43 protein-coding genes and 1 pseudogene are annotated in these 45,157 nt (G+C 61.0%); 12 read left to right on the forward strand and 32 right to left on the reverse strand.

Features of this window, described 5'->3' with window-relative positions; translation table 11 throughout:
* Positions 1-232 precede the first annotated feature (232 nt).
* Entirely contained in the window at positions 233-1,528 is a 1,296-nt protein-coding gene (gene rodA / locus Q5H92_RS25995; RefSeq protein ID WP_305014500.1) for a rod shape-determining protein RodA, read from the forward strand.
* Between the two features lie 14 nt (positions 1,529-1,542).
* On the opposite strand, the gene Q5H92_RS26000 is transcribed toward rodA, so the two are convergent.
* Positions 1,543-2,529 carry a hypothetical protein gene (locus Q5H92_RS26000; RefSeq protein ID WP_305014501.1) on the reverse strand — a complete coding sequence of 329 codons (987 nt, stop codon included), beginning with the start codon at positions 2,527-2,529 and terminating at the stop codon, positions 1,543-1,545.
* Between the two features lie 73 nt (positions 2,530-2,602).
* On the reverse strand, positions 2,603-3,814 hold the full coding sequence (locus tag Q5H92_RS26005) for a DUF8457 domain-containing protein (protein ID WP_305014502.1): 1,212 nt from the start codon (positions 3,812-3,814) through the stop codon (positions 2,603-2,605).
* A gap of 38 nt (positions 3,815-3,852) precedes the next feature.
* Between Q5H92_RS26005 and Q5H92_RS26010 the strand changes: the two genes are divergently transcribed.
* From Q5H92_RS26010 to recO, 5 genes are all read left to right on the forward strand, one after another.
* Entirely contained in the window at positions 3,853-4,185 is a 333-nt protein-coding gene (locus tag Q5H92_RS26010; protein WP_305014503.1) for a 2Fe-2S iron-sulfur cluster-binding protein, read from the forward strand.
* Positions 4,175-4,693: a hypothetical protein gene (locus Q5H92_RS26015; RefSeq protein WP_305014504.1), complete on the forward strand. Its 519-nt coding sequence runs from the start codon at positions 4,175-4,177 to the stop codon at positions 4,691-4,693. The genes Q5H92_RS26010 and Q5H92_RS26015 overlap by 11 nt, the downstream gene beginning before the upstream one ends.
* Before the next feature lie 120 nt (positions 4,694-4,813).
* A complete protein-coding gene (locus Q5H92_RS26020; protein WP_305014505.1) occupies positions 4,814-5,440 on the forward strand; it encodes a thymidine kinase in 627 nt (208 codons plus the stop codon).
* A gap of 98 nt (positions 5,441-5,538) precedes the next feature.
* Positions 5,539-7,902 (forward strand): type IX secretion system anionic LPS delivery protein PorZ, encoded by a 2,364-nt coding sequence (gene porZ, locus Q5H92_RS26025; RefSeq protein WP_305014506.1) that lies wholly within the window; start codon positions 5,539-5,541, stop codon positions 7,900-7,902.
* A 139-nt stretch (positions 7,903-8,041) separates the two neighbouring features.
* On the forward strand, positions 8,042-8,761 hold the full coding sequence (gene recO, locus Q5H92_RS26030; RefSeq protein ID WP_305014507.1) for a DNA repair protein RecO: 720 nt from the start codon (positions 8,042-8,044) through the stop codon (positions 8,759-8,761).
* A gap of 79 nt (positions 8,762-8,840) precedes the next feature.
* On the opposite strand, the gene Q5H92_RS26035 is transcribed toward recO, so the two are convergent.
* The 5 genes from Q5H92_RS26035 to Q5H92_RS26055 all read right to left on the reverse strand — a co-directional run bounded on the left by Q5H92_RS26035 (position 8,841) and on the right by Q5H92_RS26055 (position 13,333).
* Positions 8,841-9,794, reverse strand: a complete 954-nt coding sequence (locus Q5H92_RS26035) for an FKBP-type peptidyl-prolyl cis-trans isomerase (RefSeq protein WP_305014508.1) — start codon at positions 9,792-9,794, stop codon at positions 8,841-8,843.
* An 82-nt stretch (positions 9,795-9,876) separates the two neighbouring features.
* The gene (locus Q5H92_RS26040; protein WP_305014509.1) at positions 9,877-10,389 is read right to left on the reverse strand and encodes an FKBP-type peptidyl-prolyl cis-trans isomerase; all 513 of its coding nucleotides are present in this window, start codon (positions 10,387-10,389) and stop codon (positions 9,877-9,879) included.
* A gap of 10 nt (positions 10,390-10,399) precedes the next feature.
* The gene (locus Q5H92_RS26045) at positions 10,400-11,017 is read right to left on the reverse strand and encodes an FKBP-type peptidyl-prolyl cis-trans isomerase (protein WP_305014510.1); all 618 of its coding nucleotides are present in this window, start codon (positions 11,015-11,017) and stop codon (positions 10,400-10,402) included.
* 184 nt (positions 11,018-11,201) lie between these two features.
* Positions 11,202-12,248 carry an FKBP-type peptidyl-prolyl cis-trans isomerase gene (locus Q5H92_RS26050; protein ID WP_305014511.1) on the reverse strand — a complete coding sequence of 349 codons (1,047 nt, stop codon included), beginning with the start codon at positions 12,246-12,248 and terminating at the stop codon, positions 11,202-11,204.
* A gap of 38 nt (positions 12,249-12,286) precedes the next feature.
* Complete coding sequence (locus tag Q5H92_RS26055; protein ID WP_305014512.1) at positions 12,287-13,333, reverse strand: DHH family phosphoesterase; 1,047 nt, start codon at positions 13,331-13,333, stop codon at positions 12,287-12,289.
* 320 nt (positions 13,334-13,653) lie between these two features.
* On the opposite strand from Q5H92_RS26055, the gene Q5H92_RS26060 reads away from it, so the two are divergent.
* Positions 13,654-15,132: a hypothetical protein gene (locus tag Q5H92_RS26060; protein ID WP_305014513.1), complete on the forward strand. Its 1,479-nt coding sequence runs from the start codon at positions 13,654-13,656 to the stop codon at positions 15,130-15,132.
* A 125-nt stretch (positions 15,133-15,257) separates the two neighbouring features.
* Positions 15,258-15,668, forward strand: coding sequence for a nucleoside-diphosphate kinase (locus tag Q5H92_RS26065; RefSeq protein ID WP_305014514.1), 411 nt, complete (start codon positions 15,258-15,260; stop codon positions 15,666-15,668).
* 111 nt (positions 15,669-15,779) lie between these two features.
* Here the strand turns inward: Q5H92_RS26065 and Q5H92_RS26070 are convergent, their stop codons facing one another.
* From Q5H92_RS26070 to Q5H92_RS26080, 3 genes are all read right to left on the reverse strand, one after another.
* A complete protein-coding gene (locus Q5H92_RS26070) occupies positions 15,780-16,880 on the reverse strand; it encodes an AAA family ATPase (RefSeq protein WP_305014515.1) in 1,101 nt (366 codons plus the stop codon).
* Positions 16,881-17,303: 423 nt separating this feature from the next.
* On the reverse strand, positions 17,304-18,590 hold the full coding sequence (locus Q5H92_RS26075; RefSeq protein ID WP_305014516.1) for a nucleoside permease: 1,287 nt from the start codon (positions 18,588-18,590) through the stop codon (positions 17,304-17,306).
* A 288-nt stretch (positions 18,591-18,878) separates the two neighbouring features.
* Positions 18,879-19,994, reverse strand: coding sequence for an alkene reductase (locus tag Q5H92_RS26080; RefSeq protein ID WP_305014517.1), 1,116 nt, complete (start codon positions 19,992-19,994; stop codon positions 18,879-18,881).
* Positions 19,995-20,310: 316 nt separating this feature from the next.
* Between Q5H92_RS26080 and Q5H92_RS26085 the strand changes: the two genes are divergently transcribed.
* Positions 20,311-20,898 carry a hypothetical protein gene (locus tag Q5H92_RS26085; protein WP_305014518.1) on the forward strand — a complete coding sequence of 196 codons (588 nt, stop codon included), beginning with the start codon at positions 20,311-20,313 and terminating at the stop codon, positions 20,896-20,898.
* Between the two features lie 108 nt (positions 20,899-21,006).
* Here the strand turns inward: Q5H92_RS26085 and Q5H92_RS26090 are convergent, their stop codons facing one another.
* The 5 genes from Q5H92_RS26090 to Q5H92_RS26110 all read right to left on the reverse strand — a co-directional run bounded on the left by Q5H92_RS26090 (position 21,007) and on the right by Q5H92_RS26110 (position 23,789).
* The gene (locus tag Q5H92_RS26090) at positions 21,007-21,621 is read right to left on the reverse strand and encodes a superoxide dismutase (RefSeq protein ID WP_305014519.1); all 615 of its coding nucleotides are present in this window, start codon (positions 21,619-21,621) and stop codon (positions 21,007-21,009) included.
* Between the two features lie 166 nt (positions 21,622-21,787).
* The gene (locus tag Q5H92_RS26095) at positions 21,788-21,988 is read right to left on the reverse strand and encodes a hypothetical protein (protein WP_305014520.1); all 201 of its coding nucleotides are present in this window, start codon (positions 21,986-21,988) and stop codon (positions 21,788-21,790) included.
* 157 nt (positions 21,989-22,145) lie between these two features.
* Positions 22,146-22,577, reverse strand: a complete 432-nt coding sequence (locus Q5H92_RS26100) for a nucleoside deaminase (protein WP_305014521.1) — start codon at positions 22,575-22,577, stop codon at positions 22,146-22,148.
* 75 nt (positions 22,578-22,652) lie between these two features.
* A complete protein-coding gene (locus tag Q5H92_RS26105; RefSeq protein WP_305014522.1) occupies positions 22,653-23,207 on the reverse strand; it encodes a hypothetical protein in 555 nt (184 codons plus the stop codon).
* Positions 23,208-23,354: 147 nt separating this feature from the next.
* Positions 23,355-23,789, reverse strand: a complete 435-nt coding sequence (locus Q5H92_RS26110; RefSeq protein WP_305014523.1) for a T9SS type A sorting domain-containing protein — start codon at positions 23,787-23,789, stop codon at positions 23,355-23,357.
* A 126-nt stretch (positions 23,790-23,915) separates the two neighbouring features.
* Between Q5H92_RS26110 and aspS the strand changes: the two genes are divergently transcribed.
* Positions 23,916-25,679 carry an aspartate--tRNA ligase gene (gene aspS, locus Q5H92_RS26115; protein WP_305014524.1) on the forward strand — a complete coding sequence of 588 codons (1,764 nt, stop codon included), beginning with the start codon at positions 23,916-23,918 and terminating at the stop codon, positions 25,677-25,679.
* Positions 25,680-25,718: 39 nt separating this feature from the next.
* On the opposite strand, the gene Q5H92_RS26120 is transcribed toward aspS, so the two are convergent.
* Positions 25,719-26,042, reverse strand: a complete 324-nt coding sequence (locus Q5H92_RS26120) for a DUF4288 domain-containing protein (protein WP_305014525.1) — start codon at positions 26,040-26,042, stop codon at positions 25,719-25,721.
* A 303-nt stretch (positions 26,043-26,345) separates the two neighbouring features.
* Between Q5H92_RS26120 and Q5H92_RS26125 the strand changes: the two genes are divergently transcribed.
* Positions 26,346-26,534: a hypothetical protein gene (locus Q5H92_RS26125; RefSeq protein ID WP_305014526.1), complete on the forward strand. Its 189-nt coding sequence runs from the start codon at positions 26,346-26,348 to the stop codon at positions 26,532-26,534.
* A 114-nt stretch (positions 26,535-26,648) separates the two neighbouring features.
* Here the strand turns inward: Q5H92_RS26125 and Q5H92_RS26130 are convergent, their stop codons facing one another.
* The 11 genes and pseudogenes from Q5H92_RS26130 to Q5H92_RS26180 all read right to left on the reverse strand — a co-directional run.
* Positions 26,649-27,683: a phytanoyl-CoA dioxygenase family protein gene (locus Q5H92_RS26130; RefSeq protein WP_305014527.1), complete on the reverse strand. Its 1,035-nt coding sequence runs from the start codon at positions 27,681-27,683 to the stop codon at positions 26,649-26,651.
* Between the two features lie 129 nt (positions 27,684-27,812).
* Positions 27,813-28,322, reverse strand: a complete 510-nt coding sequence (locus Q5H92_RS26135; RefSeq protein WP_305014528.1) for an NADH-quinone oxidoreductase subunit J family protein — start codon at positions 28,320-28,322, stop codon at positions 27,813-27,815.
* 84 nt (positions 28,323-28,406) lie between these two features.
* Positions 28,407-28,985, reverse strand: a complete 579-nt coding sequence (locus Q5H92_RS26140; RefSeq protein WP_305014529.1) for a NuoI/complex I 23 kDa subunit family protein — start codon at positions 28,983-28,985, stop codon at positions 28,407-28,409.
* Positions 28,986-28,990: 5 nt separating this feature from the next.
* On the reverse strand, positions 28,991-30,088 hold the full coding sequence (gene nuoH, locus Q5H92_RS26145) for an NADH-quinone oxidoreductase subunit NuoH (RefSeq protein ID WP_305014530.1): 1,098 nt from the start codon (positions 30,086-30,088) through the stop codon (positions 28,991-28,993).
* Positions 30,089-30,231: 143 nt separating this feature from the next.
* On the reverse strand, positions 30,232-31,248 hold the full coding sequence (locus Q5H92_RS26150) for an NADH-quinone oxidoreductase subunit G (RefSeq protein ID WP_305014531.1): 1,017 nt from the start codon (positions 31,246-31,248) through the stop codon (positions 30,232-30,234).
* 145 nt (positions 31,249-31,393) lie between these two features.
* The gene (gene nuoF / locus Q5H92_RS26155) at positions 31,394-32,734 is read right to left on the reverse strand and encodes an NADH-quinone oxidoreductase subunit NuoF (RefSeq protein WP_241937546.1); all 1,341 of its coding nucleotides are present in this window, start codon (positions 32,732-32,734) and stop codon (positions 31,394-31,396) included.
* A gap of 30 nt (positions 32,735-32,764) precedes the next feature.
* Positions 32,765-33,337, reverse strand: coding sequence for an NADH-quinone oxidoreductase subunit NuoE family protein (locus tag Q5H92_RS26160; protein WP_305014532.1), 573 nt, complete (start codon positions 33,335-33,337; stop codon positions 32,765-32,767).
* 21 nt (positions 33,338-33,358) lie between these two features.
* Positions 33,359-34,546, reverse strand: coding sequence for an NADH dehydrogenase (quinone) subunit D (nuoD, locus tag Q5H92_RS26165; RefSeq protein ID WP_236050053.1), 1,188 nt, complete (start codon positions 34,544-34,546; stop codon positions 33,359-33,361).
* Positions 34,547-34,736: 190 nt separating this feature from the next.
* A complete protein-coding gene (locus Q5H92_RS26170) occupies positions 34,737-35,297 on the reverse strand; it encodes an NADH-quinone oxidoreductase subunit C (protein WP_305014533.1) in 561 nt (186 codons plus the stop codon).
* 80 nt (positions 35,298-35,377) lie between these two features.
* Positions 35,378-35,935, reverse strand: a complete 558-nt coding sequence (locus Q5H92_RS26175) for an NADH-quinone oxidoreductase subunit B (RefSeq protein WP_305014534.1) — start codon at positions 35,933-35,935, stop codon at positions 35,378-35,380.
* A gap of 101 nt (positions 35,936-36,036) precedes the next feature.
* Positions 36,037-36,417 (reverse strand): annotated as a pseudogene (locus Q5H92_RS26180) (NADH-quinone oxidoreductase subunit A); the annotation flags it as partial.
* Positions 36,418-36,548: 131 nt separating this feature from the next.
* Between Q5H92_RS26180 and Q5H92_RS26185 the strand changes: the two are divergent.
* On the forward strand, positions 36,549-37,175 hold the full coding sequence (locus tag Q5H92_RS26185; protein ID WP_305014535.1) for a Uma2 family endonuclease: 627 nt from the start codon (positions 36,549-36,551) through the stop codon (positions 37,173-37,175).
* A 71-nt stretch (positions 37,176-37,246) separates the two neighbouring features.
* On the opposite strand, the gene pruA is transcribed toward Q5H92_RS26185, so the two are convergent.
* From pruA to Q5H92_RS26210, 5 genes are all read right to left on the reverse strand, one after another.
* A complete protein-coding gene (pruA, locus tag Q5H92_RS26190; RefSeq protein WP_305014536.1) occupies positions 37,247-38,911 on the reverse strand; it encodes an L-glutamate gamma-semialdehyde dehydrogenase in 1,665 nt (554 codons plus the stop codon).
* A 62-nt stretch (positions 38,912-38,973) separates the two neighbouring features.
* Positions 38,974-39,402: a hypothetical protein gene (locus Q5H92_RS26195; RefSeq protein WP_305014537.1), complete on the reverse strand. Its 429-nt coding sequence runs from the start codon at positions 39,400-39,402 to the stop codon at positions 38,974-38,976.
* Positions 39,403-39,427: 25 nt separating this feature from the next.
* Positions 39,428-39,976, reverse strand: a complete 549-nt coding sequence (locus Q5H92_RS26200; protein ID WP_305014538.1) for a nucleoside/nucleotide kinase family protein — start codon at positions 39,974-39,976, stop codon at positions 39,428-39,430.
* A 174-nt stretch (positions 39,977-40,150) separates the two neighbouring features.
* A complete protein-coding gene (locus Q5H92_RS26205) occupies positions 40,151-40,348 on the reverse strand; it encodes a PID-CTERM protein-sorting domain-containing protein (RefSeq protein WP_305014539.1) in 198 nt (65 codons plus the stop codon).
* Positions 40,349-40,429: 81 nt separating this feature from the next.
* Positions 40,430-45,157: DUF8693 domain-containing protein (locus Q5H92_RS26210; protein ID WP_305014540.1), on the reverse strand; the 4,728-nt coding region annotated here is incomplete at its 5' end.

The raw sequence follows: 45,157 nt of genomic DNA on the forward strand, positions 1-45,157 counted from the left end.
TCCGAACAGAGCCGTTAAGCCCCGGTGCGCCTATGGTACTGCCTTCACCGGTGGGAGAGTCGGTCGCCGCCAACCTTTTCAACAGGAATGCCCCATCCCGCTTTCACCAGCAGGTTGGGGCATTTTGCTTTTGTAATAGTTGATAATGAAGGGATTGAATAGGTGTTTCGATTAATTCTCGAAGTATTCGATAGACAGTATTTTTGTCGGAAGATTTTAAAACACGCGCATTGTGCAAGTTTCACCAGCACGTTATAGTCGCAGTATTGATTGGCTGACGGTGCTGCTGTATGTGGGACTGGTTGGTATTGGATGGGTTTGTATTTATGCGTCTAGCTATTCACCGGATGCTCCTGCAAATCCATTAACTAGCTTGAGTTTTGACAAGCTGATGGCGTTTAACTGGTTTAAGCAGTTGCTGTGGATTGCGACTGCCGTGGTGTTAGTAGTGGTTTTGCTGGTTGTGGATTACAAGGCTTACGACACGCTGGCGTATGCCTTGTACGGGGGAATGATTCTGCTTTTGATTGTGACGATGTTGGTGGCCCGACCGATTGCGGGGTCGCGTTCGTGGCTGGAGCTGGGGCCGGTTCGGTTGCAACCGGCCGAGTTTGCGAAGTTTACGACTGCGCTGGCGGCTTCCCGCTTCATGTCAAGCATTAACCTGCGCTATCAGGACTGGCGTGACCAACTGGTGCTGGCTGGAATTACGCTCCTGCCCCCTCTGCTTATTGTTGCCTCTAATGAATCGGGGCAGGCGCTGGTGTTTGGGGCCTTGCTGCTGGCCTATTTCCGGGAGGGCATGTCGCCGTTGATATTGTTGCTGATGGCAGCAGCTGGAATTATTCTCCTCGCTGCATTGCTGGTGCCGAAGGTGTGGCTGATGGTGGCGGTTACACTTATACTGGTGACGGTATTGGCTTTGAACCGGCGGGTGCTACGGCACCATTTGCCGTTGGCAGTGGGCGTGTGGCTGGTGGTGATTGGGATGGTGGTGGGGATGGACTTCTTCTATAATAAAGTATTGCAGCCGCACCAGCGGCAGCGGATTGAGATATTAATTAATCCTTCGGCTGACCCTTTGGGAAAAGGCTGGAATGTGACACAGAGCAAAATTGCTATTGGGTCGGGCGGACTGGTGGGGAAGGGGTTTTTGCAGGGTACTCAAACCAAATTTGATTTTGTGCCGGAACAGAGCACGGATTTTATTTTCTGTACGGTAGGGGAGGAGTTTGGCTGGTTGGGCAGCCTAGTGATTCTGGGGTTGTACCTGACCTTGCTTTGGCGCATTGTTTACGTGGCAGAGCGGCAGAAATCGGTGTTTGGGCGCACGTATGGCTATTGCGTGGCCAGTGTGCTCTTTTTGCACGTGACGGTGAACGTAGGCATGACCATTGGGCTGGCGCCGGTGGTGGGCATTCCGCTGCCGTTCTTCAGCTATGGCGGGTCGTCGTTGTGGTCGTTTACTATTTTGCTGTTTAGCCTACTGGCCATTGATGCTTACCGGAAGCAGGACCTGGTGCGCTGACGCGGAATAAGCAGCTAAGCAGTAGCAAGACGGCGCCAGTGGGTGAAAGACAACGCCAAGAGCGCGCAGAAAGCCGGGGCAAAAAGGTAGCCCATGCGGCCAAGGTCGCCGGAGAGGAGCATGTGGATGGCAACAACAGCGGCCAATCCTAATTCAGGAAACCCAAGGGCCGCGAAAACTGATGGTTGGGGTATGATGCGATTTCGCCGCTGCAGCCAGAATGCGAGTGGGGGAATCAGGGCGAGGAAGCCGAAAATGCTGAGGAGTTCTCCCAGGCCCTTGGGAGAGGCGACGCGGCGGAGGGAATAGATGATGTTGTGGAAATGCTCAAAGGCGTTCGAAACGGATTGGTCGGCAGCGGCTCCAAGACGGGCATCGACCCACCAATGCACTGACAGGAGCGCGGCCAGTCCCAGCGCCAGGGCCAGTAGCTGCCGGGGCCATGGCAGGATAGGGCGACTGAACCAAATCAGCCACGGCAACAGAAATACGAAAGACTCTTTCGCCAAAGGCCCAAAAAGGAGGGCCAGTACCAGGGGCCAACCGCCGCCAGCGCCCCGTCGGATGGCGTAGTAGCCCCAGCTCACTACCAACAGGTATAGGCTGTCGGTGAGAGGCAGGCCGGCTCCGTAAACCGCCCAGCGGCTGGTGAGGACGGCTAACATGGCCAGGGCGGCGGCTTCGGGTGACGCGCCTGCCTGGCGGGCGGCATTGAACCAGCAGGCGCCGGCGGCGGCCAGCAACAGGCAATTGACCAGGTAAAAGGCGAAGCGCAGCGGCCATAATCCGGCGGGGCGCTGGGGCCACACCCGGCCGTAGACCTGGGCTATTGGCTTGGATATGACAGCGGCGGCGGCGGGAACCAGCACGCGGTAGCGGTGGGTGATACGGGCGCTGTCGAAACGGCCGGCGGCCATACGCAGGTAGCTGCGGGTGTCGGACGAGTGGGAGAAATCGTAGTGGACATACATCGGGTAGGCCAGGTTGGCCAGGGCGGCCACTGCCAGTAGCCACGGCAGCAGCCACCGCCGTAGCCGGGGGCCCAGTAGGGGGGGCGCCGATGTAGGAGCGGTGCTAAGCAAATTTGCGCTCGATGAGCTTCAGCAGCTTGTTGACGTGCTCTTCTTTACGGCTCCAGTCATAGCGCTGCGACAAATCGCCGGTGATGTAGGCGCGGGCGGCTTCGGCCGATGGCAAGGAGTCGAGGTGCTGAATGGCGGCGTGGTAGTCCATGTTTTCGCCGTTAAACAGCTCGTTGATGAAGCTAAAGCGTTGGTTGATGGAAATGGCTTCGCGCAGGGTTTCGACTTTGGGGCCAGGTCGTTCGGCCAGGGAGGGCATCGTGGCGTTGGCGCGCAGGGTTTCGGCTAAGGGGGCCGCGTTGGGCTGGCCGGCGCGCAACTTTTCGTGCAGGGGCACACTCACGGCATCGGTATTGGGCAGGGGCCGGGCAGGAGCCGGCGCGGCGGGTACCGGTGGCTGGCGCGGCGCGGGCGCCGGAGCAGCTACGAAAGTTGGCGGCGCTATGACTGTCGGCTCGGGAACGGGTGGCGCGGCACTGGCAACCGGTGGTGCCGCAACCGCGGGCGCAGCTTGGGTAGGAACAGCAACAGGTGCGGGAGGAGCCGGAGTAGCGTTAGCAACCGAAACTGGGCCGTCTTCGAGCAGGTCGGCCGTGGTGAGGGGCAGCAGAGCGCTGAGCTCGGCCACGAGGCGCTGCATGGGCTGGTGGGCCTTGTAGTTGGCCGCGTGGTAGAGCTCGAAGCGGTGCGTGAGGAAGTCGCGGCTAAGGTCTTTGCTGTCGGGCAGGCTGTCGAGAAAGCCGGCGTAGAAGGGCTTATCCACGTCGATGTAGCGCAGACTTTCGCGCAGGCCGGCGAGCGTGGGGTGTTCCGTGGTGCCCAGCAGGAGCCGTTGGAAGCTGTCGGCCGGGTCGGCCACCAGACCGAGGGTATCGGCAGCGGCCTGGGCCAGGAGCGGCTCGTAGGCGGCGCGGCCGAGGCTAATGTGGCGCGACAGCACGTTCATGAACTGCGTGAGGGCCGCTTGCACGGGAGCAGCTTCAAAATCGAAATAAGGGCTGCGCAGACGGGCCGTTTCGGCTTGCCATTGGCCCAGCAGCTGGCGCACCACCAGCAGGTTGAGCTGGCGCACGGGCGTGAATTTGAGCACGGCCGCGCCATCGAGCGGCGGCGTGGAGGCAGCAGTAAAATACTGGTCGCAGAGCCGGGCGGCCAGGCGGCGGCCGTATTGGGCGCACTTGGCAAGGCTATATTTGTCGTTCATTAGAAAGGCCGGGTTTCGGTGGCCGAAGTTAGGCACAAATGCCCCTCTTAACGATTGAAAACTTGCCCGGCGCACCCGTAGAGGTGCCCCCCGGCGCCACTTTGCTGGCCGCCCTGCAAGCCGCCGGCCACGACTGGATGCACGCCTGCGGGGCCAAAGGCCGTTGCACCACCTGCCGCCTGCAAGTGAGCAGCGGCCTCGAAAACCTGACGCCGCCCACCGACGCTGAGCTGCGCTACCGTACCGCCGGCCGGCTACTGCCCCACGAGCGGCTCACCTGCCAAACGCGGCTGCCGGCCGGGGAGGTAACGGCCCGCGTGCCCGAAGCCACCCAACTGCCGCACGTGCGCTACCTCGCCGATGGCCAATAGCCTGCGCATCAAGCCCACCACCCGGCATTGGCACCTCTATCAAAAGCGGCCATATCGCACCGCGAGCCTCAGCCTGAGCCAGGTTGCCAAACGGGTGACTCTGCTGATAATGGGGGCGGTGGTAGTGGCGCTGCTGGGGCCATTTGTGCCGTCGCACCGCTTGGGAACTCACCTGCCCGCTACTATGGAAGAATACCTGGTGCAACTGCTGCCGTGCAGCCTGATTGCGCTGCTGCTGGCCGTGGCGGCGGGCTACGAATACATTGGCAAGCCCCTGAAAAACCAGCGGCTGGGCTACCGGCGGGTTGGGCAGTTTGTGGTACGCGGCAAACAGCAGCTGCTGGGCTCGGCCTGGCTGGAGCTGCCGCCCGACGACACGCACCGCGTGGGCGTGCCCGAGGCGGTTTTTAAGGCTATTCAAAAGGGCGACACGGTGGAAGTGGTGTACTCGGCCACCGAAGACTTTGTCAGCGTCCACAAAATAAACCCGCCGGCCGCAAGGGCCTGAGTGCGAGTAACCGGCCCCAAAAGAATTGGTTTTGGGCTTGAGCCAAGCCGGCGCGGGGCGTACTTTAGAGGTTCCGTACGGGGAATGTTGCCCCGTTCGCTCACTTGTTTTTCTCCGCTTGTGTTTATTGAACCCCGCGTTGGCAACCGCCACAATGCCCCCCGCCGGGGCTGGATTGAAGTGGTGTGCGGCTCCATGTTCTCGGGCAAAACCGAAGAGCTGATTCGCCGCCTCACCCGCGCCCGCATTGCGCGGCAGCAGGTCGAAATCTTCAAGCCCGCCCTCGACACCCGCTACCACGCCGAAGACGTGGTGAGCCACAACGCCGCCCGCATCCGCTCCACGCCGGTGGCCGTGCCCTCCGAAATCCTGCTCCTGGCCGCCGGCTCCGACGTGGTGGGCATCGACGAAGGCCAGTTCTTTGACGACTCGCTGGTGGACGTGTGCGAGCAGCTGGCCAACAACGGCACCCGCGTCATCGTGGCCGGGCTCGATATGGACTACCTCGGCCGCCCCTTTGGCCCCATGCCGGCCCTGCTGGCCACGGCCGAATTCGTAACTAAAGTACACGCCGTGTGCGTGTGCTGCGGCGAAATTGCTTCGTATTCCTACCGCATTGTGGCCAGCGAAAGCCAGGTGCTGCTCGGCGAAACCGACTCGTACGAGGCGCGGTGCCGGCCCTGCTTTCTGGGCGGCATGCAGGTGGGCCGGCCGGCCCAGGAGGTGCGCTCCACGGCCGCGCACTAAATCGGCGGGCCCGGCGTTGGCGTTGGGAAGAAGCCGGCCCACCGCTTCGGTTTTTACATTCGAGTTCTGCTGCGCGTATGACCCATTTTTTCCGTTGTTTGCTTGGCCTCACCGGGCTGTTTTTACTGAGTGGCTCGGTCCGCGCTCAAGGCGTGGGCTACGGCGACTGGCAGCTGCATTTGCCCACTAACGGCCCCGTGCGCCTGGCCGATACCGGCGACCGGATATACGTGGCCACGGAGCAGCGAGCGTTTTATTTTTTGGATAAGCAACAGAACACCACCCAGGTGCTTTCGCGCCGCGACGGCCTCAACGGGGTGGGCGTGACCGCCTTGGCGTATGATTCGGTGACGCGGCAAACGGTGCTGGCCTACAACGATACCAACATCGACGTGCTGCAGCCCAACGGCAAGGTGCGCAACATCAACGATGTGCTCCGCAAGGTGTCGCAGGGGGCCATTCAGGCCGGCAACAACCCCGTCAACCGGGTGTCGATAGGAGCAGGAAAAGCCTACATCAGCACCAGCTTTGGCTTGGTGGCCCTGGACCTGACCAAGCTGGAAATCAGCGACACGTACTCCAACATCGGGCCGGGCGGCACCGTGGTCAATGTGTACGACGCGGCGGCGGCCAACGGCTTTCTGTTTGCGGCCACGTCGGTGGGCTTGCTGCGCGGGTCGCTGTCGCAAAACCTGCTCGACTACCGCAACTGGACGCTCTACCTGCCGGTGCCCACCAGCACGCAGCAGATTGTCTACCGTTTTTTGGCCGTAGACGGCGGCCAGGTTTACGCGGCTGTCGGAAGCGGGGGCAATCATGTGTACAAGTTTGTAGCGGGCAGCCCTACGCCGTGGCAGCAGGTGCCCGGCACCTACACGGGCCAGTTCCGGAGCCTGCGGGGCACCGGGGCGGGCTTGATTATGATGGATGACGACTATGGGGTGCGGCGCCTCAACCGGAGCACGGGCGTGGTCACCACCGAGGTGCCACCCATCCCAGGCACGTCTACCCAGGATGCAGTGCGTTCGCGCGATGGCTACTACTACGTTGCCAACCTGGCGAACGGGCTGTCGCGGGTAGCGCCCGGGGCGGGCAAAACACCGGAGTATTTTCAGGCCAATGGGCCTCAAAACACTGCTTCCTTCAGCATTCTGGCCGATGCCCGCTCCAATAAGGTCGATGTGTTTTCGGGCGGCTACGCCGAGCGGTATGGTCCGAACGATACCAAGGGCGGCTTCTATGAGTTCTTCAATGGCCAATGGACCAACATAACGTCCCAAACGCTGCCTAGCAGCGCTTACCCCAACCCGGCCCGGCCCGTGCGGGGCGCGCGCACGCCCGATGGCACGCTGTACGTGGGCCATTTTGGCGGCGGGCTGCTGGAGTGGAAAGGCGCCAGTAGCTTCCGGGTTTTCAGGTCGGGCACGCCCGTCGGCACCCCCTTGCTAAGCACCAATGGCGACGCGAACCGGACAGACGTAACCGACCTGGCGGCCACGCCCGAAGGCAAAGTGTGGGTGGTGAACCGGCATTTGCAGGCGGGCAATTCCGGCTTGTTCCTCTTCGACCCCGCGGCCACGACCTGGCAGCCGATTCCGTTCACGTTTGGTTTTGATGTGCTGGAACGCATTGCCCTGGACGACCTCGGCAACCCATGGGTTTCGGTGTCGCGCAAAACCGACGCCAGCAGCGTGGGTGGGCCCGCCATCGGCCTCTACGCCGTCGACGCCACCGGCGCCAACCCGCCGCGCCTCTTCAACACCTCCTCGGGCCTGCCCGATAACCAGATTTACGAACTGGCCAAAGACCGGCGCGGCTACATCTGGGCCGCTACCATCAAAGGGGTGGCCTATTTCCGCGAGCCGGAGGGGCCATTTGCTACCAATCAGGGCTTCACCCAGCCTTTCGTGACAAAAGGGGAGGGCACCGGCTACAATGCCCTGTATAGCGAGGCCGTGCGCTGCATGGCCGTGGACGGCGCCGACCGCAAGTGGTTCGGCACCGACCGGGGCCTGTGGCTCTTCAACGCCGACGCCACCGAGGCCCTGCTCCATTTCACCACCGCCAACAGCCCCCTGCCGTCCGACCGCATTGTGGACGTGAAGGTGAACGACAAAACCGGCGAAGTGTGGGTGGCCACCGAAGCCGGCGTGGTAGCCTACCGCGGCTCGGCCACCGTCACGGAAGGCTCGCCCAATTGCACGGCCGTATTCCCCAACCCCGTGCGGCCCGATTTTGCGGGCACCGTGGGCATCACCGGCCTCACCAACAATGCGCTGGTCAAAATCACCGACGTGGCGGGCCACCTCGTGTATGCCACCACGGCTAACGGCGGCACCGTGACCTGGAACATGACCAATCCCAACGGCGAGCGGGTGCGCTCCGGCGTTTACCTGGTGCTGTCGACCGACGCCGATGGCAAAAATGGCTGCGTGAGCAAAGTGGCCGTACTCAGTAAATAATGGAAGAATGTGCTGATGTGAATAATGTGAGAGTGGATGCGAGGTAAAACCTAAACGTAGGCAGGCGCAACAGCCTGCTGCGAAGGTTAGCAACACTTTCGTCCTTCTCACATTCTGCACATTTTCACATTAAAGACATATGCTAATCAAGACACGAGGCATCGTCCTCAGCTACCTCAAATACCGCGAAACCAGCATCATTGCGCGCGTCTACACCGAGCGGCTGGGCGTGCAAACCTATGTGGTGAACGGCGTGCGCAAAGCCAAGCCGCCTGGGCGCATTGCCCTGTTTCAGCCCTTCACCCTGCTCGAATTGGTGGCTTACGTGGCGCGGGGCAGTAGCGGCCTCACCCGGCTATCGGAATTCCGGTGCGCCGAGCCGTTCCAGAGCCTGCCCTACGAGGTGCAGAAAAGCAGCGTGGCGCTGTTCCTGTCCGAAGTGGTGGGCCGCGCCGTGCGCGAGGAAGAGCAGAACGAGCCGCTGTTCCAGTTCCTGCACGACTCCATTCTGGATTTTGACCGGCAAACCACGGGTACCGAAAACTTTGCGCTGGTTTTCCTGCTGCAACTGGCCACGTACCTAGGCTTTGGCGTGAGCAGCGGGGGTGAGCTGACCGACCAGGTTATCATGGCCGGCCACGCGCCGGTGGCGCCGGGCGCTACCGGCCCGGCTACCCTGCGGCTGCGGGAGTTCGAGGGCTATTTTGATGAGCTACTGCGCGACCCCGCCACCAGCACCATTCCCAACGGCCGTGTGCGGCACGAGCTGCTGAACGTGCTTATTCGCTACTATCAGCTGCACATCGAACAGTTGGGCGAAATCCGTTCGCTGGACATTCTGTCGCAGGTTTTGAACTAAGCCATTGCTTGAGCGAATCAAAAAAGGCCATGCACTGCATGGCCTTTTTTGATTGAGTTGAACAGTTGCGGAACTGTTTCTACTGGAAATCCACCAGCTCAACTTCGAAACGGAGCACGGCGTTGGCCGGAATGTCGGCCCCGGCGCCGCGGCTGCCATACGCCAGCGGCGACGGGATGAGCAGCACGGCCTTGGTGCCCTTGTTGAGCATGGCAATGCCCTGGTCCCAGCCCGGAATCACCTGGCCCACACCCAGCGGGAAGGCAATGGGCTCGTTGCCGTGCTTGGCCGAAGAATCGAACTCCTTGCCCGTGGTGAGCACCGTGCCGCGGTAGAGCACGCGCACCGTCTGGCCCTTTTTGGGGGTGGGGCCGGTGCCCAGCTTCTTGATGATGTAGTAGGTGCCACCGGCAGTTTTACGGGCCGTGGCATTGTTTTTCTTCAGGTAGGCCTGAATGATGGCCACGTCCTTGGCCGTCTGGCCCGCCGAGTTGGCCGCTTCCTTTTTGGCCATGTCGGCCTGCATTTTTTCGTGGCGGGCCGTCATTTCGGCCATGCTCACCAGTTCCTGGGCGCTGGCCAGCACTACCAGCGTGTTGCCGCTCTTGCGCAGAAACGGCGGCACCGCCTGCCGGAATGTATTGGCAAACACCGTATCGGCCTGGAAGCGGAACACGGCGCTATCGCCGGGCAGCAACAGGCCCAGGGCTTCTTCGAGGCCGCCGCGGGTGGGCTGGGCAGGCAGCTGCACCGGCTGCGGTGTGGGCTGCATGGCCCGCGATTTCATCACCACCGAGTCGCGCCCGGTGCGGAATTCCATGAAAACCGTCAGAATCTGGCCAGCGCGGCTGGCGTAGGGCGCGTCGCTGGGGGCCAAGGCACGGGGCTGGTAGCGGCCGCTGGCGTCTTTGCGGAAAAGCCGGTATTCGGTGCCCGTGGGCAGGCGCGAAAACTCGCCCCCCGAGGTTTGGGCCGCGGCGGAATGGCCGAGGAAAAGCAGGCCGAAGCCCAGCGCAAGCAGAACAGAACGCATCAAAAACGAAAAGTAGGCTGAAGCAGCCGTTAAAGGGAAAATGGGGGCAAGCACAGAATCAGTCCACAATTCCAAAGCAATATCACCGCACGCTCATCACTTGGAGCTCGAAGGTTAAATCGGTGCCCGGCGGAATGAGAAACCGGGAGTCATCGTCGGGGTGGCGCACGCCTTTGGCCCCGTAGGCTAGGGCCGCCGGTATCAGAACACGGAGGCGGGAACCGGCCGGCACCAGCGGCATCAGCTCGTCCCAGCCCGCAATGGCCTCGTGCCGCCCCACCCGAAAGCGAAACGCCGAGCCCCAGGCCTGGGTGGCGTCGAAAGCGCGGCCATCGGGCAGGAAGCCCGTGTAGCGCACGGCCACGCGGCTGCCCGGCACCCCCAGCGGCCCCGTGCCCCGCTCCCGAAACGCGTAGCGCACCCCGTTGGGGGTGCGCTGGAAGACGAGGTGCGTCGTGTCGGCGCCTTCGACGGGGGCGCTAGGGGCCATGGGCACGGCCGGCTTGGCGGTGGTCTGGGCACTCGCGGCGGTGGTTGCCAGCAGCAGCGCCATCCCCAATCCTGCGCAATTGCTCAGAAAGCCCCGGTTACTCATGCTGATTCACTTAAAAAACGTCGAGAATTTCCACATCGAACATCAGCGCCGAGTCTGTTGGAATGAGTATCTCGCCTGTTTGGGTATTCTGGGAGCCCGTCGGACCATATGCCAGGCGCGAAGGCACCAGCAGGAGCTTGCGGTCGCCCTTGCGCATCAGCAGCAGGCCTTCGTTGAAGCCGGGAATATTGCCGCTGCCGCCCGTGAAGACCACGCAGCCGCATTGGGTTTTGTTGTCGGCTGAGTTATCGAAAATAGTGCCCTGCGGGAACTTGGGGTTGCCGTATGAAGCCGGGTAGCCCGACGACTCCGGGTGGGCGCCGTTGCTAAGGAACCGGCCCACATACTTGAGCTGCACCTGCGCGCCCTTGGTCACCTGTGCGCCCGTGCCGTTGGTTATCGGCACCAGGTACAGGCCCGAGCTGGTGCGCGTGGCGCTGCTCAGCAGGTTGTTGCGTCTCAGATAGCTCTGAATGGTATCCTCGTCAATGGCCCGCATTTGGGTGTCGTGTTCGGTCAGCTGCTTCTGGTAGATGCTTTGGGAGTTGCAGCTCCACAGGGCCGGGGCCGCCAGCAGCAGGAAAACCCCCAGCACCCAATGGCGCGAACGGAGCAGAAGATTATTCATGGCAAGGATAAAAAAAGATTCCGGCCAACGGAGCCCGGGCAGCTGTGCCGCGTTGCCCGTTGGCCGGAAATTATCAGTATTAAGTAGTCAGTATTGAGTAGCAAGAGAGAGGATGAGGTGCAATGCAGTCGCAACTACATTTTCGTCTCACTACTCAATACTGACTACTTAATACTGATAATGATTATTGGAAGTCAACAAGTTCCACCTCGAAGCGCAGGGGCGAGTCGGCCGGAATGTCGGTGCCAGCGCCGCGCGTGCCGTAGGCCAGCGACGAAGGGATGAGCAGAATGGCTTTGCTGCCCTTGTTGAGCAGGGCAATGCCTTCGTCCCAGCCCGGAATCACCTGGCCCATGCCGAGGGGAAAATCAATCGGCTTGCCCATTTTGTCGGACGAGTCGAACAGCTTGCCGCTGAGCAGCGTGCCGTTGTAGTTCACGCTCACCATCTGGCCGGTGGTGGGCTTGGCGCCCGTGCCCGGCTTCAGCACCTGGTAGTAGATGCCCGAGGGCGTTTTCTGCATCGTCAGGTTGTTTTTCTTGATGTATTCCTGCAGCACGGCGTCGTCCTTTTTCAGCTGGGCTTGCACGGCGGGCTCGGCCAGGGCTTTGGCCTGGGCATCTTTCTGGGCCTGCAGTTGCTTCTGGAACGTAGGGTCGGCCATGCGCTTCTTCATCTGGGCCATCATCGAACGCTTCTGCAACTCGGGCTGGAGGGCCTGGGCTTCCGTTTCGGTGAGGAGCTTGGGCGTGGTGGCCACGTACATCACAATCACGTTGCCGCCTTTCTTGATGAACGGAGGCGCGGGCTGGCCCATTTTGGGCTTGAACAGCGAGTCGGCCTGGAAGCGGAACACACCGCTGTCGCCGGGCTGGAGCAGGGCAATGGCCTCGTCGGGCGCGCCCTTTTGCTTGAGCTCTTTTAGGGGCAGGGGCACGGCCATGCCCACGTCGCGCAGGCTGTTTTGCCACACCGAGTCTTTGCCGGTGCGCACCTGCACGTTGCCCAGCATCACCTTGTTGAGGCGGTCTTTGTAGGTGGGGTCGCCGTCGGCGTTCACGTCGTTGCGACGCTCGTAGCCGTTGCCGACTTTTTTGTAAATCTTGTACTCGATGCCGGACTTGGTTTTGGCAAATTCACCGCTGTCTTTGTTACAAGCCGTGAGCGAAGCGAAGCCCAGCAGGCCGGCCGCCAGGGCCAGCTGCCGCGCGGAGCGGGAGGAAAAACGCATGAAAATAAAAGAAGTGAAGAATCAGAAACGGTTCAAAGTTACGCCACCGGCGGCGCTACGGCGGCGGGCACGCCCGTTAATTGTTCCTTGTACTCGGGCAGGATGCCCAGGAAGCGCTCCACGGTTGCATCCAAGTTGTCGTAGCTGATGCCGCCGGCGGCGTTGTGGTGCCCGCCCCCGTCGAAATGACGGCGCGAAAAGTCGCTCACCGAGAAGCTGCCCACCGAGCGGAATGAAATTTTAACGGCCACGCCGCGGTCAATAAACACGGCCGCGAACTTGATGCCCTCAATGCTCAGGGCGTAGTTCACGAGGCCTTCGGTGTCGCCGGTTTTGCTCTGGTACTCACGCAGCTCGGCCTGCGTGATGGCGATGTAGGCGGTGTTGAATTCGCGGTTCACCACCAGCTTGTCCTTCAGCACGAAGCCCAAGAAGCGCAGCCGGATTTCGGAATGCGAGTCGTAGATGAGCCGGTGCACCTTCGAGAGGTCGATGTTCACCTTCAGCAGCTCGGCGATGATGAGGTGCACGTTGCGCGAAGTGCTGGGGTGGCGAAACGAGCCCGTATCGGTCATGATGCCCGCGTAAAGGGCCTCGCCGATGCCTTTGGTGATGAGGTCCTGGTCGCCCAGGTCGCGGATGATTTCGAAAATCAGCTCGGCCGTCGCGGCGGCCGAAGGCGTCGAGAAAACGATGTCGGCAAAGTTCTCGGGCTCCTGGTGGTGGTCGACGAGCACCTTCACGCCCTGAGCCTGGCGCACGTACTCGCCCAGCTCGTTGATGCGGCCCAGGCAGCTGAAATCGAGGCAGCAGATGACCTCGGCGCGGTTCACGAGGTCGCGCACCTGGCGGTCGTTCTGGCGGCGGTCGTATATCACCACTTCGTCGTTGCCCTCCATCCAGTTCAGGAACGCCGGGTAGTCCGACGGCGTGACCACCGTCACGTGGTGGCCCTTTTGCTTGAGGTAGCCGGCCCAGGCCAGCGACGAGCCCAGCGCGTCGGCGTCGGGCTTGTGGTGGGTAGTGATGACAATCTGCTTGGGCTGCGCCAGCAACGCTTGCAGAGCGGAAATTGAACTAGACATCGACAACGTGAATGGCCCGGAGTCAGAAAAAAAGAACTGAGGGCCGGTGGCTTACAAATAATTGGGCCGGCAAAAGTCGGAAGAAATCTTTTCTTAACAGTGAAGTCCGGTCAGAAGGTTCTGGCAAACCGGACGAGAGCCCCAACAAACCGGACGAACGAAATGGTCCATTTTTACCCATCATTGTCTTTTCAATGGTGGCAAAAATGAATCGTTGGTTGTCGAAGGGTCAGGTTGCCCAGCCCCGATGGGTGGCGCCAGTCCTGTTGCTAGGGCTTCTCCTGGCACTCAACGGCTGGTTATACGCCGGTTTTCTGGGTTTGTATCCGTCGTTCAACCACGCCTGGGCGCAGGCCGACTGGCTGGCCATTGCCCTGCAGTTTCGGGCGCGGGGCTACGATTTTTTTCATCCCGCTACCTTCAACCTGCTCACCACCGACGGCGTGACCGGGGCTGGCTTCCCGTTGCCGGCCTACGTGTCGGCGTTGCTCATGGGCCTTGTGGGCCGCGACGCGCCGGGCCTGATGCGGGGCGTGACGCTGGCCGCCAGCCTGGGCGGGCTGCTGGCGCTGTTCGGGCTGGTGCGCCGGGCCAGCGGCTCGGCCTGGAAGGGCGCGGGGGCGGCGCTGTTTGCGTTTTTCAGCCCCATCTACGTTTTTTATCAGGCCAATTTTTTGCCGTCGGTGCCGGCATTCGCGGCGGTGCTGGTCGGGTATTATTGCTTTTATCGAGCCCTGCAGCCGGGAACATCTGGCCCGCCCCGGGGCTGGCTGGCTACGGCCGTGGCGTGGCTGGCGCTGGCGGCGGCTATGCGGACGCCCTTTGCGCTGCCGCTGCTCTGCACGCTAGGGCATCTGGTAGTGCTGCGCCAAAAGCGCACGGCGGCCGGGCTGGGCTGGCGAGCTGTGGTGGCATTTTACGGCGCCGCTTTCCTGTTATTAACAGCTGTTTTCCTGTATAACGAGCACCTGAGCCGCGTCTATCAGGGTTCGATGTTTCTGGCGAGGCCCCGGGCTTTCGCCTCGTGGGCGGAGTTTGTGAGCGTGACGCAAACCGTGCGCGAATACTGGCTGTGGAACATCTTGAGCAAGCCCCAATGGCTGCTCCTGTTCCTCGTGGTGGCAACAGTAGCGGGGCAGCAAGGCCGCCTCCTGCGGCGCAGTGAGTGGCTGGGGCATTGGCTGGCGCTGGCCGCCGGGGCAGTGGCCTATTATGGCCTGATGGGGCCGTTGTTTGCCATTCACGACTACTATCTGCTCGATAGCTTTTTTCTGCCGCTGGTGCTGGCATTCGCAGGATGCCTGGCAGTTTGGCGGGTTCCGGAAGGCCAAACCGCCCGTCTGGCCACGGCCGCCGCCGTGCTGCTGCTGAGTGGAGCCGCCATCTGGAAAGCCCAGGCCGAGCAGCACCGGCGCACCACGCCCCCGCCCACCGACAAGAGTGTACTCACCCGAGACAATTTCCTGAACAGCGCGCGCTGGCTCGACTCATTGGGCGTGCCGCGCACCGCCAAGTTGCTCGTGCTCGACGCCTACTCCTACAACCTGCCGCTGCTGCTGGCCCAGCGCCGCGGCTGGACTCTGCTGCAAAACCGCAACTCGCCCGAGAATCTGACGCCCGAGAACCTAGCCCGCGCCCTCGCCATGCTGCCGGCTGACTATGTGGTGACGCAAAACGCGACCTTCGAACAGGAGGTAGCGCGCGTTTACCCGGCAATTCGGCAGCGCCTGCAACTCGTGGCGGATAATGGCCGCCTGAGCCTCTGGCGCATCCGTCGTGGGCCATTGAAGGCTTATTAGCGCCCTCTAGCGTGGCCGCAAAGCAGAAAAACCACTGATGCTTAATCTTCCGGTTGGGCGCGGCCCGCCGATTGTGGTAGTTTTGTGCCTTCAAATCTTTATTTCAAATTCTGAATTCTCCCCCAATGGCCACCAACCGCACTTTCACGATGATTAAGCCCGACGCCGTCCAGGAAAACCACATCGGTGGTATCCTGAGCATGATTGAGGCCGGCGGCTTCCGCATCGTGGAACTCCAGAAAATCAACCTCAGCGCCGAGCGTGCCGGCCAGTTCTACGCCGTGCACGCCGAGCGTCCATTCTACAACGACTTGGTGAAGTACATGTCGAGCGGCCCCATCGTAGCCGCCATCCTTGAGAAGGAGAACGCCGTGGCCGACTTCCGCACCCTCATCGGCGCCACCAACCCGGCCAACGCCGAAGAAGGCACCATCCGGAAGAAGTACGCCAAAAGCATCGAAGCCAACGCCGTACACGGCTCCGACTCCGACGAAAACGCCCAGATTGAAGGCGATTTCTTCTTCGGCTCGAAGTAATTCGTAACTTAACTACTTGAAAAAGCCCGCCTTGCATTGCGCAGGGCGGGCTTTTTCTTTGTGCCAAATACTGACTTTTTTTATACCAATCTTGTATTGTTGAGCTTGAAATCAGCGGTTGAAGCCAATGCGGCCGGCGGTTTTGCTCTCGCTCACGAAGTCGGCTTTGTCGCGGTTGTAGAGGTCGGCTAGGGAGGTGGGCTCGGTGATGGGCTCGGTTTGACCCATGGCCGTGGCCAGGGCCTGGGCTTTTTCCACGGTAAGGGGCTCGAAGCGGTAGGAGGCAATGAGGCGGCCCTTGCGCAGCAGGGCTTTGTCGATGCGCGCCAGCTCGGCATTGAAGGTGCAGACAATCTGGATGTGGAAACCATCGGAGAGCAGGCCGTCGGACAGATTCAGTAGGTTGCTGACGGCGTTGCCGCCGGGGCCGTCGCGCTTCGAGAGCAGCTCCTCGGCATCTTCGATGAGCAGGATGGAATTGGTGTTGTCGTGCAGCAGGTTGATGAATTCGGGGTCGGCGATGCGGGCGGCCAGGTTGGGCGGAATGGAGAGCTTGGGCTTGTCGGTGAGGCCGCAGAGGTGGCGGATGTAGCTGGTTTTGCCGGTGCCGGGCGGGCCGTGCAGGATGACGATGCCTTTTTCTTCGGGCTGCTGCAGGCGGCGCAGGATGGTTTCGTGGGCCGGCAGCAGGTCGTCGTTGTAGTGCGTGGCCAGGTCGAGGGCCGGGATTTTGATGGGCAGCGGCGTAAATTCCAGGTCGTTGAAGGCTAGGCGCAGCACCTGAATGCGCTGGTGCTCCAGCTGCCCGGTTTCGAGGTGGCTGGTCAGCAGGGCGCGCAGCTCGGCCAGGAGCGTGGCATCGGCCTGCGGCGAATAGAGGAGCTGGGCCGTGCGGTCGCCGTAGGGGCCGCGGTCGAAGAAGCAGAGCAGCAGGTGGGGCGCCAGGTTGAGGGCGTAATGGCCGATTTCCGGCCCTTTGCCCACTTTTTCGATGTAGACGGAGTGGGCTACGGTGGCGGCCTCCACGTCGTGCGTTTCGGCCAGTTTGGCCACCACCTGCTGGCGGGCCTGTGATTCGGCCAGCTGGTAGATTTCGCGGCGCGGCAACACCCCAAAGGCGTTGTAGAACCAGGCGTTGGCCTGAAAATAAGCGTCGGTGTCGAAGCTGAGCGCCAGGTCGGGCGCGGCCGCCGAAGGCTTGGAGGAATTCATACGCGGGAAATGAAGGGCAACCCGCTACGTCTGGTAGCGCCTGCTGTCAGCTGGCCAGCGTAGGCGAAAGGTACGAATCCTGGCAGGCGAAAATTAAGTTCTTGGCGCCAACTGTTATTTAACCTGAAACGCATGCTAACAGACCCGCCCGGTAGCGCGACTTAGAAGCGGTTTGAAGTTGGCCGAATCTGTGAACCTGTGCCCCGAAGCTGTGCTTCGGCCGGACGAAACCTGAACGAGTGCCTCGGGTGAAAACCTGACGCGAGCCGAAGCACAGCTTCGGGGTACACGTGCTGGCACGTTCCAATAAACTCAAACGGCTTCTTAGCAGCCCAGCCGCTGGCTCTGCATTAACGGCACAAAAAAGCCCCGCGTTTGGCGAGGCTTTTTCACATAAGCTGCTTGAGCGGCGGCCCGGTCTGGCTAGGCTTGCTCCACGGAGAGCAGGCCTTCGGGGTGCGATTCTTCGACCGGCTGCGTGGTGTGCTTGTGCTTGAAAATAAACACAAACAGCAACGCAATGGCCAGCGAGTAGCCCGCAAACGTGAGCCAGATGCTGTGCCAGTCTTTGTTGCCAGCCGCATCAGTGAAGTATTGCTGGATAATGAGGCCGCTGAGCGAGCTGCCCAGCACGGCCCCAAAGCCGTTGGTCATCATCATAAACAAGCCCTGCGCGCTGGCCCGGATGCTGGGCTGCGTCTGGGTTTCGACGAACAGCGAGCCCGAAATGTTGAAGAAGTCGAAGGCCATGCCGTACACGATGCACGAGAGGACAATCATCCAGAGGCCTTCGCCGGGATTGCCGTAGGCAAACAGGCCGAAGCGCAACACCCAAGCAATCATGCTGAAGAGCATCACCTGCTTGATGCCGAAGCGGCGCAGGAAGAAAGGAATGGCGAGGATGAACAGCGTCTCGGAAATCTGCGAGATGGACATGATGATGGCCGGATGCTTTACCGAGAAGGTGTCCTTATAGGCCGGGTTCTGGTCGAAATCGTGCAGGAAGGTGTCGCCGTAGGCATTGGTGAGCTGCAGGGCGGCGCCCAGTAGCAGCGCAAACAGGAAGAAGGTGAGCATCTTGCGGTCGCGCAGAATGGCGAACGACTTGAGGCCCAGGATTTCGGCCAGGTTCTGGCTGGAGGTGTTGGCCGACTGGGGCGGGCAGGCGGGCAGCGTGAACGAGTAGATGCCCAGCAGAATGGCCGCGCCGGCCGCTACGTAGAACTGGCTGGCCGACTTCTCGAAGCCCAGCAAGCTCACCGTCCACATAGCTACGATGAAGCCGATGGTGCCCCACACGCGGATGGGCGGGTAGTCCTTCACCACATCAAGCCCCTGCCGCTTCAGGATGGAATACGACACGGCGATGGACAGCGCCAGCGTGGGCATGTAGAAAATCATGTTCAGCAGGATAACCCAGAAGAACGTGCCGGGGGCCGTCACCTGCGGGATGGCGCACAGCACGAGGCCGCCCAGGATGTGCAGGATACCATAGAGCTTCTCCGCGTTCACATACTTGTCGGCCACAATGCCCATGAGCGAGGGCATGAAGATGGACGCAATGCCCATGGTGGAGAAAATGGCGCCAAACTGCGCGCCGGACCAATGCTTCGTTTGAAACCAATACGCGCCGATGGTTATCAGCCACGAGCCCCAGATGAAAAACTGGAGGAAGCTCAGGATGGTCAGGCGCAGCTTTGTGTTGTTCATGCGGGGAACTAACTGGAGAGGGTGGGATGGGGCAAAAGCAAGCGCGGCGCACGGGCCACAGCCGTCAAAGATAAATAAAAAAGCCCCTGCGAAGCGCCCGGTGAGGGGCGGGCTTCGCAGGGGCTTTCGGGCCGTTGGGGACGGGGTTCAAACAGGGGTAATCAAAGCCAGCCCGTCATGCAGAGCGCAGCGAAGCATCTTTACCTCGATAGTAATTGATTGCGTTGCGCGGTAAAGATGCTTCGCTGCGCTCTGCATGACAACCGTTTTTTCTACACGATTACCAGGTTACGCCTCGTAGGCGGGCGAGAACGTGCCGGCGGGCTGGCCGTCGGCGGTGGGGTAGTCGGTGTAGCCGTCGGCGAAACCATTGGGGCCGGGGGCGTAGAAGGTGGCCTGGTCGGCCTCAGCCAAGGGCTGGCCGGCTTGCAGGCGCTCCACGAGGTCGGGGTTGGAGATGTAGGCGGTGCCAAAGGCGATGAAGGCGGCGCGGCCGGCGAGGTCGGCTTCGGTGCGGGCCAGGTCGCGGTAGCCCCCGTTGTAGATGACGGGGCCGGTGTAAGCGGCGTGGATGCTGTCCAATATGGCGGCCGGGATGCGGCCCGTGCCCACGAGGTGCACGTACACCACGCCGATTTTTTGCAGTTCGGCGGCCAGGTAGGCGTAGGTTTCGGCCGTTTCGGGATATTCGGCCATGTCGTTGAAGGTGCTGCCCGGCGAGAGGCGCACGCCGGTGCGGTCGGCCCCGATTTCGGCGGCGATGGCGCGGGTGACGTCGAGCAGGAACCGGGCGCGGTTCTGCACGCTGCCGCCGTATTCGTCGGTGCGCTGGTTGCTGTTCGGGTTCAGGAACTGTTCGGGCAGGTAGCCGTTGGCGCCGTGCACTTCCACGCCGTCGAAGCCGGCTTCCAAGGCCAGCTTGGCGCTTTGGGCGTACTGCTGTACAACTTCGGCTACTTCGGCGGTGGTGAGGGCGCGGGGCGCGGGCTGGTCCTGCATCTGCTGCTGGTCGGTCCACATCTGGCCTTTGGCGGCGATGGCCGAGGGGGCGACGCCTTCGGCACCCTCGGGCAGGTTGAGGGGGTGGAACACGCGGCCGGCGTGCATGAGCTGAATGAAAATGTGGCCGCCGTGGTGGTGTACGGTTTCGGTGACGCGCTGCCAGTTGGTGGCTTGCTCCGGCGTGAACAGGCCGGGAATGCGGGCGTAGCCTAGGCCATCGGCCGAGGGCGACACGCCTTCTGAGATGATGAGGCCGGCGGTGGCGCGCTGGCGGTAGTACTCGGCCATCAGCTCGTTGGCTTCGTTGCCCAGGGCGCGGCTGCGCGTCATGGGGGCCATTACGATGCGGTTGGTGAGGGTGAGCGGGCCGAGTTGGGCGGGCTCAAAGGCTTTGCTTGACATGAGGTCGAATGAAGTGGCGTCGTGCGTGAGTCGCCGGGTTGGTTGAAACGCGGTGATAAAGCAGGTACGTACACGAATTGTTTTCGACTGGCTTTCGCCCCGGCAAAATTCCGGTTTCCTGGAAGCTGAGCCGCTCTCGAAAATTGATGCTATTCGGTATTTCAGGGCCTTGCTTGGGAATGCGTTTCCGGAATTCAGGCAATCGCATCAGGCGGCTTTAGCAGCTTAAGAAGCTGGTTTGGGGAAAATAAGGAAGTGGTTTGACCAAAGCGGGAATACATTTACTACCTGTCCTTACTCATGGCATTTTAATTTAATGGTTGACTTACGCCACTTGCAGCCACTGATTGTCCCCGCCGAATATGTTCAACTCGGTAACTGGGACTTGCCTCACTTGCCACTGCCAAACCCGGCATTTCTGCTAACGTGGGTCGAATTCGGAGAGGGTTTAATTTACCTGACCCGCGATGAATATTCAGAATTGGAGCTTGCATCGCCGCAATGGCAGCAACACGCCTTGGACAATGTGCGGCAGACGCAGTGGTTTCACCAACAGAGCAAGGAATCAGAAGCAGGCGAATTGGAATGGATTGCGTTTGTGAATGACGAGGACACCTGCAGTTCCAGTAAAATATTATTACAGGTGGAGTTGAAGCGCATTTTCCCGCAAGGCTACTTGATTGGTCTGCCAGACCGGGCTTGTGCGCTAGCCGTTTCGACGCAATGCACCGAGGATGCCTTAATGCAAGTGCAGGAATTGATTGCGCAAATGCACGCCTCTGCTACAACTCCCATGTCCCCACTGCTACATCCTTCCACTGACTTCCAGGTACCAGAGGCATGGGCAGCTCCGCTGACGGGTGACCCTACTTCCGCAGCCATTCTCGCCCTATTCGATGTTTGATAACAAAAACTGGTTGCTCGTCCAGCAAAAAGACCTCCCACCCTACACCAAAAAAGGCCAGCCTCCAACCGGAGACGGGCCTTTTGAGCAACATCGCTAAGTGAGAAACTACGCGGCGTAGGCCTCGGCGTAGCGCTTGTTCACTTCATCCCAGTTGATGAGGTTGAAGAAGGCGGCGATGTAGTCGGGGCGGCGGTTCTGATACTTGAGGTAGTAGGCGTGCTCCCACACGTCGAGGCCGAGGATAGGCGTGCCTTTGCAGCCCGAATCCGGCATCAGCGGGTTGTCCTGGTTGGGGGTGGAGCAGATTTGCACCGAGCCGTCGGCCTGCTTGCACAGCCACGCCCAGCCCGAGCCGAAGCGCGTGGTGGCGGCTTTGGTGAATTCTTCCTTGAACTTGTCGAAGGTGCCGAAAGCCTTGGTGATGGCTTCGCCTACCGCGCCGGTGGGCTGCCCGCCGCCGTTGGGCGACAGGATGTTCCACCACAGGGAGTGGTTGTAGTGGCCGCCGCCGTTGTTGCGCACGGCCGCCGGGGCCTTGGCAATGTTGTGCAGGATTTCTTCGATGGACTGGTTTTCCATCTCGGTGCCGGCGATGGCCGCGTTCAGGTTGGTCACATAAGCCTGGTGGTGCTTGCTGTGGTGGATTTCCATGGTTTGCGCGTCAAACGTAGGTTCGAGCGCATCGTAGGAATAGGGGAGTTTCGGGAGTTCGAAAGCCATAAGTGAAAAGCGTTTGGGTGGTGAAGAGTTCGGGTGGTGACGGTGCTAAAACAGCCGCTGCCGTGCATGGTTACGGCTGTCGTTCACTTAAGGCCAAAAGTATGGCATTGCCATTGAATTACGAAAGAGCCCGACGCCCGGGCCCGGGAAAGCAGGCGGGCAGCCGCTAGCGCTGCTGCCGGGCCAGAAACTCCAGCGTCTCGCGGTGCCGCTTTTCAGCCAAATCCTCCCGGTAAGAAGCCACGGCCCAGATGGCCGCCGGAATCCAGCCGATGAGGGTGATGTGCAGAATGCCGCACAGAATCCCTTTGAGAACGTGGCCCCGGAATATCATCGAGATACCGGGCAGCAGGATGGCAAACAGCATAGAATGCAGATGAAAGTGGTGAGAAAAAGTTATGTCGCAGAGCTTGTCCAGGACATCAAAAATCCTGTTAGCAGTGCTTTTATCGCACGAATAAATGATTTGTTACGCGGGAAAGATGCTTCGTTGCGCGCTGCATGACGTTCTATGATAACTGCCTCTACCGGCGCTTTGCGCTGAAAAACCGGCGCATCAGCGTAGCGCATTCGTCGGCGCGCACGCCGCCGCGCAGCTGGGTGCGCGGGTGCAGCAGCTGCCCGTGCCGCCGGTAGCCCACCTTGGGCTCGTCGGCCCCGAATACTACGGCCTTCAGTTGGGCCCAATAGCTGGCGCCGGCGCACATCACGCAGGGCTCGATGGTGACGTAGAGGGTGCAGTCGGCCAGGTACTTGTTGCCGAGGTGGTTGGCAGCGGCTGTCAGGGCTAGCATTTCGGCATGGGCCGTCACGTCGCGCAGGCGCTCGGTCTGGTTGTAGCCGCGGCCTATTATTTGGTTGTTGAACACGACTACGGCGCCGATGGGGATTTCCGCAGCGGCCAGGGCTTTTTCGGCCTCGGCCAGGGCCTGCTGCATGAAATAGTCGTCGGTCATGGAGGCTGTAGCGCGGACTTTTAGTCCGCATCGGCGTGGGATTGGTTCACTCGCGGACTAAAAGTCCGCGCTACATTACTTCTTCATCGCAATGGCGCCCAGCACGGCCTGGGCCGTTTCTTGCCATTGATTCTGCTCTTCGGCCGGCGCCACGAAGGTGAAAACATAGAGCTGGGTGCCCTCAATGGCGTATTGCACCGCTTGGTAGCGCTTGATTGGCGCCAGCTGCGAGCCGCTGCGCCGGGTATCGGTCACGGTCGAAACGAACTCGAAATAGATAAAGTCGCGGCCGTTCACGGTGCGAATGTCTTCTTTGATGAAGTCAACCTTGGTGTAAAGACGCTGGATGCTGGACTTGTAAATCTTAATCAGCACGCCGTAATCGAAGCTCTCGAAGGTGGTGGGGCGCACCGCCACGCTGTAGTCGACGCGCCCGCTGGGGTTGGAAAACACGGCCAGCGGCCGGCGCGGCGAGGGGTATTTCACGGCAATGCCATCATCCGGCAGCGGGGCGAAGCCGACCGGCACGCCCACGCTCAGGTTCGAAGCCAGCTTCACGGTGGTGAGCTTGGGCTTGGGCGCAAAGGCGGTAAGGCTCAGAAACAGCAGCAGAAACGACAAGATTCTCATAGCAAACATGACTAATAGCAATAACAAAGAACGTCATGCTGAGCGAAGTCGAAGCATCTCTACCGCAACAGTAACTATTTACTCTCGCGGTAGAGATGCTTCGACTTCGCTCAGCATGACGTTCTACTGATTAATTCAATTATCAACCTACCGGCGCACGGTGGGGTACTTGATGCGGACCTTCTTCCAATACACGTAGTTGCCGGTTTTGGCCTCTACGAGGTAGGTACCGGCCGGAATCTTGCCCAGACTCACCGGGGCGCCGGTGTTGTTCTGGGGGTCGAGGTCGGTCTGGTATATCACCTTGTTTTTGTAGTCGGTCATCACCAGCGTGCCGGGCTTGGTGAACTGCTGCGTGAAGCTGAGCTGGATGTCGGTCGAGTTCGGCTTGGGGTACACGTCGATGCCCGAGAGCGTTTCGATGCGCTTGATGGGGCCGTCGAGGGTGACGGCGCCGGCCGTGCCTTTGGTTTTAATCTCGGCCCCGTCGGTTTTGGTTTTGGTCTTGATTTTGGTTTGGGCCTGGGCGGTGCCGGCGGCTAGCAGGGCGGTGGCCAGGGCGAGCGCGGGGAAGAGTTTCATAGGAAGTTGAAGGGGGTTGAAGCGACAAAGGAACGCCGTTGCGGGTACCCTTTGCATACTCCGTACCAAAATTGCGGGTTGCCTTCCTAAGCCCAAGGCCTAACTTTGTCCGAAATCCCTTTTGCCATGCTACGTACCCACACCTGCGGCGAGCTTCGCCCCGAACACATTGGTCAAACCGTCAGCCTCTGCGGCTGGGTGCAGCGCACCCGCGACAAGGGCGCCATCCTCTGGATTGACCTGCGCGACCGGTACGGCCTCACCCAAGTCACCCTCGAAGAGGGCGTAGAGGCCGAAGCCGTGCGCGAAACCGCTCGTCAGCTCGGCCGCGAGTTTGTGCTTCAGGTAACGGGCACCGTGGCCGAACGCTACTCCAAAAACGACAAAATCCCGACCGGCGGCATCGAAATCCGTCCCGAGAAAGTCGAGATTCTGAACCCCGCCAAGCTGCCGCCCTTCCTTATCGAAGACGACACAGACGGCGGCGACGACCTGCGGATGAAGTACCGCTACCTCGACCTGCGCCGCACCCCCGTGCGCAACAACCTCATGCTGCGCCACAAAATGGCCCAGGCCGTGCGCCGCTACCTCGATGGCCAGGACTTCATCGAAGTAGAAACCCCGGTCCTCATCAAGAGCACCCCCGAAGGCGCGCGCGATTTCGTGGTGCCCTCGCGCATGAACCCCGGCGAGTTTTACGCCCTGCCGCAGTCGCCCCAGACGTTCAAGCAGCTGCTCATGGTGTCGGGCTTCGACCGCTACTTCCAGATTGTGAAGTGCTTCCGCGACGAAGACCTGCGCGCCGACCGCCAGCCTGAATTCACGCAGATTGACTGCGAAATGGCCTTCGTGACCCAGGAAGATATCCTCGACATGTTCGAGGGCTTGGTGCGTTACCTGTTCAAGGAAATCAAAAACCTAGATTTCCCCACCGTGCCCCGCATGACCTACGCCGACGCCATGCGCGACTACGGCAACGACAAGCCCGACACCCGCTTCGCCATGAAATTCGTGGACCTCACCGAGACGGTGAAGAGCCAGAGCTTCCCTGTCTTCGACAGCGCCGAACTGGTGCTGGGCATCAACGCCGCCACCTGCGCCGCCTACACCCGCAAGCAGATTGACGAGCTGACCGAGTGGGTAAAGCGCCCGCAAATCGGCGCTACCGGCCTTGTGTACGCCCGCGTGGAGGCCGACGGCCAGGTAAAATCTTCCGTCGACAAGTTCTACTCGCAGGAGGAGCTGCAGAAATGGAAAGCCGCCCTCGGCGCCAATCCCGGCGACCTCCTGCTGCTCCTGGCCGGCCCCGAAGCCAAAACCCGCAAGGCCATGAGCGAGCTGCGCCTCGAAATGGGCCGCCGCCTCGGCCTGCGCGACCCCAACTCGTTCTCGCCGCTGTGGGTGATTGACTTCCCGCTGCTCGAGTTCAGCGAGGAGGAAAACCGCCACTTCGCCATGCACCACCCCTTCACCTCGCCCAAACCCGAGGACCTGGCCCTGCTCGATAACCCCGCCACCATCGGCCAGACCCGCGCCAACGCCTACGACCTCGTGATAAACGGCGTGGAAATCGGCGGCGGCTCCATCCGCATTCACGACCGCGCCGTGCAGGCCCGCATGTTCTCGCTGCTCGGCTTCACCCCCGAAGAAGCCCAGGCCCAGTTCGGCTTCCTGCTCGACGCCTTCGAGTACGGCGCGCCGCCCCACGGCGGCCTTGCCTTCGGCTTCGACCGCCTCTGCAGCCTCTTCGGCGGCTCCGATTCCATTCGCGACTTCATCGCCTTCCCGAAAAATAACTCCGGCCGCGACGTGATGATAGACTCGCCCTCGCCCATCGCCGACGCGCAGCTGAAGGAGCTGAGCATCAAGACGGACGTGGTGGCGAAGTAGCTTTTTGAAGCTTGAGAAATAGAAGCGGCGACTGATGCATCAGTCGCCGCTTTTTGTTGTCGGTTTGTCAACCCTTTCGAAGAATCTCCACCCTACTTCCATTCCCTGTTTTAATTCCTGGTCGATGAGTTCTTTAACATCAACGACTTCAATTAGCTGCCAGCTTAATTGCTTTCCTTTGGCAGAATACTGGCATTCTTTTGCCTTGGCAATGTCGAAACCAAGCTGCTGAGCTTCGTTATCATTTGTTGCCGCTATCAGGAAGATGGTCTGCTCCCATAAATGCCGTCGGCGCACTTTACCCAAATGCACTGCTTTGTAATTCGCCGTAACTGAATACCCGTTTTTAGATAAGGATTTCATAAGGGCTGAATTTACACTATAGCCTTCGGCCACGGCTCCACTGCTCGCCACGCCGACACCTACAAGCATGACGCCTATAACCTCAACCTCCGGCCCCAGCTTAACCGGACGGCGTCTGCCAACGCGCCCACCGCAACGGCTAAGCACTTCTGCGAGGGCGGAAATTGATGCCGCGAAACCAACCATTCATCCGGCAACCGGCCGGCTTGAACGAACGGCGGACCCATTTGGGCGAAGCCTGAAATCCGACCCTGCCCCGGTCTAGTAGGTTTGTATCAGTTAAGCACTTCAACACCTGCCTATATGACTAAGCTGTACATCTTCGCCGCCGTTTTCCTGTTCTGGACCGCCCTTGCCGCCTCCTTCATGCAAGTACAATTGGGCGTTTCTTCGATGCATAAGATGCGGGTACCTACCTACCGTTCGGTACCCGTTCGCGCCACGGTCGTAGCCCAAGCAAATACAGCAGCTACGGCTGCTTCCTATAACTAATAACGCCCTGCCTGCAGACTATTTTATTCGATAAATACGACCGATAAATTACGATAAACATTAAATAGCGGCGCCGAGCCCATTGGGTTCGGCGCCGCTATTTTTGGCGTTCAACTACAACCAAGCCATGTTTTCTTTGAAGTCGACCGGGTACATGTTCAGGTACTGCACAATGCGCGGGTAGGTACCGTGGTTGGGGCTGCTGCCGTGCGGCAGCGCGTGGTGCCAGATAACAAAATCGCCGGCCTCGGCGGCAATAGGCACGGCCAGCGCGTCAAGATTCACGCGTCGCGGGTCGGTGCCGGCGGGCAGCGCGGCCAGCCAGCTTGCCAGCTGGCGATGGAAGCCCGGCACGCAGCGGAACGCGCCCTGCTCGGCCGGCGTGTCGCACAGGTACAGCAGGCCCTGGGTGCCAAAGCGTAGCGGTGGCTCCAGGCTCATGTCCCAGTGCAAGGGCGTGCCCTGGTGCTGATAGGTAGCCGTTTCGGGCGGGTTGAAGCTGGTGCGGTCGGTGGTCTTCCAGAGGTCGGCCGTTTGCCACAGTTGGGCGAAGGCTTTCTGGATGCGTTTCGACTGTCGGTTGGCAAGCAGCGTGGGGTGGTGGTAGAAATCCATCATAATGCCCTTGCCAATGGGCTTTTCGTACCAGGTAGCGGGGTTGTTCGGGTCCATGCCCAAGGCTTCCCAAACGGCGTTTTCCGTGGCCCGCGCCTGTTCTTTCAAAATTGCCGCTCGGACAATGACATAGCCGTTCTTCTCCCAAAACGCCAGGTCTTCCGCACTCAAAACAGCCGGTTCCTCTTCAACTGCCCGCAGGTTCTGCCGCAGGCGCTCCGGATACGGCCGATGAGAAAAGATGCTGTTGAGGCGTTCGATTTGCACGGGGTCAATCTGCCCGTTGTTTTTGGTCAGAACCCAATTTTCAAACTCGGTGAAGCCTGGATTTACCTGCATCAGGTAACGCATCGTCTCTTCAAGCGGCAAGCCCAGCCCGTTGAGAAGCAGGTTGTCGAAGCGCCAGTTTTTCTCCGTTTGCTCGATGCGTACGCCGTCGCGCTGGGCGCGCGCCTGCGACCAGAAACGTTTCAAATGCTGCACCCCGAGCTCCCCGGTTTCTTCCGAATTGGCCAATGCGTGCTGAATTCCCATGTGAATGTGCAGTAGTGTAAACAATGCAGCTGACCGACCGACCCGCCAGCGCCGGGCAATTTACCAACAAGTACAAAAAAAGCGGCAACTGAAATTTCAGTTGCCGCTTCGTGTTTCAATTAGCGCTATTTAGAAGTTCCGTTCGCCGGTTTCGCGCTTGCCCAGCATCACCGAGCCCACCATGGCGGCCAGCAACAGAATGGACGCCAACTCAAACGGCAGCGCGTAGTCGCGGAAGAGCACCATGCCCAGCCGGTCCACCATACCAATCTGCGAATCGAAGCTGGCGGGGTCGTAGCCCGCGGGGCTCACATTGCGCAACGCCGCCACCAGAATCAGCAGCAGCGAGCCGCCAGCAATAGCCGCCGCAAACTTGGCCAGAGCCGGCTTGTGCGGCTCGGTTTCCTCGTTCAGGTTCAGGAACATAATAACGAACAGGAACAGCACCATAATGGCCCCGGCGTACACGATGATGTTCACGGCTGCCAGAAACTGCGCATTCAGCAGCAGGTAGTGGCCCGAAAGCGTGAAGAACGTGAGGATGAGAAACAGAACGCTGTGCACCGGGTTTTTGGCCAGCACTACGCCCAATGCACTCAGCAAGGCCACGAATGAGAGGAAGAGGAAGAGAGGGGACATAAGTAGCGTGGACTCTGAGAGTCCGCGTTTGGTGCGGTGTAAATGAATTGCTGCAATACGCGGACTCTCAAAGTCCGCGCTACATTACGCCATGCTGGCCCGCAGCTTATCGGCCTGCTCCGGCGTGAGCTGGATGCCACGCTTCGAGCGGTTGTCCGGCGTCACGGGCTCCACCAGCCGGTCTTTGCCATAAATGAACTCATCGCGCTCGAAGCGCGGCGGGGCCATTTTGTCGGCTTGCAGATACACGGCGGCTTTGGGACAGGCTTCTTCGCACAGGCCGCAGAAGATGCAGCGCAGCATGTTGATTTCGTAGCTCACCGCGTATTTCTCCTCGCGGTAGAGGTTTTCCTCGCCCTTCTTGCGCTCGCCGGCCACCATCGTAATGGCTTCGGCGGGGCAGGCTACGGCGCAGAGGCCGCAGGCGGTGCAACGCTCGCGGCCGGCTTCGTCGCGCTTCAGCACGTGCAGGCCGCGGAAAACAGGGGAGAATGGGCGCGTTTCTTCGGGGTAACGAATAGTCACCTGCTTCTTGGTGGCCGCCCGGAAAAAGTGCTGCATCGTGATGCTTAGGCCCTGAAAAATAGCCGGCAGGTAGGCCCGCTCGGCCAGGGTCATGGGCTTCTTTTCGAGAACTTTGGCGCGTTTGCTTAAGGATTCCATGTTCGTTATTGAATGACGCCGAACGTAATCAGGCCGCCCGTGAGCAGGATGTTGAAAATAGCCAGCGGGATGAGGATGGTCCAGCCCAGGCGCATCAGTTGGTCGTAGCGGAAGCGCGGCAGCGTCCAGCGCACCCACATGAAGAAGAAGATGCCAGTGAAAATCTTGGCAAACATGGCCACCACACCCATCAGCACGAAGATGTTATGGGCCCAGTCGGCCGACAGGCTGGTTTTATTGGTCAGGAAATCGAGGAATTCGTACTGGAACGGGTAGTTGAACCCACCGAAGTACAGTACCGACATCACGGCTGTTGCCACGAATACGTTCACGTACTCGGCAAACAGATACAGGCCCATTTTCATCGAGCTATACTCGGTGTGGTAGCCGCCAATCAGCTCGGTTTCGCACTCGGGCAAGTCAAATGGCGTACGGTTCGTTTCGGCAAAGGCACAAACGATGAAAATGACAAAGCCCAGCGGCTGTTTGAACACGTTCCAGGTGAAGATGTCGCCAATATGCCAGCCGCCGCCCACGTGCGTCTGCTGCAAAGTGATTTCGCGCAGCGAGAGCGTACCCGACATCATCAGCACCGCAATCAGGGCCAAGCCCATAGCCAACTCGTAGCTAATGTTCTGCGAAGCCGCGCGGATGGCACCCAAGAGCGAAAACTTGTTGTTTGAAGCCCAACCGCCAATCATAATGCCGTACACACCCAGCGATACAATGCCGAACACGTAAAGCATCCCCACGTTAATTTCGATGCCTTGCAGATGAATTTCGGTGTCGCCGAATTTGAGGAAGTTGCCGAACGGAATAACAGCCGACGACATAAGAGCCGTAATCATGGCCAGGCAGGGGCCGAATACGAACAGCGCACGGTTGGCGCCAGCGGGAAAGAATTCTTCCTTAGTGAAGAGCTTCACGGCATCGGCCAGCGGCTGCAACAGGCCGAAGGGGCCGGCGCGGTCCGGGCCTACCCGGTCCTGCAGGAATGCGGCAATTACGCGCTCGGCGTAGGTGCAATACGTAGCAATCAGCAGCGAAATGCCGAAGGTTGCCAGAACGACGAGGCCTTGCCAGCCCAGAGCGGGGAGAGTCATTTTGTGGTATTTGCTAAGTCGTTAGAACGTCATGCAGAGCGCAGCGAAGCATCTTGCTCGGGGCAGTGATTCTATTGATTGGATTGCGTTGCGCTGGCAAGATGCTTCGCTGCGCTCTGCATGACGTTTTATTATCGTTCTGCTTAATTATTCAGTCCACCCAACCGCAGCGGCGGGTTGCGTTCCAATTCGCGGGTAGTGCTTTCGGGCAAATCCTGAATCACCTGCGGGTTCACCACCGGCAATTCGTAGTGGTTTTGAGCAATAACGGAGGCGCGGTTGATGTGTGCCGGACCTTCGAGTACCCAATCCGACGTTTCCTTTTTGTCGAAGCGGCACTCGTTGCAAATCCACTCTTTCACCTCGCCGTACTCGTCCTTGCGGGCGGTTACACGCAGCACGTCTTTGCCTTTGTACCACAGCGTAACGCGGCCGTTGCACTTGTCGGTTTTACAGTCTCGGTGCGCGTTCACAGGCTTGGTGAACCACACGCGCTGTTTGAAGCGGAAGGTTTTATCGGTCAGCGCGCCCACCGGGCACACGTCGATGACGTTGCCACTGAACTCGTTGTCGATGATGTTCTCGATATAGGTACCGATTTCCGAGGCATCGCCGCGGCCCAGCACGCCGTGTACGCGCTCGGGCGTGAGCTGGTCGGCGGTGTATACGCAGCGGTAGCACAGGATGCAGCGCGTCATGTGCAGCTGGATGAGCGGGCCGATGTCGATTTTCTCGAAGGTGCGGCGCTCTTCTTCGTAGCGGGTGGTGCTCACGCCGTGCTCAAAGGCGAAATCCTGCAGACTGCACTCGCCGGCCTGGTCGCACACCGGGCAGTCGAGCGGGTGGTTGATGAGCAGCATCTCCACGATGCCCTTGCGCACGTCCATCACCTGCTGGTTGATGGTGTTTTCCACCACCATGCCGTCCTGCACCGTGGTGATGCACGAGGCCACCAGCTTGGGCATGGGGCGCGGGTCTTTGGCCGAGCCGGCCGAAACCTTCACCAAACAGGCGCGGCACTTGCCGCCCGAGCCCTTCAGCGGGGTGTAGTAGCACATGGCGGGTGGCACGATGCCGCCGCCAATCTGGCGGGCCGCGTTCAGGATGGTGGTTCCGTCCGGAACTTCCACCTCAATGCCGTCGAACGTTATTTTAGCCATTGGTATAGTATTGTCTTTAGGTCGTCATGCCGAGCGTAGCGCAGCGAAGTCGAAGCATCTCTACCGGGTAAGTAATTCAATCAATTCAACGAAGCGGTAGAGATGCTTCGGCTTTAATCAGCATGACGTTCTGTTATTCTGCCATTTAAGCCAGCACCGCCGCGCCGCGATAGGCCGCGCCAGGAGCAGTGGCTTCTTTAGGATTGGTCACGTGCCACTCAAACTCGTGGCGGAAGTGGCGCACTGCTGCTGCTACCGGCCAGGCGGCTGCTTCGCCCAGCGGGCAAATGGTGTTGCCCTCAATCTGCTTGGCTACGCTCACCAGCAGGTCGATGTCGTGCATCGAGCCGTGACCGTGCTCCAGGCGGTGCAGTACCTTTTCCATCCAGCCGGTTCCCTCGCGGCAAGGCGAGCACTGCCCGCACGACTCATGGTGATAGAAGCGCGAAAAATTCCAGGTGTTCTTCACGATGCACGTCGTTTCGTCCATCGCAATGAAGCCGCCGGAACCCAGCATGGTGCCCGTCACGAAGCCGCCGTCGCTTAGCGACTCGTAAGTCATCAGTCGATTTTCGCCAGCAGCCGTTTTCAGAATCAGCTCTTTCGGCAGAATCGGTACGGATGAACCACCGGCTACTACCGCTTTCAGGTCGCGCCCTTTCCAGATGCCGCCGCAGTACTCGTCGGAGTAAATGAATTCCTCAACGGGCACGCCCAACTCAATTTCGTAAATGCCCGGCTTATTCAAGTGGCCGCAAGCCGAAATCAGCTTGGTGCCCGTGCTTTTGCCCACGCCGAGCTTGGCGTATTCGTCGCCGCCTTCGTTGATAATCGGAACTACTGCGGCGATGGTTTCCACGTTATTTACCACCGTGGGGCGGGCGTAGAGGCCCTGCACAGCTGGGAACGGCGGCTTGTTGCGCGGGTTGCCGCGCTTGCCTTCCAATGATTCCAGTAGCGCGGTTTCCTCGCCGCATATATAGGCACCAGCCCCGGGATGCACGTGCAAATCGAGCGAGTAGCCTGAGCCGAGAATGTTCTCGCCCAAGAAACCCGCTGCGTAGGCTTCGGCAATGGCCTTTTCCAGAATCCGCAGCACGTACAACAACTCGCCGCGGATGTAGATGTAGCTGGTGCGCGCGCCCAGGGCGTAGCTGCCCGTAATCATGCCCTCGATGAGCAGGTGGGGCAGCTTCGACATCAACTGCCGGTCTTTGAAGGTGCCGGGCTCCGATTCGTCGGCGTTGCAGACGAGGTAGCGTGGCACGCCCTCCGGCTTGGCCAGGAAGCTCCACTTCATGCCCGTGGGGAAGCCTGCGCCGCCGCGCCCGCGCAGGCCCGACTTCTTCACTTCTTCCACCACTTCGTCGGGCGTCATGGTTTTGAGCGCCTTTTCCACGGAGCGGTAGCCGCCGTGCTTGCGGTACACCTCGAAGGTATTGATGCCCTCGACGTTGATATGTTCAGTTAATAGCTTGCGGCCCATAATGGTAAGCGTTGTGCTGATGGCCAGCTTTTAGTAATTCTTCAACGAGTTCGGCAGGCCCGCTTCCTCCCAAGGCAGGATAGGACGATGCACTAGGCTCTTCAATTCGTTCAGCATGGCGTTCACTGCTTCGGGCGTGTCCAACTGCTCATAGTATTTCTCGCGCACCTGCACGATGGGAGCGAAGCCACAGGCGGCCAGGCACTCCACTTCCTTCAGCGTGAAAGTCCCGTCGGGCGAGGTGCCGCCTACCTTAGCACCGGTGATGCGCTCTAGGTGCGCCGTCAGCTCATCGGAGCCGCGCAGCATACAGGGGCCCGTGCGGCAAATCTCCAGCACGTGCTTGCCCACCGGCTTGAGGTTGTACTGGGTGTAGAACGACGACACCTCGTACACTTCAATCGGTTTGATATTCAGCGTTTCGGCCACCAGGTCCTGCACCTCGGGGCTTACCCAGCCGCCGAACTCGGCTTGCGCGATGTGCAGAATCGGCAGCAGGGCCGACTTGCTCCGGTCTTCCGGGTAGTGCGTGAGCAGGCGCTTGATTTCCGCCTGGGCGGCGGCAGAGAATTGCGGTTTGGTGGGCGCGGTGGTCGGCTCCATAGCAGTCAATTTCAACAAAAACTAAGCGTCCAGCTCGCCGGCGATGACGTTCATGGACGAGAGAATGACAATGGCGTCCGACAGCGTCGTGCCCACGGCCATTTCAGGATAAGCCTGATAATAGATGAAGCAGGGCCGGCGGAAATGCAGGCGATACGGCGTGCGGCCGCCGTCCGAAATCAGGTAAAAGCCCAGCTCACCGTTGCCGCCCTCCACGGAGTGATATACTTCACCAACAGGCGCATCAATCTCGCCCATCACGATTTTGAAGTGGTAAATCAGGGCCTCCATGTTCTTGTATACTTCCGGCTTGGTGGGCAGGTAGTAGTGCGGAGCGTCGGCGTGGTAGGGGCCGTCGGGCAGCTTGTCGAGGGCCTGATTGATGATGCGCAGGCTCTGCCAGATTTCCTCGTTGCGCACAATGAACCGGTCGTAGGTGTCGCCGTTGGTGCCCACCGGAATATCAAACTCGAAGTCTTCGTAGCTCGAATACGGGTTCATGGCGCGCACGTCGTAGTCGACGCCGGCGGCCCGCAGGTTGGGGCCGGTGAAACCGTAGCTCAACGCCTTTTCCGCCGAAATCGGGCCCACGTTCACCACGCGGTCCATGAAAATGCGGTTGCGGTTGAACATGTTCTCGAACTCCTTCATTACCGCCGGAAAGCTTTTCAGCCAGGCGCGGAGCTTGTCGAGGGCGGCGGGGGAGAGGTCGCGCTCCATGCCGCCCACGCGGCCCATGTTGGTGGTGAGGCGGGCGCCGCACACCTCCTCGTAGATTTCGTAAATCTTCTCGCGCTCCTGGAACACGTAGAGGAAACCGGTGAAGGCCCCCGTGTCAACGCCCAGAATCGAGTTGCAGATGAGGTGGTCGGCGATGCGGGCCAACTCCATCATAATCACGCGGATATACTGGGCACGCTTCGGTACGGTAACACCGAGCAGCTTCTCCACCGTCATGTGCCAGCCCAGGTTGTTGATGGGCGACGAACAGTAATTCATCCGGTCGGTGAGGGTGGTAATCTGGTAGAACGGCTTGCGTTCGGCCAGTTTCTCGAAGGCGCGGTGGATATAGCCAATTGTAGGCACGCCCGACACGATGCGCTCGCCATCCATCTGGAGGATGTTCTGGAAAATGCCGTGCGTGGCGGGGTGCGTGGGGCCCAGGTTCAGCGTCGTCAGCTCCTGGCTGAAGTCGTTGAGAATGGGCATCAGCTGGCCGGGGCGCTGGGCGGCGGCCTCTTCCTGAATCTTGTGGGTGCCTGCCAGGGCGTCGTTTACTGCCATTGTTATTGGTGCCTGGTGCTTGGTTGTTGGTGCTTGGTACCTAAGTTTCTAAATAATGCCTGGTTTTGCTTCTGTTTGTGCCAAGCACCAAGCACTAACAACCAAGCACCAAATTCTATCGTCCGAAAAACAGGTCGGTTTTGTCTTCGCGGGTACCGTCTTCGACGGGGTATTCGCGCCGCATCGGGTGGTAATCCATGTCCTCCACGTTGAGGATGCGAATGAGGTTGGGGTGGCCAGTGAAGATGATGCCGAAGAAATCGTAGGCCTCGCGCTCCATCCAGTTGGCCGTGTTGTAGAGGTCGGTCAGGGTCGGCACCACCGGGTCGGCAATCGGGAAGAAGATTTTCAGGCGGAGCCGGATGTTCTTCGTCATGCTGTGCAGGTGGTAAATCATACCCAACTCCTGGCCCGGGTTCTCGGGGTAGTTGATGCCGCACATGGTGGTCAGGAAGTGGAATTTCAATTCCTGGTCCTGCTGCAGGCCGGCAATGATGTCGTGGATGCGTTCCCGCGTGGTGGTCGCCGTCAGCAGGCCGTAGGGCTCGTGCACGTCGGTGAACGTGCCCTCGCCAAACAGGCGGGTGAGCAACGCCAGCACCTGCGCATTCTGGGCCTTTATTGGGTCTTCGGCAACGGGCGCTTCGGGAGCGGCGGCAGCATCTTGAGGAGTCATTTGAGAAGGTATTGAGTATTGAGTAGCAAGTAGTAAGACTGTGCTTTGTCAGGGTCTTACTACTTGCTACTCAATACTAACTACTTGATGTTGTAAGACGCCAGCAACTCCTGGTATTCAGGCGCGTTGCGGCGGCGGAAGGATTCGTTGCGGGCGAGGTCCTGCACGCGCATCAGGCCATCGAGCACCTGCTCGGGGCGGGGCGGGCAGCCGGGCACGTACACATCGACCGGGATGATGCGGTCGATGCCTTGCAGCACCGAGTAGGAGTCGAAAATGCCGCCCGAGCAGGCGCAGGCGCCCATGGCCAGCACCCAGCGGGGCTCGGCCATCTGCTCATACACCTGCTTCACGATGGGGGCCATTTTCTTGGCAATGGTGCCCATCACCATCAGCAAATCAGCCTGACGGGGCGAGAAGCTGGGGCGCTCCGAGCCGAAGCGGGAAATATCGTAGTGCGAGCCCATGGTGGCCATGAACTCGATGCCGCAGCAGGACGTGGCGAAGGGCAGGGGCCAGAGGGAGTTGGCGCGGGCCATGCCCACCACTTTCTCCAGCGAGGTGGCGAAAAAGCCGGCGCCCTCCACGCCCTCGGGCGCTTCGACGGTTTTTATTTCAGGAACTCGGTTATCAGCCATAGTTATAAGAGACAAGCAGATTAAGCGGCTTTCGCTACTTGGGCGGGCCGATTTTCTAACACCGGCGTGGCGGTGAAAGTTTGGCGCTCAGTCGCTTCGTTCCAGCGCAAAATGCCCTTTTTGATGATGTAGAAGAAGCCGGCCAGCAGCAGGGCCATGAACACAATCATCTCGATGAAGCCGGCGCGGCCGAGGGCGCGGAAGTTCACGGCCCAGGGGTACATGAAGATAACCTCGACGTCGAACAGCACGAACACAATGGCCGTGAGGAAGTATTTCACCGAAATTGGGGTGCGGGCATTGCCCACCGACTCGATGCCGCACTCAAAGGCCTCATTCTTCACCTTGCTGCTGCGCTTGGGGCCTACAAGATGCGAAACCACCATGGCGAAGGCCACAAAAGCCAGGGCCAGACCGAATTGGATGACGATGGGGAGATAGTCGGAGGGCTGATAATTGGCAGCCGGCAGGGCTAGGTACATAGAGGTCAATTATATAGCATTCAGGCTTCACGGGCGCTGAAGGGCAAAGGTAGCGCCCACGGGGTTGGGGCGCAATGTTGGGGCGGCTGCCATGCCACGGAAGTGTATATTTGAAGGAAAAGCAACGACTCATGGGACAAGCCGAACCGCAGCCGCGCCGTTATACGGTAGAAGAATACCTCGCTATGGAAAAGCAGAGTGAGGTGCGCCACGAGTTTTTTGAAGGCGAGATTTTTGCCATGGCCGGCGCTGACATCTCGCACAATTTGATTGGAGGTAATTTTTTAGTGGCTTTCAAGCAAGCCTTGCGCGGCAAGCCCTGTCGGGCTTTGATGGAAGGCGTGCAGCTAGCCATGCAGGAAGGCCGGCACTACACTTACCCCGACGTGATGATAACCTGCGACGCGGCCGACCAGCAAGCCAAGCGCATCGTGAAGGCGCCGGTGCTGCTGGTTGAAATCCTGTCGCCATCTACTTCGGAATACGACCGGGGGCGCAAATTCAACCAATACAAGCAGCTGCCGTCGTTGCAGCACTACTTGCTGGTATCGCAGGAATGCTGGCTAGTGGAGTGGCTGCAACCACTGGAGAGTGGTCGTTGGAGTCACACAATGCTGCTGGAACCCGAAGATGCCCTCGCAATTCCCAACCTGAACATCAACCTGACTGTGGGGGAGATTTACGAAGGAACCGAAGTGGCGCCGCTCAAAATTGTGGCGGAAGAATACACAGTTGCCTACGCCGGCCAGCGGTTTTAGAAAAAAATGACTGAAGCAAAAAAGCCCCGCACTCAATCAGTGCGGGGCTTTTTTATTGACTTTATCAGTACTTACAGTCCCTTGTCGCGGTTCAAATCCTCCGCCGGCTCCGAGCCGAGGAAGGGGTAGCGGTAGTCCACCACGGGCACGAAGGTTTCCTTGATGGCGCGGGGCGACACCCAGCGCAGCAGGTTCAACATCGAGCCGGCCTTGTCGTTGGTGCCGGAGGCGCGGGCGCCGCCGAAGGGCTGCTGGCCCACCACGGCGCCGGTGGGCTTGTCGTTGATGTAGAAGTTGCCGGCGGCGTGCACCAGCTTCTTCGAGGCCAGGTCGATGGCATACCGGTCCTGCGAGAAGATGGCGCCGGTCAGGGCGTAGGGCGAGGTGGTATCGACCAGCGTCAGGGTTTCCTCGAACTTGTCGGCGTCGTAGACGTGGACCGTGACGACGGGGCCGAACAGCTCCTCGCACATGGTCACGTATTTCGGGTCTTTGGTGACGATGACGGTGGGCTCGATGAAGTAGCCTTTCGACTTGTCGTAGCCGCCGCCGGCGATGATGTCGGCGTTGGCGTCGGCCTTGGCGCCGTCGAGGTACTTGGCGAGCTTATCGAACGACTTCTCGTCAATCACCGCGTTGATGAAGTTGCTGAAGTCTTCCACGTCGCCCATTTTGAAGGAGGCTAGGTCTTCCTTCACGTAGCCGAGGATTTCATCGGCCAGGTTGGAGGGTAGGTACACGCGCGAAGCGGCCGAGCATTTCTGGCCTTGGAACTCGAACGCGCCGCGCGAAATGCCGACGGCCACGGCCTTGGCGTGGGCCGACGGGTGGGCCAGGATAAAGTCCTTGCCGCCGGTTTCGCCCACGATGCGCGGGTAGGATTTGTAGCGGTGGATGTTCTGGCCGATGGTTTTCCAGATGTTCTGGAACACGCCCGTGGAGCCGGTGAAGTGGATGCCGGCGAAATCGGGGTGCGAGAAAATAACGTCGCCGGCCGTGGGGCCGTCCACGTACACGAGGTTGATGACGCCATCGGGCACGCCGGCTTCCTTGAACAACTCCATCAGCACCTGGGCCGAATAGATTTGGGTATTGGCGGGTTTCCAGACCACCACGTTGCCCATCATGGCCGCCGAGGAGGGCAGGTTGCCGGCAATGGAGGTGAAGTTGAACGGCGTGAGGGCGAACACGAAGCCTTCGAGGGGGCGCTGCTCCAGGCGGTTCCACATGCCGGGCAGGCTCTCGGGCTGCTGCTTGTAGATTTCCTGCATGAAATGCACGTTGAACCGGAAAAAGTCAATCAGCTCGCAGGCGGCGTCGATTTCGGCCTGGAAGGCGTTCTTGCTCTGGCCCAGCATGGTGGCCGCGTTGATGCGGGCGCGGTAGGGGCCGGCCAGCAGGTCGGCGGCCTTGAGAAACACGGCGGCGCGGTGCTCCCAGGGCAGCTCGGCCCAAGCGGTGCGGGCGGCCAAAGCGGCCTCAATGGCCTGCGTGACGTGGCTGGCATCGCCGAGGTGGAAGTGGCCGATGGTGCGCTGGTGGTCGTGGGGCGGGCTGATACGCTCCAGCTTGCCGGTACGCACTTCCTGGCCGCCGATGTGCATGGGAATGTCCAGCTCCAGCCCGCGTAGGCGCTGAAGCTGCTGCTGCAACTCCAGCTTCTCTTTGGAGCCAGGCGCGTAACCTTTGACGGGTTCGTTAATCGGAACGGGGACGTTAAAAAAGCCGGTGGCCATAAGGGTTTCGGGTTAAGTTGAATGAAGGTTTGGGGTGGGATGGGGCAAAGGTAAAGGGGGCATTAAGAAGCGGACGTTTCCTGCCTCTTACCTTCTTTCGCGGTGACACCAGCGTAAAGAAGAACCAGACCGAAAGCGAGGACGCCCAAACTTCGCCATTGAAACCACCCATCTGATGCCAGCACCACTTGCTTGGGGCGGTAGGTTTCATAGTGAATTGGAATCAGGTTTTTAGGCTGGATGGCCGAATAAGCCTCAGCGCTTATTTCAGTCTCCGCTACGATTGAGTCGGCCGATTCCGGCTTAAAGGCAAGGCGAATATTATAGATGTGAACTGCTGATTTTTTTGGCACATAATCATTCTTGCTCAAAACAACAGCAATTGCTTTTGGTCCCCGGCTCGCACTCCAACGGTCATATAACCCTGCCAGGAAGGTGCCTATCAACAGCATACTGGTTAAAAAGGTAAGGATTTGAAACAGGGGCTTCATAAACGTAATTGTGGAAAGTAAGCTTCTACAGCCGCCCCAGCAGCTCGCGCACCTGCCGCGTCAGGTCCTCGCGGGAGCCGGTGTTGTGCAGGGTGAAGTCGAAGTGCGGGTAGTGGTCCATAGCCACTTCGCTGGGGTGGTTGTCGTCGCGGGTGCCGTCGCCGCGCTGTTGCAGCGGGTCGCCTTCCACGCGCAGCATGAGGCCGCCGCGGGCCCGGATGGGGTCGGCCTCGTTGGCGAAGCGCACGTCGGGCACCAGCACGAAGGCCTCGCCCGGCAGGCCCGCGAAGAAGGCATCGACCCACACTAGCGGCTCCCAGGCGCGCAAGGCACTGCCCACTTGCTGCAGCATCTCGCCCCGCGTGCGGTGGAAAGTGGGCACCAGTTCGGCCTTGCCTTTTTGGGTGTAGTAGGGCGCCACGTCCTCGCCCGTGAGGGCGGCGCAGACGGACTTGATGGAATCGCCGAACGAGCGGATTTGCCAGCTGCGCTCGGGCTGGAGCTGCTGCAGGATGCGGGCCACGGTGTCTTTGCCGCTGCCCCGGCGGCCCGAGAGGCCGATGAGGTGTACCATGGATGGTGCTTGGGAGTTGAGCCGCAAAAATAGGCCGCCCGAATTGGCAGCGGCTCAAACGCAAAACGTCTCACCACCCGGACGGGTAATGAGACGCTTGATGTTAACGGGCAATGAGACGCGTTATGTTAAGAGGTGGCGGCTAATTGACGTGGTGCGAAGCTCGACAGACGGCTATCGCTGTCGGCGCTGGCGCAAGCGGCGCAGGCCGTAGGCCACCCCACTGGCCAGCAGCAGGGAAGCCCCGCCATCCAGGGGCACATCGGTGGGGGTGACGGGCGGGGTGCCCGGGCCCGGACCGCCGCTGCTTGGCTGTGCGCGGGCGCCTAAGGCCAGCAGCAGCATCGCGCCGATAATACAGTATTTAAGCATCTTTTTGGGTAGTATCAAGGATGGGAGAAAGCCGTCGGGAGCCGCCCGTTTGGGGCAGACGGCTCCGTCGGGTTGCAGAGATTATTCGACCACCAGCTTCTTGACCACAACTCCGGCACTGGTTTTCAGGTGCAGGGTGTACACGCCGGCGGCCAGCTCGGCCAGGTTCAGGCGATGCGGTGCTGCGCCCTGGGCGGGCAGCTGCTGCGTGCGCACCGTGCGACCCAGCGCATCCACCAGCTCCGCTGCCACCGCCGTGCGGCCCAACGCCGCCGGCAGCTCCACGAAGGCCGTGGTAGTGGCCGGGTTGGGGTAGAGGCCCACCTGCGCTGCCAGTGCGGCCGGGGCCGTGGCCAGCGGGGCCTGCGGCGAGAACACCAGCTCGAAGCGGCCGGTGAGGAGCGCCGAAGCGTTGCTCACCGTGAAGGTGTAGCTGGACTGGGCGCGCAGGTCTACCACAGCGCCGCTTTGCAGGTCGCGCAGGTACACGGGCGTGTTGCCCAGGTTCAGCAGTTGGGCGGCCGTCAGGGTGTAGCTGCCCACGGCGGGTACGCCCACGGCCAGCGGCACCACGCGCTGGGTGGTGCCCAGCGGGGCGCGGCCGTCGATGGCCAGGCGCTGGGTGGCGCTCAGGCTCGTGCTCAGGTTCAGCCCGCTGGGGTTGGCCAGCTTCTCGGCGTCGAATTGCCCGTCAAAGGCATCGGTGGCTCCCTGCTCGAAGTACACGAAGGCCGCGTCGGTGAGGGTGCTGCCCGCGCCTTGCAGGTTCAGCTCCACCAGGGGTCGGGTTTCGGTGGTCCGCTGGTAGGTCGGGCTAGAGTAGGTGGTCGGGCGGTGGCTGTTCTTGAACGTCACCGAGCCGGCGGTCTGCGTGTCGGCCACCCGCACGAAGAAGCCCTGGCCCTGGGCGATGACGGGGCTGATGGTGCCGATGCCGTTGTTGTAGAAGCCGTAGACGCCAGTGTAGGGATTACCCGGGTCGTTGCTCCGGTACACGTACATCGTGCGGCCTACGTTGGGGCGGTCGGCGTCCTGCACTTGGCCCCAGTCCAGGGGCGAGGGGTAGGGGTTGCCGATGAGGGCGTAGCCCGCGTCCGCAGCCGTGGCGCCGCTGTTGCGGGCCAGGTTCACCGTCACGTTGCCGTTGTTGAGCGGGCCGGTGAAGTTCCAGGTCTGGCCGCCGCCGATGAGCACGGTGTAGCCCTGGCCCACGGCCAGCGGGTCGCTGGTCGCGTTGGGCGAGTACCAGCCCTTGTCGAAGGCGTTCACGTTGTTGTTCGTGGTGGCCAAACGGCTTTGGTCGTAGCCGTACACGGTGGGGAAAGGCACGGTCAGCAGCGGCGTGGGCGAGGTGTTGTAGGCCGGGTTCACCACCGGCGTGAAGCCGCTGGTGGCCAGGCTGCCCACCGTGGCGTTGCTGATGGCGGCCGACACGTGGCGGTAGCCCCGGTTGGGGTTCAGGCTGGGGTCGATGTAGCGCTGCACCGTCACGTTGCCGCTCACCACGCTGCCGCCGTTGTTGACCACCATGGCCGTGCCCGCCGCGTCCGACACCAGGGTGAAGGGGTTAGCGTTGGTGGCCAGGTTGCCGTTGAGCGCGAGCAGGCGCAGTACCGAAGCGCCGGCCGAAGTGCTCAGCTGCGCGGTGCTGGCGCCTACCGTCAGGTTCCAGAAGCGGGTGCTGCCGCCGCCCAGCACACTGCTCAGGGCGGTGTTGCCCAGCACCACCGTGCCGCCGGTGGCCGTGCTGCTGCTGCCCGTGAAGCCATTGAAGGCTCCGTTATTGGTCAGGTTGGCGGCGATAGTGAGCGTGTTGGCGCTCATGCTCAGCGAAGCACCGGAGGCAATGCTCACGTTGCGGGCGTTGGCCGACGAGGCGTTGGCCGCGATAACGGGGAAGCGGTTGCCGCTGGGCGCGGTCGGGATGACGGCGTCAATCGTCGCGTCGGGCACCACGTTGGGGCTCCAGTTGTTGGCGTTAAACCAGTCGGTACTCACGTTGCCGTTCCAGACCACGGCCGTCACGACCGGGGCTGCGATGGCGAGGGTGTAGCTGCGCGAGCCGGTGTAGGGGCCCGGGGCCACCGAGGCGTCGGTCGCCGTGACGGTAAAGGTGAACGAACCGTTGACCGTGGGCGTGCCCGCAAGCGTGCCGTTCGTCAGGCTCAGGCCCGAAGGCAGCGCGCCCGCCGTGATGGCGTAGGTGTAGGGAGCCGTGCCGCCCGAAGCCGTGAGGGTCTGGCTGTAGGCCGTGCCCTGCGTGCCGTTGGGCAGCGAGGCCGGGCCCACCGTGATGGTGGGGGCCTGGAACTGTACGCTCACCGCGTTGCTGGCCTGGTTGCCGGTGTTGGCGGCGTCGTTGGCTACGTTAGCCGCCAGGCTCACCGTCACGGTGCCCGTGCCGCTGGGCGTCACGGTGAAGGTGTAAGGGCCCGCGCCGCTGCCGGCGAAGCTGGCCGCGTTGAGCGTGCCGCCCGTCACCGTCACGTCCGAAGCCGTGAAGCTGGCGCCCACGCTCTGCGAGAAGTCCACCCGGAACGGAATGGGCGAGGTGCTGGTGGGGCTGCCGGAGGTGGTGCTCACGGTGGCCGTCAGGGCCGGGGCGTAGAGCAGCGTGTAGGCTGCCGGAGCCGCCGTGTTGAAGTTGCCGGCTGCGTCCTGGGCCACGTTGGCTACTACGTTCACCGACACGACGCTGCCGATGCCACTGGGCGTCACGGTAAAGGTGTAGGGACCCGCGCCGCTGCCGCCAAAGCTGCCCGTCACGATGGTGCCGCCGCTCACCGACAGGTCGCCCTGTACGAAGCTGCCGTTCACCGTCTCCGAGAACGTCACCGAGAAAGGAATCGGCGTGGTAGCCGTGCTGCCGCCCGAGGCGCCGGCCGACGAAGTGATAACCACCGAGGGGCGCGTCGTATCCACCGTGAAGTTGATGGTCGGGCTGTTCGGGCTCACCGTGGCGCCCGGGCTCTGGGCCGTGGCGTACACTTGGTACGTGCCATCGGAGAAGGCAAATGGCCCGGCACTGAAGTTGCCGGTTGCCGAAACCAGGAACGACGGGCTCGGCTGAAATGCCCCGCCGTTCTGGCTGATGTAGAACACCACTTGGCTGTTGGCCGGGGCCGTGCCGACAAAGTTTACGCTCTGGTTCGTGAAGCTGTTATTGGTCGGCGCGGTAATGACCGGGGCCGCTGTGACGGGCTGCGTGTTAACAACGAGGGTGTAGCTGCGCGAGCCGGTGTAGGGGCCCGGGGCCACCGAGGCGTCGGTGGCCGTGACGGTGAAGGTGAACGAACCGTTGACCGTGGGCGTGCCCGCCAGCGTGCCGCCCGCCGTCAGGCTCAGGCCCGAAGGCAGCGCGCCCGCCGTGATGGCGTAGGTGTAAGGAGCCGTGCCACCCGACGCCGTGAGGGTCTGGCTGTAGGCCGTGCCCTGCGTGCCGTTGGGCAGCGAGGCCGGGCCCACCGTGATGGTGGGGGCCTGGAACTGTACGCTCACCGCGTTGCTGGCCGAGTTGCCGGTGTTATTGGCGTCATTGGCTACGTTAGCCGCCAGGCTCACCGTCACGGTGCCCGTACCGCTGGGCGTCACGGTGAAGGTATAGGGGCCCGCGCCGCTGCCGGCGAAGCTGCCGCTGTTGAGCGTGCCGCCCGTCACCGTCACGTCCGAAGCCGTGAAGCTGGCGCCCACGCTCTGCGAGAAGTCCACCCGGAACGGAATGGGCGAGGTGCTGGTGGGGCTGCCGGAGGTGGTGCTCACGGTGGCCGTCAGGGCCGGTGCCGTCACGTTGAACGTGGCTGAGGTGAAGGTGTCGTACGTGGGGGGAGTGTTGCCGTTCGGCTGGATGTTGCCCACGAAGACGTCGTTCACGAATACGTTCAGCCGCTGGTCCTTACTGGTGTAGTTGCGCTGCCTCGCCTGGAAGTTTACCTGGTAGCTGCCCGTGGGCACGGCCAGGTTCTGCGAGATGCTGGCATTGTTGTCGCCGGCGCTCTGCACCAGGCCCACCGCGTCGCCGTCGGCCGCCGTCGAGCCGAAGGCGCTGCCGTTGCGCGACACGCCAGCCAGGCCGGTGAAGGCCCAGGGCGCGGCCACCACGCCGTCCGCCGTTTTCTTAAAGTTGCTCGAGGCCACGTTGTTGCTTTCGAAGCTGCCGTTTTGCAGGCCGTTGGCCACCACGGTGCTGGTGCCGCTTTGCAGCACCTGCACCACGTCCACGAAGGCCGTCACGTCGCCGTTGCCGCTGGCGCTGCCCGCTGCCTGAATGCGCAGCGTGGGCGCGGCCGCGAAGCTCTTGGTGATGGTGTACACCTCACCCGCCGTGTAAGGCACGTTCGTCACCGTGGGCGAGATGCCCGTGGTGTTTTGCACGTCCAGGCGCAGGGTGCCGTTGCTGGTGCTGGTGCCCGTGTTCACCACTACGGTGTAGGTAGTGCCCGAGCCGCTCACGCTGCTCACGCTGCTGCCCGTCACGGTGGTGCCGCCGTTGGCCGTGGTGAAGTTGCTCACCGTCAGTCCGCTCACGCTGTTTGCGAAGACGACGCGGTAGCTCACCTGGGCTGTGGCCGTGGGCGACAGGTCCAGGCGCGTCACCGACACCACCGTCGTGTTGCTATTGATAATGGTGAGCGTGTAGCTGCGCGAGCCGGTGTACGGGCCGCTGCCCGTTGAGGCATCGGTCGCTGTTACCGTGAAGTTGAACGAGCCGCCCGCTGTGGGCGTGCCCGAGAGTGTGCCGTTGCTGGCCAGCGTCAGGCCCGCCGGCAGCGCGCCGGCCGTGATGGCGTAGCTGTAGGGAGCCGTGCCGCC

It is taken from the genome of Hymenobacter mellowenesis, assembly GCF_030581005.1.
In the GTDB taxonomy this organism is placed as follows: domain Bacteria; phylum Bacteroidota; class Bacteroidia; order Cytophagales; family Hymenobacteraceae; genus Hymenobacter; species Hymenobacter mellowenesis.

Excerpts from the sequence above, each read along its gene's own strand:
- Q5H92_RS26005 (WP_305014502.1), bottom strand. The coding sequence starts at position 3,814 with ATGAACGACAAATATAGCCTTGCCAAGTGCGCCCAATACGGCCGCCGC.
- Q5H92_RS26010 (WP_305014503.1), top strand. The coding sequence starts at position 3,853 with ATGCCCCTCTTAACGATTGAAAACTTGCCCGGCGCACCCGTAGAGGTG.
- Q5H92_RS26015 (WP_305014504.1), top strand. The coding sequence starts at position 4,175 with ATGGCCAATAGCCTGCGCATCAAGCCCACCACCCGGCATTGGCACCTC.
- recO (WP_305014507.1), top strand. The coding sequence starts at position 8,042 with ATGCTAATCAAGACACGAGGCATCGTCCTCAGCTACCTCAAATACCGC.
- Q5H92_RS26035 (WP_305014508.1), bottom strand. The coding sequence starts at position 9,794 with ATGCGTTCTGTTCTGCTTGCGCTGGGCTTCGGCCTGCTTTTCCTCGGC.
- Q5H92_RS26040 (WP_305014509.1), bottom strand. The coding sequence starts at position 10,389 with ATGAGTAACCGGGGCTTTCTGAGCAATTGCGCAGGATTGGGGATGGCG.
- Q5H92_RS26045 (WP_305014510.1), bottom strand. The coding sequence starts at position 11,017 with ATGAATAATCTTCTGCTCCGTTCGCGCCATTGGGTGCTGGGGGTTTTC.
- Q5H92_RS26050 (WP_305014511.1), bottom strand. The coding sequence starts at position 12,248 with ATGCGTTTTTCCTCCCGCTCCGCGCGGCAGCTGGCCCTGGCGGCCGGC.
- Q5H92_RS26055 (WP_305014512.1), bottom strand. The coding sequence starts at position 13,333 with ATGTCTAGTTCAATTTCCGCTCTGCAAGCGTTGCTGGCGCAGCCCAAG.
- Q5H92_RS26065 (WP_305014514.1), top strand. The coding sequence starts at position 15,258 with ATGGCCACCAACCGCACTTTCACGATGATTAAGCCCGACGCCGTCCAG.
- Q5H92_RS26070 (WP_305014515.1), bottom strand. The coding sequence starts at position 16,880 with ATGAATTCCTCCAAGCCTTCGGCGGCCGCGCCCGACCTGGCGCTCAGC.
- Q5H92_RS26075 (WP_305014516.1), bottom strand. The coding sequence starts at position 18,590 with ATGAACAACACAAAGCTGCGCCTGACCATCCTGAGCTTCCTCCAGTTT.
- Q5H92_RS26080 (WP_305014517.1), bottom strand. The coding sequence starts at position 19,994 with ATGTCAAGCAAAGCCTTTGAGCCCGCCCAACTCGGCCCGCTCACCCTC.
- Q5H92_RS26085 (WP_305014518.1), top strand. The coding sequence starts at position 20,311 with ATGGTTGACTTACGCCACTTGCAGCCACTGATTGTCCCCGCCGAATAT.
- Q5H92_RS26090 (WP_305014519.1), bottom strand. The coding sequence starts at position 21,621 with ATGGCTTTCGAACTCCCGAAACTCCCCTATTCCTACGATGCGCTCGAA.
- Q5H92_RS26095 (WP_305014520.1), bottom strand. The coding sequence starts at position 21,988 with ATGCTGTTTGCCATCCTGCTGCCCGGTATCTCGATGATATTCCGGGGC.
- Q5H92_RS26100 (WP_305014521.1), bottom strand. The coding sequence starts at position 22,577 with ATGACCGACGACTATTTCATGCAGCAGGCCCTGGCCGAGGCCGAAAAA.
- Q5H92_RS26105 (WP_305014522.1), bottom strand. The coding sequence starts at position 23,207 with ATGAGAATCTTGTCGTTTCTGCTGCTGTTTCTGAGCCTTACCGCCTTT.
- Q5H92_RS26110 (WP_305014523.1), bottom strand. The coding sequence starts at position 23,789 with ATGAAACTCTTCCCCGCGCTCGCCCTGGCCACCGCCCTGCTAGCCGCC.
- aspS (WP_305014524.1), top strand. The coding sequence starts at position 23,916 with ATGCTACGTACCCACACCTGCGGCGAGCTTCGCCCCGAACACATTGGT.
- Q5H92_RS26120 (WP_305014525.1), bottom strand. The coding sequence starts at position 26,042 with ATGAAATCCTTATCTAAAAACGGGTATTCAGTTACGGCGAATTACAAA.
- Q5H92_RS26125 (WP_305014526.1), top strand. The coding sequence starts at position 26,346 with ATGACTAAGCTGTACATCTTCGCCGCCGTTTTCCTGTTCTGGACCGCC.
- Q5H92_RS26130 (WP_305014527.1), bottom strand. The coding sequence starts at position 27,683 with ATGGGAATTCAGCACGCATTGGCCAATTCGGAAGAAACCGGGGAGCTC.
- Q5H92_RS26135 (WP_305014528.1), bottom strand. The coding sequence starts at position 28,322 with ATGTCCCCTCTCTTCCTCTTCCTCTCATTCGTGGCCTTGCTGAGTGCA.
- Q5H92_RS26140 (WP_305014529.1), bottom strand. The coding sequence starts at position 28,985 with ATGGAATCCTTAAGCAAACGCGCCAAAGTTCTCGAAAAGAAGCCCATG.
- nuoH (WP_305014530.1), bottom strand. The coding sequence starts at position 30,088 with ATGACTCTCCCCGCTCTGGGCTGGCAAGGCCTCGTCGTTCTGGCAACC.
- Q5H92_RS26150 (WP_305014531.1), bottom strand. The coding sequence starts at position 31,248 with ATGGCTAAAATAACGTTCGACGGCATTGAGGTGGAAGTTCCGGACGGA.
- nuoF (WP_241937546.1), bottom strand. The coding sequence starts at position 32,734 with ATGGGCCGCAAGCTATTAACTGAACATATCAACGTCGAGGGCATCAAT.
- Q5H92_RS26160 (WP_305014532.1), bottom strand. The coding sequence starts at position 33,337 with ATGGAGCCGACCACCGCGCCCACCAAACCGCAATTCTCTGCCGCCGCC.
- nuoD (WP_236050053.1), bottom strand. The coding sequence starts at position 34,546 with ATGCCCATTCTCAACGACTTCAGCCAGGAGCTGACGACGCTGAACCTG.
- Q5H92_RS26170 (WP_305014533.1), bottom strand. The coding sequence starts at position 35,297 with ATGACTCCTCAAGATGCTGCCGCCGCTCCCGAAGCGCCCGTTGCCGAA.
- Q5H92_RS26175 (WP_305014534.1), bottom strand. The coding sequence starts at position 35,935 with ATGGCTGATAACCGAGTTCCTGAAATAAAAACCGTCGAAGCGCCCGAG.
- Q5H92_RS26185 (WP_305014535.1), top strand. The coding sequence starts at position 36,549 with ATGGGACAAGCCGAACCGCAGCCGCGCCGTTATACGGTAGAAGAATAC.
- pruA (WP_305014536.1), bottom strand. The coding sequence starts at position 38,911 with ATGGCCACCGGCTTTTTTAACGTCCCCGTTCCGATTAACGAACCCGTC.
- Q5H92_RS26195 (WP_305014537.1), bottom strand. The coding sequence starts at position 39,402 with ATGAAGCCCCTGTTTCAAATCCTTACCTTTTTAACCAGTATGCTGTTG.
- Q5H92_RS26200 (WP_305014538.1), bottom strand. The coding sequence starts at position 39,976 with ATGGTACACCTCATCGGCCTCTCGGGCCGCCGGGGCAGCGGCAAAGAC.
- Q5H92_RS26205 (WP_305014539.1), bottom strand. The coding sequence starts at position 40,348 with ATGCTTAAATACTGTATTATCGGCGCGATGCTGCTGCTGGCCTTAGGC.